The organism is Rhodanobacter sp. C01 (genome assembly GCF_002001045.1).
In the GTDB taxonomy this organism is placed as follows: domain Bacteria; phylum Pseudomonadota; class Gammaproteobacteria; order Xanthomonadales; family Rhodanobacteraceae; genus Rhodanobacter.
Genome location: NZ_MUNR01000006.1, coordinates 57,672 through 115,342, shown reverse-complemented (window position 1 = coordinate 115,342; position 57,671 = coordinate 57,672). Strand labels below are relative to the sequence as shown.

The window sequence follows — 57,671 nt, the reverse complement described above, 5'->3', positions numbered from 1 at the left end:
GGCAGGCCTTCTGCCGAACCGGCGAGCGCTTCCTCGAGGGCTGCTGTTGTGGGATAGAGTTCATGGAAGGTGACCAGCGTCTTGCCGTCATTTTCTTCGAACGTCACCGTGGTCACGGCGCCCTCATCGCTTTCTTCGTTCGCCCATACGATGCGCTTGTGCGGCGTTACTTCTCTGTACGTGCCGAAGAATGCCATCGGTTGATCGAAGGCCGGATGGCTGAACACGAGGCGATACGCGCCCCCGGTGCGAATATCCATGTCGCACGAGACCAGCGACATCCCCACCGATTTCGGAACCCACCACTGCGTGAACAATTCGGGTTTGCTCCACGCTTCGAAGACGATGTGCGCTGGGGCATTGAACGTTCGCTTCACGACGAGTTCGCGGTCGGACTTGCGCTCCACGACGGTGCGGTTCATGACGGCGGAACTACCTTCTTTTTCGTTGGGCATCTGCCTTCTCCTTGCGTTTCAAGTGTTCGACAAGCTCGTCCAGCGCGTCGAAGCGTGCGCTCCAGAGCTGGCGGTGCTGCTCGATCCAGGCGGCCTCTTCTTCCAGCCGGCGCTGTCCGAGCTTGCAGGTTCGTACGCGCCCGACCTTCTCCGTGGTCACCAGCCCCGCCTGCTCCAGGATGCTGACGTGCTTCTTCATGCCCGTGAGGGTCATGTGAAACCTTTGGGCAAGGTCGGTAATTGAGGCGTCTGAACCCCCGAGCTGCTCCAGCACGCCGCGTCGGGTGACATCGGAGAGCGCGGCGAACGTTGTGTCGAGGCGGACCTGATAGTGAACCATATGGTTCACTGTAGAGCGCGCGTGGGTGATTTGCAAGGGGATGACCCACGGGTACAAATCGTGCGTAGCTCCCCTGCCGCTCCGAACCCAAACGGCGCATGCCGAACGTGGGTAAAGGTTCGACCGACGGCTTTGCCGGCGCTGAGCCGACGGATAAACCTCAATTTTCGGACGAAGCAGGCTCAGCCACGATCACGTACAGTTTGTAGAGTTGGGCAGCTTTCAGTGTGTTGCATCCACCGATTGAATCCGCCGCCGAAAGCAGGCAGTCCAGCAAATGCTTTCATCGATCATCCCGCGTCCAGATCGCCCCTTCTTCTTCTCGTACCGGAAAGCTCGCGATCGGCTCATACGCCGGCGGCTTCGTCACTGCGCCCGTGCGCAGATCGAAGCGTGCGCCATGCCGCGGACATTCCACCTCGAAACCATGCACCTCGCCACCGGCGAGATCGCCGCCGTCATGCGTGCAGGTGTCCTCGACTGCGTACAACGCACCATCGATGTTGTACACCGCGATCGGCGTATCACCGTCCCACACCACCTTGAATTCGCCCGGGAGCAGCTCGCTGCGCGTGCCGACTCTCACCCAGCCATTCATGCAGACGGCTCGGCGAAATCCTTGACCAGTACCTCGAAGCGCAAATCGTCGCGACGCGGAATACCAAAGCGCTCGTCGCCGTACGGAAACGGCTGGTATTCACCGCTGCGGCGATAGCCGCGACGCTCATACCAGGCGATCAGTTCGGCGCGCTGCTCGATCACCGTCATGCGCATCGCGCGGCACTGCCACTGCTCTCGCGCGATGCGTTCGGCTTCGGCCAGCACCGCCTTGCCGAGGCCGCCACCCTGCTCGTCGGGATCGACTGCGAACATGCCGAAGTAGCCGGACTCGCCCTGCCGTTCCACATGGGCGCTGGCGATCAGCCGTCCATCGCGTTCGGCTAGCAGGATGCAACTGCCGGGACGGCTGACCAGCTCGCTGACCGCTTGCTCATCGGTACGTCGACCATCGAGCAGTTCCGACTCGGTGGTCCAGCCGCGTCGGCCCGAATCACCACGATAGGCAGATTCGACCAGCGCCACGACGACGGGGATATCGGCAGTCCCGGCTGCACGGAATACGGGGAAAGTAGGTTCGCTCATCAGTCGATGATAATGCCCACCCGGCCCGCATCACCATGATCTGTTGCAACTGCCGGCGGCGGCCATCCGTGACCTTCGACACTGTTTGCCACCGCGCTTCACTGCCTACGGTGCAGGGTCGGCCTGCCCGACATCGGGCAACACATGCGCGATCGCGCGAACCAGGGAGAACCCATGAAACATCGACTCGTGAAACCGCTGGCGTTTGCCGTAGGCATGGCCTTGTGCACCGGTGCCTTCGCCGTCACCCCCAGCGTGTTCAATGTGCACGAGCTGGACAGCAAGATCAGCGCTTGCGCCGATTTCAACGGCTTCGTCAATGCGAAGTGGGTCGCAGCAAATCCGATTCCCGCCGACCGTACTCGCTGGGGTTCGTTCGATGCCCTGCGCGAGGACAGTCTCAACGTGCAGCACAAGATCGTCGAGGATGCCGCCAGCCATGCCGCCAAGGCCACACCTGGCTCGATCGAGCAGAAGATCGGCTACCTCTACGCCTCCGGCATGGACGAAGCCGCCATCAATAAGGCCGGCTTCTATCCGATCAAGCCGCAACTGGCGCATATCGACGGGTTGAAGAGCAGCGCCGACGTGGTCGGCTACATCCGCGACAGTTATGCCCAGGGCGAGCCGGTGCTGTTCCGCTTCGGCGGCAATGCCGATTTCAAGGACTCCAGCCGCGTCATTGCGTACGCCAACCAGGGCGGCCTCGGCCTGCCGACGGCCGACTACTACAGCAAGCCGGATTACGAAAAGATCCGTACCGCTTACGTAGCCCATATCGCGAAGCTGCTTGAGCTGACCGGCATCAGCGCTGGCGATGCGCAGCAGCAGGCCAAGTCCGTGCTGGCATTCGAAACCCGCCTGGCTGCCGCCTCGCTGGTGCCGGTGCAGATGCGCAAGCCGGAAAACCGCTACCACTATGTAAGCATCGCCGATGCCGACAAGGTGACGCCGAGCTTCGACTGGGCGGCCTTCTTCAAGACGCAAGGCGCCGATGTGAAGGATGGTTTCTCGCTGTCGCAGCCGAAGTTCTTCGCCGAAATCCAGAAAATGCTGGGAGATGTGCCGCTGAATGAATGGCAGGCCTACTTTCGCTACCACGCGATCGCCAACGCAGCACCCTATCTGTCTGCACCGTTCCAGCAGGAAGACTTCGCCTTCGAGGAACAGACCCTCAATGGCCAGAAGGAAATGCAGCCACGTTGGAAGCGCGTGCTCGGTGCCACCAATGAAGGCATGGGCATGGCGCTGGGCCAGCTGTATGTCGCCCACAATTTCTCACCGGCTTCCAAGCAGCGTGCACAGGAACTGGTCGACAACCTGCGCGCCGCCTACAAGACGCGCATCGAGAATCTGCCCTGGATGAGCGATGCCACCAAGCAGAAGGCGCTGGAAAAGTGGGCCACCTTCGTGCCGAAGATCGGCTATCCCGACAAGTGGCGCGACTGGAGCGGCCTCACGCTGGTGCCGGACAACTACTTCGCCAATATCCAGGCGGCCGACAAGTTCAACTACGACTACCGCGTCGCCAAGATCGGCAAGCCGGTGGATCGCACCGAATGGGGCATGACGCCGCAGACGGTGAATGCCTACTACAGCGCACAGCAGAACGAAATCGTATTCCCGGCGGCGATCCTGCAACCGCCGTTCTTCGACGCCAAAGCGGATGATGCGATCAACTACGGCGGCATCGGCGCCGTAATCGGTCACGAGATGGGCCACGGCTACGACGACCAGGGCAGCAAGTTCGACGCCCAGGGCAACAACGTCAACTGGTGGACCGACGCCGATCGCAAGGCATTCGAGGCGCGTACCGCGAAACTCGCCGCGCAGTTCGACAGCTACGAGCCGCTGCCTGGCAAGCACGTCAATGGCCAGCTCACCATGGGCGAGAACATCGGCGATCTCGGCGGCCTGAATGCCGCCTACACCGCGCTGCAGATGGCGCTGTCGAAGAACCCGGCCGAAGCGAAGAAAAAGATCGACGGCTATACGCAGGACCAGCGCTTCTTCCTCAACTGGGCGCGCGTATGGCGCGGCAGCATCCGTCCCGAAGCGCAGCTCACCCTGCTCAACACCGATCCACACGCACCGGCGCAGTTCCGCGCGATCGGTGCACCATCGAACATGCCGGAGTTCGCCCAGGCGTTCCAGTGCAAGCCTGGCGATGCGATGGTGCGTTCTCCCGACACTCAGGTAAAGATCTGGTAAGCCGCAGCAACTGACTCACCCGGAAAGCCACGGCCATCGAGCCGTGGCTTTCTTGTATGAATCAGCCTAACGAAAGACCTACGTCGTGAAAACGCGTCGCGATCACGCCGCCGCCGTGCGCGCCCTGCCGGCCTCATACGCTTTCAGGTTTGCGTAGACCACGGTCAGCAACGCATGGGCATCATGCAGATGATCGGCGCGCTTCAGCATGTCGCCGATCACATGATCCGCTTCGATCGCATGACCATGTTGCAGATCGCGCAACATCGACGCGCTCAGGCTCGATCCCGCCTCCGTCAGCACGCTGCGGGCACGTTGCAGCGTCGCGTCACCAGGCGCATGACCAGAACGCTCCGCCACCGCGCGGCACTCTTCCAGCAGATCCAGCGTAATCGTCACGCCACCGGGTGCAGCAACGATATCGCCCACCGACGCACGCATCAGACAGGTGATGCCAGCCAGCGAGGCCAGGAACACCCATTTGTCCCACATATCCTGCAAGATCGAGCTGCTCGGCCGCGCGTCGAAACCCGCATCCGCCAGGCTCTGCGTAATCCACTGCATCCGTTCGGAGGCACTGCCATCACGCTCGCCGAACGTGAGGCTGTGCGACTGGTTGAGATGCTGCACGACGCCTTGCGCATCCAGCGTGGCGGCGATCACGCATTGGCCGCCAAGCACATGTTCCGCGCCAAACCGTGCATCCAGCAGATCCAGATGCCGCATGCCGTTCAACACAGGCAGGATTGCTGTGTGCGGACCGATCGCCGGCGCGATATCCGCCATCACCTGTTCCAGCGCATAGGCCTTGCAGCTGAGCACCACCAAATCATATGAGGCATCCAGGTCGCGCGCCTGCACCGTTGGCGGTGCCGGCAGGCTAGCATCGCCCATCGCGCTGCGTATCACCAGGCCGGTACGCGCCAGCACTTCAGCGCGCGCATCGCGCACCAGGAACGTCACGTCCCGCCCATGTTGCAGCAAGCGACCGCCAAAATAGCCGCCGATGGCGCCCGCACCAACGATCAGGATGCGCATCGTTGCGGCTCCTCCGGCTGTGTGGATGGTTGCTCAAGCATGCTTCCGATTTGCCTGTCCTTCTCGCCCCAAAGCGCATTCACCCAGGTCTGGAAGCGTGCCCGGAACGCGGCATCGCTTTCGTAGTCACCACGCAGCTCGCCATCGATCGGCAGCTCGCGCACATGCACGCGGATATCACGAATACGGCCGGCGATCAGATCCATCATGGCGCATGGGCCATTAGGATAGACGATGGTGACGTCAAGAATCGCGTGCAACGCATCACCCATCGCGTCGAGCACAAACGCCAGGCCGCCAGCCTTGGGCCGCAACAGATAGCGATAAGGCGACGACTGTGCATCGTGCTTCACTGGTGTGAAGCGGGTGCCCTCGGCGAAATTCATCACCGACACGGGCATATGGCGAAACTTCTCGCAGGCGCGGCGGGTGGCCTCCATGTCCTTGCCCTGCAGCTCGGGGTGCGCGGCAAGCGTCTCCTTTGAGTAGCGTTTCATGAACGGGAAATCCAGCGCCCACCATGCCGGCCCCAGCAAGGGCACCCAGATCAGCTGGCTCTTGAGGAAGAAGCGCAGGAAGGGGATGCGCCGGTTGAAGATCTTCTGCAACACCGGAATATCCACCCAGCTCTGGTGATTGCACAGCACCAGATAATTGCCGTCATGGTGCAGATCGTTCAACCCGTCCAGTTGCCAAGATGTGCGGGTGAACCATTCGAACATCCGGCTGTTGACCGCGATCCAGCTTTCCGCGATCGCCACCAGCGCATGCGAGCACGCAAGCCGGATCGTGCGTATCGGCAACGCGACTTTGACCAAGGTCAGCGCAAACAGCGGCAACACGTGCAGCACGATGTTGGCAGCGAGCAGCATCATGACAAGGGGTATGCGCAGCAGAGCGGGGAGCGTCGCAAACATGAGGGCAATCGCAGATGGGAATGTTACAGGGTAACGCCGTAGGGGTGATGGTGTAAGCGTTGAGACGAAGGCTGGAGCACCCGCACTGGTACGCGCCGATCAAAGTTCGACTACATCCAGAAGCTCTACAACTGTAACCGTAAGCGACACAGTTCGACCCGCGGTACATCAACCCGTTACAGAGGCAATTAGCTTACGATGGCATCCACGGCGTCGACAGCAGCCCAAATAGCCAGTCCGACACTTCGCGGGCATGCATAAACAAGTAGCGTTAAGATTCTCTCTTAGATCAATATTTCCACACTAGCTCTTACTGTCATTTCAGGCTAGGAAAAGCGCCCAAGGTGATGCTTATCTAGCTATCCAAAGGTCTTTTCAAGAAGATTGTGATGAGCATGACGACGAGCTCGCAACGCCTAACAACAAAGTCGGGTAATTCACCGTACACCCAGTGTCATAAGACAATCGGCTGCCATCTTCCGAAAGCTGCGTCAGGGCAAATCCTGTGAAGTCTTGGCGCGAAGACTGCTTGAATAGGCTGACGCTGTCAGCGGGAAGGTCGAATGCCGAGGCTTTAAAAGAACTCGCGACCATCGTGCATCATCTGGGGTTCGAATACTGCTCCTACGTTTTGCAAATCCCGACTCTCGTTTCAGAACCGAGCGTCACATGGGCCAGCACGTATCCCGCCGCTTGGCTGGAACACTATTTCGCCAATAAGTACCTCGAGATTGATCCAGTCATTCAGCGAACATCATCGCCAGAGCTATCTCCTGTTGTCTGGACGGATGATCTTTTTGAAAGCCAGCCAGCGTTCTGGGAAGAGGCAAAGTCACACGGGATAAGACATGGGTGGGCATTCACCACCCACGGCAAGCGCATGACCACCGGCATGCTCTCTCTGGCTCGGTCGCATGAAGTGGTGACTTCGTCGGAATTGGCAGAGACTGAGATGAAGCTGGTGTGGCTATCACATATTATCCACGGATTGATCAGCACTGCTGAAATACAAAGGCTGATGCCGATATCTGATTGCGAATTGACGGCCCGCGAAAGCGAAGTGCTGCGATGGAGTGCTGCAGGTAAAACAGCAGACGAGATCGGTAGAATTCTTGGAATCTCCGAACGCACTGTTACGTTTCACATCTCAAGCAGCTTAACCAAGCTCGACGTCACCAATAAAACGCAAGCAGTTGCGAAGGCGATGCTGTTGGGAATGCTTTGATCCTGCCGGTGCCAGCTAGTGGCAAAAGATGACGAGCACACTACGGACGTGCCCAGCAACCGACCTCAAGGATGCGCATTGTTCTGACCTCGGGCATGAGGCGAAAGTCGCTTCATTTTTGTTGGCACCTGAGACTGAGGATTTCTACCAGGTTCCCCGCGTGATTTATCAGGCTAAGCTCGAAAACGTGACGGTGTTCGACTCCCAGGGCATATCTTCACGATTTCACGGGAGGATCTGGTTAAGATGCAATGCGAGCCTTGCGTGGAACCGATAAAAATTCGCAAGAAAAAACCCCCATGGGATCTTGGATGGGGCGCAGTATTTCAAGCTATGGGGTAGCTAGGATATGCAGCGTATAAGAGGGAATTTTTTGTTCGGCCAAGTCGCGGCAATCGTTGCGTATGCAGTAACCTACATTCTGCTGCGTCCGGTATCGGATGCACACTTTCCGATCACAGCTGGGCTTCGACTTAGTTGTCTTTTGCTGGTTCCATACCGGTTTTGGCCAGCCTTGGTTGTTGGCGAACTGCTCCCGCTTGCGTACTTTAATTTTCTCTGCGTTGCCCAGTTCGGCCCCTTGGCTGTCTTGCTCGAAACAATACCGCCTATCGCTCTCGCAATGCCGATTGTATGGTGGTGCAAAAATCGCCTTGCATTGTTCCCAAACAAACGACTTATCAACGTCAAGGCGTTGCTCATCTGCGGATTGCTGGTATCGCTGGCTTGGGCACTCGTCAACTTCGGTACGATTGCAGCGGTCCGTCTGCCCGCCGGAAATCCGCCCCTGCAAGTCAAGTCGCTGATGGTTGTTGGCCTCTTCGTCGGGAAGTACATCTCCATACTCGCCGTCGTGCCGTGGGTATTGATAGCGAAAACGGACTACAGCGCTGGCCTGCTTCGCTCAAGGCTCCAACGCTTTGCCAAGAGTCGGTTATTGATAGAGACCGTTAGCCTCATCCTTCCCACACTTATTGCCCTTTCCTGGCTGAGCCTGCACGGCAACGAGGATGCCAAGCAACTTACAAGGATGATAATGTTCTTGCCTGTCTTATGGCTGACCATCAGGTACGGTTGGCGGGCAGCAGTGCTAGGTGGAACGCTCGCAATCATTTGCATTTGCTCCGCGATCGCATCTCGCCCCGAACCCGATCTCCTGCAAGCACAGGCCTTCATCGCTTTCGCGGTGACCTGTCTCTTTGCCATAGGTGCACAGATCACAGCCCAGAACCTGCAGGAAATGCGGAGGCGCCTCGATGCAAAGAGTGCGATGGAGCTTGCTCGGAATGGCTTGTACCAGGGTGAGCTTCGCATGCGTCAAACGGCAACAGCACTTGAGCAAGTCAGGAGTGCGTTACAACTATCGCACGTCCGTTTACTCGATCGATTCAAGCACCTGCTAAAAACTTCTGAGACTCAGAATTTCTACAGGCAAGCCGCCGCAACGAACAGCCAGGTTTGCCGACTTGCAGATAGCATGCATCCCGTTGCTTGGCGCGACAGGGGCCTAGCTGCAGCGCTTAAGGAGACGATTGCACATACCCTTGATGAAGCGGGGATGGCTTACTTTTGCAAGATCAAGGGGCGTGGCTTGAGCCAGCTCGCCCCCTGCATTCAGGCAGCCATCTATCGCTTGGCCTGCGAAACGGTGGTTTACATCTGCGGGGAAGAGACCTGTCTTACCATCACCCTATCTTTGCGTGGAGGGGAGACACACGGCGAACGCTGGGCGGTTCTTCGTTTAGAAGGTGCAGTTCAAGATATCCAGATGATGGATCCTTCATATAAAAAGTTAGAGAGCCAATATCTGGCTGCTCGATTTGGAGCAAATGGACTGGACTTGGCATCCATGCGTGACCACGTCAGCCTCTATGAAGGTGAGCTCCACGTCAAATCGACCCACGAAAAGCTTCGAATCACTTTCTTGCTACAGGATGTGAGAAAAAAAGAGCAGGAGCGATCAACCGCTCCTGCTCAAACTCAGCTATGGGTGAATTAAAGTGTCAATTTCACTGTGAAACCACGCTGCCACCTATGCAGTTGTATGGGTCCGTGCAACCCGCCAACGAAGCACTTACTAGCAACGCTCCATTGGATTGTGGTGTAGCAGTCACCTGTACTACGTTGTCGGAGTAGACCTTCTCCGTCAAAGATGTGTTGACTATTGTCGTTTGTGCAGCAGATTGCTGAGACGTTTGGGCGCCCTGAGCATCCGTACCAATGGGCAGCACAAAAATGACTTGGTTGGCTGTTGCAAAGGCAGCTCGCACCTTTCCACTAGAGTCATTGACTTGGATGTATCGGATCCCATCTCGCGCGAAAAGATACACGTGGTAGTGCGGACTGGTGCTCACATCATTGGTATTCGGCCACGATTGACCTAGCCCTGTCGAAGGTAGTTTGGCTGCAAACCCAGGTGCCGAGAGAACCAAACCGAACAGTCCAGCCAAAACGATCTTGCGTGATATGCAGAACATAAAGCCCCCATCCATTCATAGCGGCACACATATGCCGATGGAAAGGTAGCACCAACACTGTTCCGGCCACCTTCTGATTTTGTGCCGCGCCATCCGTGGCGATGGCGCAAGCTGGGTCTCCGTATCAGCAATTCTGGGACGGGAGAGGCGTACGCATCATGTTAATCACTTGAAGCGACGTGACTGACTTCCGCTTGATCGGGAGACGCACTCTAGAATCCCGCGAGGTATCCGAAACCGCATGAACCGGTGGCTGTCGTGTCGAGGCAAGTTATTGGCGGCCAACTAGCGACTCAGTTGCACCGATCGCAAATCTCGAAGCGTAAAGTTTGCATCAGCGCCCACATAGACAATCATTGCGGGCACTGTTTGATCACCGTTTCTCGAAACCTGCTGCGTAGCGAGCAACCCGTTCATAATTCCTAATCGCCAATTTCAACATGCAGAAGAAATCCAGTGCCAACGCCAGTCGATCAATCCCGTATGCTCGCCGGCTCCATGTCACGCCAGATAGCATCGGCGACCAAATGGTTAATTATGACGAATGGTCTAGGACAAAGCCGTGGAGCTGCAGAGTCACGCTAAATAGGATGGAGTACCGCTGACACTCAGCGGCCTCCTGAGTCGGCATTGCCATCAGTGAGGCGAGGCCTCAATGAGACACGTTGGACGAGGCTGGCGCTACGGCCGGTGATGCATCGGGTGCATCGTGCACCACGGAATTGCCGGGGGCAGGCAGAATCAATTCCGGATTATTTTGCTGTGCCTCTAATGTGTGTATATGCTGCTGAACCGCATCGAGCTGATTGCTGGCGCTACGCAGGTCGCTGCTCAGCATGACAGCCTGTTGTTTGGCTTGCTGCTGCTGGACCATGACCTCTTGAGCCTGCTGCTGCTGCCGTGCGGCATCCTGCTGCAAGTTCTGAAGCCGTTGCTCGTTCATGGCAACCATATGCTCGGCATACTTCTTTCCAGCCTGCAGCCGCAGTGCATCGATGTCTACCTCCGCTAGTTGCTCAGTCTGCGCAGCAAATGTGCGATAGATGCTTTCGGCATCTTTTTCCGAATAGGTCTGAATAACCCGCCAAAACATCTTGTCGTGAAAAAGCGCAACAAAGTAAGTCAACTTGTCGATCTGAAACAGAAGACTGGCGCCATAGGTGCCGTTATAAGTAGTTCTCAGCTCGGTCAATTGATGGCTATCCATCAACTGGAGCAGGTAATTTACAGTGCTTCCAGATGCAACGTCTGACGCAGAGTTCGCTTCACTGGTATGCGCCTGTGGAGGCTGCGCGGCAAAGGAAAAAGCCGAAACACCGAATGAAACAAGCATGACCAACGGCATAAAGAGCCGCTGCGCATTCGCGCTACTAGTTATTGGATTCATCCCTCGTATCCCCGATAGTTGCACTTGATAGAAAAATGCCACTGCCAGCAGCTAGATCCATGCTGATAGTTATCAATCCCAGCAGTCTAAAGGTACCGCTCCCGCGGTCAAGGGGTTCTACCCGTTAGCGGGCAAAACAGGCCTCCAGCATTCCTGATATTTTATAAAAATAGAAAAATCTAGCTGTAGAAACCTACAGTTACCGTTCGTTCGAAGTTCTTCTTCAATTGAGGCCATGCAACAATCTATGGATCGCAACATTTTGGCGACGCCAAATCGCGCATGGAGTGAGCCTACGACTCGCGTGGAATGAACTATATCGAACCGCGATGCGACCCTTGGCTTTACGCACATATCTGCCACACAGATAAAATTGAGCAGGCCATCGTGTCAGGGAATTGGGGAAAGAATTTTATCCTGGTCGAATAAAGTTGGAGCCACGGGGGAACACGATGGGGACCAAGGATGACGGAATCACATTGCCTTGCGATTTGGCATCCCTCAGCGGAACGCTGAAAGTCTGCAGCTTGGAAATGGTCCTGCTCAAAGCCATTCGCCCACAGCCCATTATTGATACTCTAGCGCAAGATCAGGCTTGCTTTTTCAACGCCGAATGCGCCTTTTCATTCAGAGCACATCTGACTGTGCCGAAAAACTGGTGCCTACTCGGTTATATTCATTACACAGACAGACACAGTTGGTGCCATGGTGTAACACTCGCGACAGGCACTGCTTTCACCGTGTTACCGGATGGCGATAGTGAACTCTTGCTCAGCGCTGGAACCAGCCTGACGGTGATACTGCTTCCGCTGGAACAGCTTGAGATGAAGCTTGCCGAGATCTATCCTCGTCACGCAGGAGATCTATCGTGTCTGCATACCCTATTTCATTTATCAGATACACCTTCGGCGCAACGCCTCAAGACCATCTATCAAAACATCAGAAGATATCTGACACGAAGTGAATTGTTGGGAATAACCAACGTTCCTGTCACGAACAAGTTAGATATCGATATCCTCCTAAAAGGCCACCTAGCCGCGAGCATGGCCGTTACGGCCGAAGATCTACCTGGTTGTTCGCGTGGACGACGAAAACACTATCTGATAGTGCAACGCGTTGAGCAATTTATGCGAACCAATCTGAGGAATGACATTTATATCAACGAAATGTGCGATGCCGCCAAGATAAGCGAACGAGCCTTACGTTATGCGTTCGAAGACCTGCTGGGCATCTCGCCCAATCGCTACCTGTCGATGCTGCGACTTTGTACGGCTTGTAGGAGCCTTGCATCATCTGACATCAGCCGGCGATCGGTGAAATCTGTGGCATTGAGCTGTGGACTATGGGATCTCTCGCGCTTCGCTGACAGCTACCGCCGCGTGTTTGGCGAATTACCGCACGACACGCTGATGAGAACGCCAATGATAAATTCCTCACCAATGTCAAAGTCGTGATCATTATGCTGTCGGCAAGATACCGCTTGATATTTGCCAAGTCGACGTAGGCAATCTGCTGAGCCCGGATGTTGGAGCCCGGAAATCCGTCGTGATCGGCACCGTGGAGAAGCGGCCATCGGGGGAATAGGGCGCCAACTTGGCACGAACTTCATGTGCCAACCCACGGTGCCGATCACGACCGACTCGTTGCAGCCGTGGCTTCACGGCTGGCTCACCCCGGACAACTCGACTCTCCGATTTGGTGCCAGGCAGGCAATTAAAGCCTTGCGGTTGGAATTCGGGCACTTTACAAGTGGATCTCCTTTGCCATGACCCTCGACCTGCACCGCCCCTGGGGAAACGCCTTTGTCTATTAGATAATTGCGTACGGAGTCAGCCCGCTTTTCGGACAGTGTCTGGTTGTAACTGTCGCTACCGATACGATCGGTATAACCGGCGACCAAGATGTTCTCAATCTGACTGGCTGATTGTACTTGCTGCAACAACCTTGAAAGCTGGTCGCGACCTTGTTCGGTTAGATTCGAACGGTCAAAATCGAAGAGCGCATCCGTGGATAGCCGGATCGGTTCTTTTGGTAGAGCCACTGGAGCAAAGTTCGTCGCGATCGTAGAAGCGGCAAGCACGGATTTGCATGATTCGGGCTTCCAGTAGAAAGTTTTTGCGCGATCATGCTTGTCGAATTCGACTTGATACTGACAGCTAAAGTGACCGCCGTTCGACTTGCGGAAATCGAAGATGTAGTTCCACTTTCTAACGCCAATGACACCTTCGCTGAAATGTGGAATGCCAAGCAAGTTGTACAGTTGAGCCTTGGTCGTGCCCGGTGCAACGTTGCGCAGATTTTCAATGTTGACAAAAATGCCCTCGGGCATCGTCGCGCGAGTCGGGTCCGGGAAGCTTGCTTCCCCGCCATCATTGCTATTTGACGAAATCTTGCTTTGCGTTGTGCTGCAGGCCGCCAATAGCACCGAGCACATCAGTATTGTCTGCAATATGTATTCGCGCCATTTCATGGTTTGCATGCTCCTTCCAGACTGGTTTCGAAACACCCATGATCGGCCATGACTCACCATTGCATACCGGCACCTATGGATACGCCTGCGTCACCCCGCGTGTCGGCCGATCCGGTCAATTTGTAGACCCAGCGACCGCCTTCAGAGATTGTCGAGACCCCTATCGCCAAACTGGATTCACCACGGAAACTGCCAGCTGATACCGCAGCCATGCTCTTGCCCGGCTCATATGCTTGAGGCAGTCCCGCCATCGCCATCGCCGCTGCTACGCCGGCATTGGCGCGGTTGGCCAGTTGCTGTACCTGTTGATCGGTATATGCATTGGCCCAGTTGACGGCCTGCTGGATACCGTTGTTCAGCTGGCCGACATTTACTGCATCGGTCGCGGCGACACCCGCCGCGACGTTGTGAATGCTGGTACTGCCGACACCATTCCCCAGCGTCACGCTGTTGTAATCGATGCTTCCATCCGCATTGGTGTCGTAGCGGACTGAGCCGGCTGTAGACGCGGTTACCGATGCATCCAGCTGATTTAGATTCACGGCATCCGTGCCTTGGGTGCCTGCTGCCACATTGGTGATCTGGCGGTCGTTTCCATCACTGCCTACAGACACCGTATTGTCACGATCGGCCACCGAGCCAGCACCGATGGCTACCGAATTGCTACCGGTAGCCGTGGCTCCATTGCCTAAAGCGACACTATTGCTTCCGCTGGCGCTTGCGACCGGCCCGATGGCGATACTGTTGGAACCACTCGCACTGGAATTGCCCAATGTCGAATTGACATTAAAATATTTGACACCACCAGAACCGCTGGTGAGATTGTTGATGTCGTTATATAGGCTGTAGTTGCTATAAATGTTGTTGGTATCTTGGGTCCAGTGCCATAGCTGCGAACCATTTACTGCATCGGTACTGGTAGCCGTTTCGGAACCGGCGGCAAGGTTGGTGATGTTGACTTCCGCTCCGCTGCTATCGCCGATCAATGTAATTTCATTAGTCGCATTGCCTGCGGAGTCGGCGTCGTACTTCACCGCCAGCTTGTCCACCGCCTGCACCTGGTTGCCCACACCTTCCAGTTGGGCGACATTGACCGCATCCGTCGGCGCACTGCCTGCAGCGACTCCAGTGATCTGGCGATTCCCTACATTGACCTCGCCCAGGGAAGTCTGCGGCGCAGTCAGCCCATAGGCCGTATAGTTGCTCAGTGCGCCGACGAGAGTGACGGAGCCGGCACCCAATGCGATGCTGTTTGCCATGCTGGCACTGGCATCGGCGCCAAACGCGAGCGCATTGGCCGCCGTTGCATTGGCTGCATTGCCAAATGCCATCGCTCCGGTATCACTGGCTGTCGCCGACGAACCGAATGCCATGGCGCTATCGCCTGAGGCATTGGCGCCGTCACCCACGGCTACACTGCTGTCGCCACTCGCGCTGGCTACAGGGCCCACTGCCACACTATTGGTGCCACTGGCATCGGCATCGGCCAGATTGGAATTCGCATGGAAATATTTGATCCCCTGGCTCGTGCCGCCGCCGGTCAGCGCATTGATGACATTCTGCACCGAGCTATAGCTATTGCCGCCATAACTCAGGCCCGCCGACACCACGCCGGTTGCGGTGTCGTAGGTCGAGTTGCCTCCTAGCGAACTGGCCAACGAGACGCCAAGGCTGTTGACCCCAGTAACCACCGAGTAAAGCTGGGAGCCGTTGATCGCATCAGTCGATGTCGAGGTAACGACACCAGGGGCAAGATTCTGGATCTGTCGCTCCTGTCCGGGGGAGCCAATCGATATTACCGAAAGAGCCGTACCAGCTGCTGTGCCACCGAAGAACACCATGTCGCCAGTGTGCGGTGCCGCGGTTATCGAGTTAGCGCCGAGCGCCACATCGCCAGTATTGTTCGCTACTGCTCCCATGCCGATGGCTACGCTATCGGTGCCGGTGGCAGTGCTATCTGCACCCGTACTGTTGGCGTGAAAATATTTGGTGCCGGTATCATAGATGTTTGAAATGCTGCTGTCGGTTGCGTACAGCTGTGCGCCGTTCACCGCGTCCGTGCTCGTCGCATTGAGATCGCCCTGATGCAGATTCGTGAGTGTGGTGCCACCGGTTACGCCACCATCGGTGCTGGCCGGCCCGGCGAGTGTTACGACCGTCTTGCTGGCATCGTCGTATTGCACAGCATTGTCCGCTACCGCTGCCACACCCTCCAGTTGGGCGACATTAACCGCATCCGTCAGTGCACTGCCTGCAGCGAGCCCAGTGATCTGACGATTTCCGACATTGACTTCACCTAGGGAAGTCTGCGGTGTAGTCAGCCCATAGGCCGAGTAGTTGCTCAATGCGCCCACAAGGGTGGTGGAATCTGCCCCCAGTGCGATGCTGTTGGCCATGCTGGCATTTGCGCCTGTGCCGAACGCCAGCGCATTGGCCGCCGTGGCGCTCGCGCCATCGCCTAATGCCACGGCGCTCGCTCCATTGGCTACCGACGTTGAACCGAGAGCAACGGCACCTTGACCAATTGCTTGGTTCTCATAACCCAACGCTACCGCGCCCTGCCCAGTCGCCGTGTTCGGATCACCCATGGCCACCGCGCCGTTGCCATCGGCCGTATTGCCCGAACCAATCGAAACCGCATTGCCATTCTGTGCCGCTGCTCCGTTGCCGATAGCGACAGAATTGTCACTGGACGCTGTCGCACCGTTACCCATGGCGATTGAAGATACGCCCACTGCAGCGGATTGCTGCCCGATGGCGATTGAATTTGTCCCGCTGGCATTGCTGTCCGGACCGGTGCTGTTGGCATGGAAATATTTCGTGCCGGTGTCGTAGATGTTCGAAATATTGTTGTTCGTCGCGTTCAGTTGCGCACCGTTCACCGCGTCCGTACTCGTCGCACTAAGGCTACCTTGCTGAAGATTGGTTATCTTGGTGCCACCAGTCACGCCACCATCAGTGCTAACCGGACCGGCAAGTGTCACGACCGTCTTGCTGGTGTCGTCGTATTGCACTGAGTTATCCGCCACCAATGCGACACCTTGCAGCTGGGCGACGTTAGCCGCATCAGTCGGTGCACTGCCAGCGGCCACATTGGTGATCTGACGCTCTTGGCCGGGCGAGCCAATCGATACCTCACCGGCCGAGTCCTGAAGTGCAGAGAGGCCATAAGCAGCGTAGTTCGTCTGCGCGCCACGGTCGGCAATGGACGCGTAGCCCAATGCCACGCTGTTGGCCGCACTTGAAGTGGCGTTCGCACCAAGGATGGTCTGCGCGTCAGCTGTGCCCGAGGCGCTGTCGCCAATCACTACGGAGTGCCCCAAGCGAGCCTGATAGTCCGCGGTCGGCACGCCGCACGGGTTAGTTGGATCATTCGGGCTCGCGCCGGGAAATGCCGTGCAGGCCGCCACAGTCGGCAGTGTATGGCTCGCGTTGGTACCGATCACCACTTCTTCCGAACCGTTGGCCGATGCACCATCACCCACCAGCACCTGATTATCCTGCGCAGCATTTACGCCCCAGCAGGACTCCGTCAATACACCCAGGACATTCAGGCAGGTGGATGCCCAAGCTGGTGCTCCCGTAGGTAGCACGATGCCGAGAAGCCCTCCGGCGGCACCGTTGTTGATGTTGTCGATATAGTTTCCTGAGGTAACCCCACCCAGCAGGGTCAAGTGGGAATTGATTCCGGTTTCACCGACCACCGCGCCACTCGTGGAGGTAAGCAATGTACCCACCGGGGTCAGATTGAGCACAGGTAGTCCCAATAAGTTCAGCGTGGAATAACCTTGCGTGAAATTGGCATTGCTGACTTGCAAGCTTCCATTGGTTACATAACCGTTTGTATTGTTGAACAGGCTATTCGTCGTCGATCCAAGCAATTGGGTCACGGTACCCACCACGCCGCCATTACCGACAATCAGGCCCGTAGGCGTTGGCCCGGGTGCTGGCACAACAGGCACCGCTTCTGGAATGCCGGAGGCCATGGGTGTGAATAGGCTTGCCGTCGAGAATACGTCCTGCGGCGTCGATGAGAGTGTCGTTGGCACATTGGGGGCCAAGAAAGCAGGCTGTGACAGCAACGGCAATGTTAATGTTGAAGTCGAGTCAGAATTCTCGTCTCGCGGTGCGTCTTCGTCATTGACGGCGTCGCTGTAGGCTGTCGCCTTTGACTGCTTGGCTTTGGTGGCGTGAACGAGGCGCCGGTCAGATGCCATATCTGGCTGTCGACCCGATGTTTCTGCATTGCCTGGCGTCACCACGCTGGCAACAGTCACCTCCGATACCGGCGAAACAGTTTGCTGCTTGACCTGGGTGCTTGCGCGAACTGCGATCGACGTCGATGTCATAGTGGAATGCGCATCAACAACGATGTATGCATGAGCCATCTTCGAATGAGTGTCCGCCTCCAATGCTGCTTCTCTTCCAGTTACTGCTGCTCCAGTTACTGCTGCAGGGTGATAGCTGTGCTTGGCCGGCGACTGTGCTGTCGAGCCTGTAGCACCAGCGACTACAAGTGCAGAATCGGTGACCTGTGCATGGGCAGCCGCTTGCGCTACCGGGCGGGTACTGTCGTATTTGTCAACAAGAGATTGAAGATCTGCCAGCTTGGCATCCCCGACGGACTGCGCATAAGCAGCAGGAATAGGGGAAAAGCCGATTGCAGCAAGGATGAAGGCAGATAACAGCAAGGAGGATCTGCAAGTCGCGCTTCGGTGAGACCCGCCGGCCAGTCGCTTGGAGGAGGCTAGTTCGGAAGCGACAACCAAGGCGCCAAGAGATCGACACCAGACCAGGCGATATATGCGATTCATTGGTAGAGCCCCCTTTACTGATAGCCGAGACTTGGCTCGCGTTTATGACGCATCAGTCGCCGTGCAACTCGTAGCGCCATGCTTTGAGACACGCTGTCGGGGACCATTGGAGCGCATGACATGCCTGCTCGATGTGCCTATTCGGCATCGGGCTATGCATATTCGGCAATGCCTAGAGCCGATGAAACAACTGCATGCGCAAAAACGGCAGGTTGAACCATCAAGCTCCCTGCCTGACATCGAATTGGCATCCTTCAAGGCCATTGATGTCAAAGGTAGCGATGCAATCTTGCTCTTCTTGTTTGTCCGGCAAGATGCTGACGAATGCGCGACCAGTTTGCCGGCTCAGAAATACCAAGCTGATACTTCTACGCAACGACTACTTGGTACATTCAAGCCGTCGGTCTCGATAGCAAACCCTTACAAAAGAGAACGCCCGCGCAATGCGGGCGTTGCTATATCGGACACGAACAGCATAGGGGTGAAGACTTTTTAAACATAGTGTCAAGATGCGCGCTCAACTCTTTCCCAAATGTCGTCGGGCATATCATCTTTCCACACCATGCCAAGCATCACCCTAAATCGTTCGTCGACTTTTGTGTTCACCTCGATTCTTTCGATAAATATATTTCCTGCGCTCACTAGCAGGTCTTCGATGGGGCCTGCAGCTAAATTTGAAAGAATGAGGTCCGAATCATCGAGACGCCAGATCTCATTGATGACCTTCCAATAGCGTTCCAAATTGCTCTCACGAAGCTCATCAAGTGACATATACGCCCAAAAATTCGCATCACGCACCTCAGAATCCATCTCGGCCTTGTGCACTACCACCCAAGCCTTTGCGATATCAATGTCACTCGCTGCGTTCATGAATCCACCCTCTTCTCGCTGCTATCTTTAAAGCATTGATTGGACGTAACGTCAGCCTTAGCTCGCAACACTCCTGATGCGGCATTGCTGAGAAAACCATCACTCCGCCAATGAACAGTCCATGCCCATCAGGACCCTTTTCACTCTTGAATCGGGATTCTTACCGCTGTAAATCGCTCTTTGCCCATTTGATTTCGCCATGCGTATTGAACAAGGCGCCGCGCTTACAAACTCCATGTATCTCTGACGCACATTTAAAATATTGGCATCGGCTTTATTCACGCAAACGGTGAACAGCCCTGAGTGCTCTTTATAGGAAGGCAACGCGCAGACGAGGCGGCCCAAGCAGCTGTTAGAACCTACAGGTTCGCCCAAAAGCACATCGCTCTATGGTTATCAAGAGGTCACCTGTGCTGACTGAGTATCTGCGGCACGGCCGATTTGGCATGCCAGGCATCTCGGACAAGGAGTGGCTTCTGTGGGCTGATCATTGGATACACCTCGGCGCCCGTCCCCCTCGGGCGCCATTTTTTTGGGTCACATCGTTCCCTCACTCAAGCACTCACTTGCGCGGGAAATGTGCATGCACGAGAGCGTGGACCGACCCGCAACGGCGGCATGGGATCGCTGATCATTTGAGAATTGCGACAAATGCCGAGGCAGCCACGTCGAACGCCTAGGCCACCGGACATCACACAGGTGGACCATTACGCACTGGTCATCAACGACACTGACGCAAACCAGAAGGTCTGGTGATGCATTCCGTCAGTATTTCCCGGAGGGGTGCGTCGAAAATCCTGCCGACCTCGGCGGGTGAAGACTTCGACTGCTTTGGCGCGCAGTAGAAAATGCCCTCGGTGTCCTGGTTCATCGGCGGCACCGATACGGAGATCTACGCGAAGGCGCAGGCTGCGGGCCAGCTCAATAGATTTGCCGACCAACCACAACCCACGGTTCGCGCCGGTCATTCAGCCCACGCTGCGCACCGGCATCGAAACGCTGGTCATCGCCGTGCATGCATCGAAGTAGCGGTTCGGCAGGATCGGGCGACCCCTGCGCTCTGCGCGGCCAGCCTGCGTTTGCCGGTACGAGACGGATCACCTGCCTGACGCTACAGTGCGTTGTCTGCACAGGGAGATATCTACATGCCGACAACGAAACTGCTGCTATTGCTCGCCGATCTGGTCGGCACGTTCGTATTCGCGCTCAGCGGTGCGACGGCGGCGACACGGCGGCGACTCGATCTGTTCGGCGTGCTGGTGCTGTCGTTCGCCGCGGCCAATGCCGGTGGCATCACGCGCGACCTGCTGATCGGTGCGGCGCCCCCGGCGGCGATCAGCGACTGGCGCTACCTCGCCGTTTCGGTATGCGCTGGCATGATCACGTTCTGGTGGGCTCCGGTGATCGAGCGGCTGCAGAATCCGGTGCGCCTGTTCGACGCCGCCGGCCTTGCACTGTTCGCGGTCGCCGGCGCGCAGAAAGCGCTGGCGTTCGGACTGAACCCGGTCATGGCGGCGCTGCTAGGCATGCTCACCGGCATCGGCGGCGGCATGGTGCGTGACGTGCTGCTGGCCGACGTGCCGATGGTGCTGCGCGCCGACCTGTATGCAGTGGCCGCATTGGCCGGGGCAGTCATGGTCGTCATCGGCGCCTCGTTGGGGCTGCCATCCGCAGCGACGATGATCGTCGGGGCCATCATCTGCTTCGCCCTGCGCATGCTGGCCGTGCGACGCGGCTGGCAGCTGCCGATCGCCGGCGGCGGCCGCGCGAAAAACCGGACGATCCCAGATGATGCGCACTAATACGCGACTGTTTATTGATCAGGTCGTCAGTTGCCTCACCGCCAAAATGTAACCCGCCGGGATCGGCAGGCGCTCATTCATCCTGCTCCTTCGGAACGCTCAACAGACTGCCCAGATACAGGATCACGCCTAGCACCAGCAAGCCACTCAAAATACCTGCGAAACGTTCGGCCGCGGCCGCATAGCTCTCGGCCAGGTGCGGATCGTGCACGAAGGCAGTGAGGTAACCCAGGCAGAACTGCGTGCCGATATAGCCGATGCCCGGGCCACTGTTCTGCAGGTGCTGTCCGACCCATACGCCGAGCGCCAGCGCCAGCCACCACAGCAGCGGCACATGCCCGGTGAGCAGCAGCAACAGGATGCCGGCAAGACCACCGGACAGGCAGCCGAAGCAGCGATGGATCAGCTTGCGCCGTACCGCGCCACGCCGGTTCGCGGCGAAGTCCGTGATCGGCAACATCATCACCGCGAAGACCGTGATCGATGCCTGGGTAAACGAAGTCAGCCCGAAGCCGTAGCCCAACGCGGTGACGCAGGCCAGCGCCAGCGCGGCTTCGCAGACGTGCTGCAGCAGCCGGCGGCGCACGCCCGGCTCGGAGCGGACTACCCGTGCGGCCACCGGTGTGCCGATCAGGCCGCGCAATGACTGCAGGAACGAGCGGGGATGCGTGCCTCCGGCCAGTGCGAACAAGGCGGACACGATCACGCAAGCTGCCGTGCCTACCGCAACATCGGCGATGCGCAGTTTCGCGAAGTGCAGCAGCGTACCCGGCATCGGCACCGCGAACGCCAGCACCATGACGTGGGTGAGCCCGAGAAAAAGCCATGCATAGCCATAGCGCGACAACAACGCGAAATACAGTGTCACCGCGCCGAACCCGAAGATCCACACGATCCGCCACAACGGATGATGCGCCATCACTGGCGCCAGACCAACGCCGAGCGCGACACCGACTACCGTGCCGGCAATCCGGTACACGCCACGCCGGAACGTTTCGTCGAAGCTCGAGCGCATCACCATGTAGCCGCTGAAAGCTGCCCACCACAGATCGTCCAGACCCAGCGCCTTCGCCAGTGCGACCGCCAGCATGACCGACAGCGCGGCCTTCAGCGACTCACGCGCCCGCGGCCCACGCCATGACATGCTTGCCAGTTCGGCAGACACCGCCGCCATCGTGCGGCGGCCGCCATCGAGCCACTCCTGCAACTTCCGGCGAGCCAGCGGATTCATCCGTGGCCTGCGTCGACAAAGGGTTGGGCATGACGCCCGCAAGGTGTAAGCCCAAAGCCGCGCAGGGCCTGGGGGCTCGTGTGCGAAATCGGCGCCTGATGATGCATCAGACCGAACACTGCATGCAGGTTCCGCGGAATCACCAAACGGAAGTGCCACGTGCCCGACGGTTGGCGCAGAAAATGATGTGCGAGTCGCATTGGATTGACCCATCCGACTTGATCAAGCACCTTTCCCAGTACACAAAAAAGCCCTGACAAATCAGGGCTTTTTTGTGTACTGGCGGAGAGAGAGTCCGTCAGCCTGTAGTCCAGTCCTGTCCAAACAAGTCCTCACAAATGGCTTAACCAAGCCGTTTACAGCGTGAATATGTCCAAACACGCCCAAAGGCGTTCAACCAAATCCAGTGTATGATCATGGGTAGAAACAGGGGTAGCCAATGGCTCGCGCACTCGAAAAACTGTCCGACCTGAAGGTTCGCAAAGCCAAAACACCCGGGTACTTGGGCGATGGCGGCGGCCTCTATCTCCAGATTTCTGCTTCCCTCTCCAAGTCATGGGTATTTCGTTACCAGATCAACGGTCGCGCCCGAGAGATGGGCTTAGGTGCCTTCCATTCTTTTGGGCTGAGTGACGCTAGAAAGCGCGCCATGAAATGCCGGCAGATGGTCACCGATGGCATCGACCCCATTGACGATCGCAAATCGGCCCAGCAGCAGAAACGACTAACCGAGGCGCGAACGGTGGCGTTCGGTCGCTGTGCCGGTTTGTATATCGAAGCGCATCGCAGCGGCTGGAAGAATGCCAAGCATGCTGCTCAGTGGGAAAGCACGCTCGCGACTTACTGCAAACCGATCTGGGATGTGCCGGTCGATAGGGTCGATACGGAGCTCGTTATGCTCTGTCTAAACCCCATTTGGACAACAAAGACCGAGACAGCAAGCCGATTACGGGGGCGGATCGAGTCGGTGCTGGCGTGGGCAACGGTTCGCAAACTCCGAACCGGTGACAACCCCGCGGCGTGGCGTAACCATCTGGATCACCTTCTGCCTAAACGCAGTGAAGTACAAAAGGTCAAACCCAGGCCCGCTTTGCCCTACGCTGAGATTCCTGCATTTATGTCAAAGCTTCGCCAGCACCAAGGGTTATCCGCTCGCGTGCTGGAGCTGCAAATTCTGACGGCTACGCGGCCAGGCGAATCTGCAGGTGCGCAATGGGATGAGATCGACCTAGCAAAAGCCCTTTGGATCATTCCGGCTGAACGAATGAAGGCGGAAAAGGAACATCGAGTGCCCCTATCACCTGCAGCAATCGAGTTGCTACGTTCGTTGATACCGAAAGTGAAGGGCAAGCTGGTCGTTCCATCCGGCCATGTGTTCCCTAGCGTCAAAGGTCAACCCCTAACCACAGCCGCGGGCGAGAAGCTGATAAAAGGCATGCACGCTTCAGATATTGCCAAGGGAGGCACCGGACACATGGATCCGAGGGAAAAGAGGCCTTGCGTACCCCATGGCTTTCGATCCAGCTTTCGTGACTGGGCAGCAGAGACTACGAAGCACTCGCGCGAGGTTATTGAGAAGGCATTGGCGCATCTCCTCAAAGATGCCTCAGAAGCAGCCTATCAACGTGGTGACTTGCTGACTCGGCGCGCCAAGTTGATGAACGACTGGGAGCGGTATTGTCGTTCTACGGCATAGTCTTGCATGCCCCCGATCCGCTATTTGCAGCGGATCGTGGTTCTATCTCGTAAGCGTCGACATTGAGATCCCATGCACGCATGATCGTCGTATCAGGCTTGTGGCACCGACACGTCGCCCCGAAGCGCCTGCCAGATACCTAGTAGCGAGAGGGCCAGAAGAACCGACGCCGTGGCGAAGAGAAGACGTCCGCCGATCGCCTGATAGACCATTACACCGATGATCCCGCCCACCAGGAAGGAAAGCACCGTCTGTGCATGAAGCCGAAGCTTCAGCTGATAGGGCGCAGCATCCACCCCAAGCTCGCGGCCACGAGCGATGTCGAACAGCATGCTCAACTCGATGCCAATATCCGTCGACATACCGGAAACATGGGTTGTTCGCACACGCGCACCAGAAATCGTGGTGACGACCGCATTCTGCAGACCCATAAGAAAACTCAACCCCAGGATCAATGTAGGCCCACGGTTAGCCTGAGGAAGCCAGAGACAGGCACATCCAAGCAACGCCATCAAAACTGCCTCTGCGAGGATGCTGACAGCGTAGATACTACGAATGCGTCGACGCTTGCCCGCATTAATAAGCAAGGTCGACACCGCAGCGCCCAGCACGAAAGCCAAGACAATCGACAAATAGAACATGCCTAGCAACCACTCTCCCAGTGCGGCGTGATCGGAGAGCGCCGAAACGTTCCCAGTCATGTTGGCGGAGAAAAAACCTACTGCGTGAAAAGCAGCCGTGTTCAGCGCTCCGGCAATCGCGGCCAGGGTGCAGGCAAGGCGACGATCGACATCGCTGCTTCGCGCGTTTCCTTCCCTTACCAACATTGAGACTGCCCCGTTCAACGTGAGGTTGGTGCAATGGCATCACTGTAGACGGTCAACGAATCGCGTGCCATCTGAAGCGGTGCGGCGAACCCATTGAGCGTTGCCTAACACAATGATGAGGAATTGGTTCCGATCCTGCGTAACAGGGAGCCGAAGCGACTTGATCTAGATCAATAGTCGGCTGAACAGCGTTGTCAGAATACCTCCAACCATAGTTAGGGGGTGCCATGCCAAATACCGAGTACTACAACGACAAGGTCGTGCGCCAGTTTCTGCTCGGCGCCGCGGTATGGGGAATCATCGGCATGTCGGTAGGCGTCTACGCCGCCGCGGAGCTGATGTGGCCCGCGCTGAATTTTGATATCCCGTGGCTGACCTTCAGTCGCATCCGTCCTGACCACACCTTCGGGGTGATCTTCGGCTTTGGCGGCTGTGCGTTGATGGGCACCTGCTATTACGTGGTGCAACGTACCGGTCAGGCGCGGCTGGCGCTGGGCCGGCTTGCCGAGTTCACATTCTGGGGTTGGCAACTGATTTGCGTGCTGGCCATGGTGTCGATGCCGCTGGGCGCGACCCGCGGCAAGGAATATGCCGAGCCCGAGTGGATCGTCGCCATTCTCATCGCCGTGGTATGGGTCAGCTTCGGCGTGGTGTTCTTCGCCAGCCTGACGCGCCGGCGCATCCGCCATATCTATGTCGCGAATTGGTACTACGGCGCCTTCATCATCGCGGTCGGCCTGTTGCATATCGTCAACGGTCTCGTGCTGCCGGTGTCGATGTGGAAGTCGTACCCGATCTATTCGGGCGTGGTCGATGCCATGGTGGAGTGGTGGTACGGCCACAACGCGGTAGCGTTTTTTCTCACGGCCGGCTTCCTCGGCATGATGTATTACTTCGTCCCGCGGCAGGCCCAGCAGCCGCTGTGGAGCTATCGCTTCTCGATCGTCAATTTCTGGGCGCTGATCTCGGTCTACATGTGGGCAGGCGCGCACCACCTTATGTACACCGCCCTGCCCGACTGGGTGCAGTCGGTGGGTATGGCATTTTCGCTGATCCTGTTGATGCCCAGCTGGGGCTCCGCAGCTAACGGGCTACTCACCTTCAACGGCTCGTGGTGGCGACTGAAGACCGACCCGGCCGCCAAGTTCATGGTGATGTCGCTGGTGTTCTACGCCGCGGCCACCTTCGAAGGTTCGATGATGGCGATCAAGACGGTGAATTCGTTGTCGCACTACACCGACTGGACAATCGCCCACGTACATTCGGGTGCGCTCGGCTGGGTCGCGATGATCACCATCGGCTCGCTTTACGCGATGGCGCCTCGTGCGCTAGGTCGACCCGCCATGCACTCGCATCGCGCGATGGAAGCGCATTTCTGGCTGCACATGATGGGTACGCTGATGTACATCTGCTCGATGTGGGCCGCCGGCATCACCGAAGGCATGATGTGGCGCGCCACCAACCCGGATGGGTCGCTCACTTATTCCTTCCTCGACAGTCTGATTGCGATCAAGCCGATGTATTTGATCCGCTGGGCCGGTGGCCTGCTGATCCTGTCTGGCATGGTGGTGATGGCCTGGAATCTGTGGCACACCGCAGCAGACGCCCGTGCCCGACTGATCAAACCGATTCCCGTGCCGATCCCGGAGCCGGTGCCCAATCAGGTACCGGCCCCCTTGCCGGCTGCCGGTTGAGGATCACGACATGGCATACAAGCATTTTGAAATCATCGAGAAAAACGTCGGCCTGCTTGGCATCCTGATCGCTATCATGGTCTCGCTCGGCGGCCTCGCTGAAATCACACCGCTGTTCATCGAGGCACATGCGATCAAGGCGCCGTCCGGGGTCAAACCGTACGACCCGCTGCGCCTGGCTGGCAGGGACATCTACGTACGAGAGGGCTGTTATCTGTGCCATTCGCAGATGATCCGCGCGCTGCGTTTCGAGACGGAGCGCTACGGTCACTACTCCACCGCCGACGAATCGGTCTACGACCGTCCGTTCCTGTGGGGTTCCAAACGTATCGGACCGGATCTAGCTCGTGTCGGAGGCAAATACTCGGATGACTGGCAGCGCATGCACCTAATGAACCCCCGGCAGGTGGTGCCGCCATCAAACATGCCAGGTTTCCCCTGGCTGGCCGACAAGAAACTCGATGCGGCGGAGATCCAGGCCAGCATGCGCACGCTGCGCCGATTGGGCGATCTGTACAGCGACGCGGACATCGCCGGCGCGCCAGCGGCGGTGAACGGCAAGACCGAGATGGACGCGCTGATTACCTATCTGCAGGGCTTGGGTATTAAAAATGAGCCGACGAAGACAACCTCGGCGGAAGCCAGCGATGGAGGCCAACCATGAGTCCGGTATGGGGACAGATCGCGGGCGCTTTCATCCTGGCCATGATGATCACCTTCATTGGTATCTGGATCTGGGCTTGGCGCAAGCGCCACAAGAAAGTGTTTGACCAGATGGCCCAGTTGCCGATGCAGGAAGATACGGAAGAACAACCTGCCGACACGCAGGCAGGCACACGGGAGAGTCGTCCATGAGCACAGGCTGGTCGTTGTGGGTCATGTTCCTGGTGGTGTTCAACCTGGGCATTACATTGTTCCTGTTCCTGTGGGGACCGTGGGTAAAAATACCGACGTTGCCCGACGGCACCAGTGGCCACATCTGGGCACACGGTGCGCTGCGCGAGGGTGTGCGACGACTGCCGCGTTGGTGGTTGCTGATGTCGGCCAGCATGTTCATCGCCGGCTTCACGTATCTGGCGTTGTTCCCTGGCTTCGGCAACTTCAAGGGTTTACTGGGCTGGACCTCGCATGGCGAACTGGCGCGCAACGTGGCCAGCAACAATGTCGCGTTCGCCGAGGAGATGAAGCGCTTCGAGCTGTACCCGGTCGAGCAACTCGCTGGCGATCCAGCCGCCCAGCAGATGGGCAAGGAATTGTTCGGCGACGACTGCGCGGCCTGCCATGGGCGCACCGCCAAGGGCAATCAAAAACTTGGTGCGCCCGATCTCACTGACGCCGACTGGTTGTACGGCGGCGACGGTAAGTCGATCACCGCAAGCATCCACGATGGTCGTGCCGGTGTCATGCCGCCGTGGGCGAGTCTGGGCGAGGACAACGTGAAAAATCTCGCCCAATATGTGCTTAGTCTGTCCGGCTCACCGTACGATGCTGCCAAGGCGGCGGCCGGCAAGCCGCTGTTTGTCACCTGCGCCGCCTGTCACGGCCCGGATGGCAAGGGCAACCAGGCGCTTGGCGCACCCAATCTCACGGACCACATCTGGCTGCACGGTGGCAGCGTTGCCGATATCGAAGCCACCATCGGTGGCGGCAGGCAGGGCCATATGCCGGCGTGGAGCCGCCGCCTCAGTGACGACCAGATCCACGTGCTGGCCGCCTATGTCTACCACCTGTCGCACCGCGATGATGCCACGCCATGACGCCCGCGATTTATCCAGCGCATCGAGCTGGTATCGCCAGCCGGTGCTGTGGCTTGGTGTGGTGGTCTTCGCCGCATCGATGGCCGGGTGCGTATGGCTGATCGTGGTGAGCTCCCGTCACGCCGATATCCCGGTGGACACGTCGCACACCGTGTTCGGGGTGCCAAGCAGCAGCCATAGCAGCAACGGCCCTCCACCATGAGTACCCATGCGGCATGGGTCCAGCCGCAACTGGCTGCGCAGGTATTGCGTACACGCCGAGATGGTCATAGCGAGATCGCTCTGCGGGTCGAAGGACTGCACAACGCGCAGCAGGTATTGCGACTGGAGCAACTCATCCACGGGTTGCCCGGCGTGCAGCGGGTGGCCATCGACGCACCGGCCAAGCGCGTACGGGTAGTGTGGGACAGGCAGCACACATCACTGCCGGTTCTGCTCGAGGCGTTCACTGGCGCACGTTGCAGGGCGCAACCGCTGCGGCATGACAGCATCGACGACGCCCGTTCGCGCGAATCGCATGACGCATTGAAGCGCCTGCTGGTCGCCGGCATGTTCGCGATGCAGGTGATGACCTATGCGTTCGTGATCTACATCGGCGTCGTCGACTTCGTCGATTTCACTACCCGCGGCCTGTTCCGCTGGCTGAGTCTGTTGTCCGCCGTGCCCGTGGTGTTCTATTCGGCCAAGCCGTTCTATGTCGGCGCACTGCGCGAACTGCGCCGCCACCAGTTGGGCATCAACCTGTCGGTGACGCTCGCGGTGCTGCTGGTATTTCTCGCAAGCACGATCAACACCTTGCGCGGCAGCGGCGACATCTACTTCGATTCGGTCAGCATGTTTGTGTTTCTGCTGCTGGCCGCACGCTACGTGGAGTTGCGCGCGCGGCATCGCAGTGGTGCTCTTGGCGATGCGGTGATCGATGCCGCACCGCTGCTGGCGGAGCGTCGGCATGCAGACGGCAGCCTGGAAACGGTGGCCGCGATCGAGCTGGTTGCTGGCGATCACGTGCACATCGCCGAGGGCACCACGGTACCGGCAGACGGCGTGCTGGAGAGCGCCATGGCCGAGGTGGACGAGGCTTTGCTGTCGGGCGAATCGCTCCACGTGCAGCGTCAGCGCGGGGAGCGGCTGATTGCCGGCAGCATGCTGCTGGTCGGCCCTGCCGAGCTGCTCGTGGAACACACCGGCGAGGCGACAGCTGCCGCCCGATTGAGCGCGCTCAGCACGCGTACGCGCAAGGCGCGCATGGTGTCCGCGCCCGGGGGCGAACGCGAAGTCGGCCGTTTTATCGGCCGCGTACTGCTGCTGACCGCGTTGACGGCGCTGGGCTGGATGCTGGTGGACCCAGCGCGCGCGTTCGAAGCGGCGGTGGCGGTGCTGGTGGTCGCCTGTCCATGCTCGTTCGCACTGACTCGACCGGCCACGCTGACCCGCGCTCTCGGCGTGTTGGCTGGACACGGAGTGCTCGTCACCGACAGCAGCGCGCTGGCCACGCTGGCGCGGGTCGATTACGCGTTGTTCGACAAGACCGGCACGCTCAGCGTGCCGCAACTGGCAACCGCCGCGATCGAACCGCTCCGCGGCGATGATCCCGATGACGTGCTGCAGCTGGCCGCCGCACTGGCCCATGAAAGCTCGCATCCGCTGGCGCGTGCGCTGGCCAGCACCGCCCGCCAGCGTGGCCTGCCACAGCGGGCGCAGGCAGTTGAGGTCAGTGCCGGCGCAGGCATCAGCGGGGAAGTCGATGGTCGCCCACTGCGTTTGGGGCGCGCCGATTTCGCGCTGGCGCCGAGCGGACATATGGTATCGGCAAGCCTCTCAAATGCGCTGCTGCTGGCCGATCAGAACGGACCGATCGCTGCCTTCCATCTCGACGAACAGCCACGCAAAGATGCCCGCCGCACGCTCGACGCGCTGCGTGCCGACGGCATCGCGCTGGTAATCGCCAGTGGCGACAGTAAATCGCGCGTGGCCGCGCTTGCCGCTCGTCTGGACATCCACGACGCTTACGGCCGTCAGTCGCCCACCGACAAGCTGCAGCGGCTGCAGGCAGCCCGCCAGCGTGATCACGTCACCTTGGCCGTCGGTGACGGAAGCAACGACGCGCCGGTACTGGCGGGCGCGGACGTCTCCGCCGCGCTGGGTAGTGGAACCGAGTTGGCACAGGCGCATGCCGACCTGCTCTTGCTGGATGGAGGTCTGGACGGCCTCGTGCAAGCACGCTCGATCGCGCGCCAGGTAGCTCTCGTGGTTGCTCAGAGCCGGCGCTGGTCACTCGTCTACAACTTGTGTGCCGTGCCGTTCGCCGCGCTCGGCTTCGTGCCGCCGTGGCTCGCCGCCATCGGGATGTCGCTGAGCTCATTGGCAGTCGTGCTCAACGCATTGCGCGTGGGTCGCGACAGTGTCAGCGAACCCACGGCGAAGCAACGCGAGATGCGCGTATGAACATCCTGCTTGTACTGATCCCGGTAACCTTGCTGGTGGTGCTGATCGCGACAGTCATTTTCTTCTGGGCCGTCAATCACCAGCAGTTTGACGATCTGGACAGCCCGGGAGTTCTACCACTGCTTGAAGATTTGGCTCCGGGCGAAGCGCCTCCGGAAAGGGCCACGCAGGCAGAGGACTTTGCCGCTGGCACTGACCCAGATCAAGGCTGACTGCGCATGAGCACGCCAAAATGAAGCCACTCTTCTTCCCCACCATTCCTCATTGGAGCTTCTACTAATGCGAAAACTAATTGCGATCACCCTGCTCGGCCTGTTGTCCACCCCACTGCTGGCCACTGAGTGTGCAACCACTGTCGAAGCCAATGATGCTATGCAATACAATCAAAAAAGCATCACCGTGCCGAAGACCTGCAAGACCTTTACGGTGACCTTGAAACACACCGGTACGCTACCGAAGACTGCGATGGGCCATAACTGGGTGCTGGCCCACAATGCCGACGAGCCCGGCGTTATTGCCGACGGCATGCAGGCAGGTGCTGCCAGCAACTATGAGAAGCCGGGCGACGCCCGAATCATTGCGCATACCAAGCTGATCGGTGGTGGCGAATCCGACTCCGCGACCATCAGCGTAGCCAAGCTCAAGACTGGCGAACAATACGCATATTTCTGCACCTTCCCAGGCCACGCGACCCTGATGAAGGGCACGCTGAACCTGAGCCAATAAGTGGCGCCCACAGCACGTTTCCGGCTGGTACCGGATACGTGCTGTGGGCAAACGCCCCTACTTTCGTGTATTCCGACTCCTGATGCACCACGTTCCGCATGAACTCACCATTCCTTGACGAATTCGCGATCGCTACGCTAGTCGACCGCTTTTACGAAAGGGTGCGATGCGATCGGAAACTGGGCCCAGTATTCAATGCCGCAGTGCGTGACTGGGACGAGCACAAGCGCTTACTTGCCTCCTTCTGGTCATCAGTAGCATTACGCATCGGAAGCTGTCGCGGAAACCTGATGGCCGCACACCGACCGCACCCGATCCTCGCCGAGCATTTTGACCGCTGGCTTACCCTGTGGCGTGAAACCTGCGCCCAAGAGCTGGACGAAGCGAACGCCGTACTGATGCTGGAGTATGCCCAGCACATCGGCCGCAGCCTCAAGCTGTGGCTCGGCCTGCATGAGCGAGCACATAACTTTGTCGTGCCCGTAGTCGGCATCACCAGAGAGTAGCTCCCCAGCTCGGTCGAGGCACTCCGCGAGCCATGCTTCACCAATCACCCGGAGCCAGCTCCAGAGTCGGGTGTACCCGACACATGAGTGATTCAGCGCCTTCAGGTTTCACAGTCGTAGGGCTTGAACATCTCCCTAAATCGCTACCGACCTACTGAAACACCGGTGCCGTCGTACTCACTGCCTAAAACTGGCCGTCGATACTGATCGACTGATCATTGAATGCGACTGTAGAGATGATGCGCCTTATTAGAAGAAGGCCGTCTACAGATAGAACATGATCTTGGCCAAGAAAACGATGCCAATCATCAGGCCGAGTACCACGCGATGGGTATGCCGGAACCGGCACACGTTCATCCTGCCGCTCCGCATAGCCCGCATCGCATTAACAAACACGCCGAGTACGCCGAACGCCAGCAGCATCTTCAGCAGCAACAAGTTGCCGAAGCGCGTGCCAATACAGCTGATGCCAGCACAACGAATGTCGAACAACATGCCGCCACTGGCGAACAGCAGAATCACTACCAGCGGCATGAAGCGGCGTGCCCGCGCCATCACCGCCTGTTCGATACGCTGCATTATGGCCCCGTCGAAGTGTCGATGTAGGGACTCGATCACCAACACCTCGAACGCCACCGAACCGACAAACAGGATCGCGCAAGACAAATGTATCAACACTATCCATGGATACCAGACAGCCATCACTTTCTCCCAATACTGGGTGAACGAGTCTGCGCGTAGCCCATCCTGGACGCGCTGATATGGATCAAGCGAGAGCCTGTGTGAGTTGTTGGCAAGACGACGGCGGCGCCACCTTAACCCGGCTTGTTGTCCACCCGCGGGGTCAGGTAGATCCATGCCGAACGCAGCACCCATGGCAGAAAAGCCAGTAGCCAGCCGTACGCAGCGACCACCAGCCATAGGTACATATCGCCGCCCAATTCCGCGCGGATGCGCAGCAACACGACGATCTGCAGCAGTCCGAAGCACAGCCACGCTACCGCGCCCATCTGCAGCGGCCGACCGGAATGGCCTTGGGTCACCCGCGTCACCATTGCGACCAGCATCGAGCCGAAGTAACCAATCGCCAATGCATGCAGAGGTGCACGTCCGAGCAGCAGATGACCGCTGGCCGCGTAAATCACGTCCTGCAGCGCATACAGCACGAATGCCAACGGCAGCCAAGCGAATGCCAGATGCAACACAGCAAGCAGACCTGGCCGCATCGCCTTCCAAGGTTGCCACGCCAGCGCGTGCCAAGCGAACACCAGCGCCAGCGGAACATCAGTTAGCCACAGCCAGCCCAACGCATTGCGCCAATCCAACAGCGCATGTACTAGCAGCAACACCCACACAACCGGAAGGCTCCAGCGCGGACGGATCACCCTGTAGTCGGCTGCCACATTGCCGCTAAAGAACGGTAGCATTCGGTGCGTTACCGTAAAGAAAATGGGCAGGAGCAGACCAAATGTCCCCAGCCGGATCGCCAGCGTAGCGCACTCGAACGGACCGCCGAACAGAGAGACCAGGAACGCGAGAAGCCCTAGCGTGCCCAAACCCACCGCCAGAAGACACGAACGCGCATGGTTGTCGCGCTCACCCGACGCATGCAACACCGTCGCCAGTGTCCAGAAGCCGATCACGTAACCCGCCAGCATCACGATGAAGCCGAGCTTGAGCAGCCACGGCAAGTCGAGCAGCCCCACGTTCGCCAGCACATAACCGCCGAATACGCAGCCAGCGACCGGTACATACCGCCCGCGCGGCAACGCCGGTCGATTCAGCCAGCGCGGAAAAACTGTCAGTAAAAAGCCAAAGATGAATAGCGGAAACAAACCGTATTGGATCAGCATTGCATGCGCCCAGCCGGGGGCTATCGATGGCTGCGGCCAGCCACCCAGCCCGAAGCGCATCCAGGTTAGTTCCAGCGCCCACCAAAGCATACTGAGCAGCACTGCAACCGTGCCGGCCAGAAACAGCAGCCGATGCGGCGCCGACGCCAGCAGGGCTGGCAACTCCGCGAACATAGCGGGCTTGACTCTTGAAGATGGAGATTCAGCCATGACGGCGTCAACTCAAGTGAGAACGACCTGTCATGTTGACCGCCATTCGGGGCGACATTCTTGATCTGTGTCATATGGAGGCCGTACCGATTGATCGGCAATCATGGCTGCGGTTCGCGACCGGGTCGAAGGGCGTATGACTTCTTGCCTAGTTGCTCCAAGGAGGTGCACATCATCGGCCTCGTAAAGTGTGGATGGGATTCCCAACCTCATGTTTTGCCCTCTTAGGCTTAGACAGGATAGCTTGCGGAGCGATTGGCCTGACAAATAGCACGCGATGCTCTCCAACCGACGTAAAGCTGGATTTCCGATGGTGGTGCTCGCCTTGGATAGGAGCAACGCAGCATTTCGTCGCGGTTTTTGACCTGAATCAATGCACGAACTACTCGCGCTGCACAAACTAAGCACATGAGCCGAGCCATCACTGCACCTGAATTCGATCCGGCGACAATCGCCCGCTATGACACGGACGGACCGCGCTATACCAGCTATCCCACAGCACCGCAGTTCCGACGCGATTTCGTCGAAGCCACGCTACGCGAAGTGATCCGCGCGTCCAACGAAGAGCCAATCCCGCGTTCGTTGTCGCTCTACGTTCACGTACCCTTTTGCCTCAGTCCGTGCTTCTACTGTGGATGCAACCGCGTAATTACCCGCGATATCGGCAAGGCCGACCGCTACTTGGAACGGCTGTACCGCGAGATTGAACTTTTGGCACCACTGTTCGACCGTGATCGGCCAGTGCGTCAACTACATTTTGGTGGTGGCACGCCGAACTTTCTCGATCTACCGCGGATGGCCGAGCTGATGGAGTCGTTGGCCCAGCACTTCAGCTTCATACACGAGAGCCGGCGTGAGTACGGCATCGAGATTGATCCGCGCTTTGCCGATGGCAACTACATCCACGGCCTGGCGGAGCTTGGCTTCAACCGACTGTCGGTAGGCATCCAGGATTTCGATCCGGAGGTGCAGCAGGCTGTCAATCGTATTCAGAGTGTGGAGCAGACACGTGAGGTATTGCAGGCTGGGCGGGCCGCAGGCTTCGTGTCGGCCAGTGTAGACCTGATATACGGTCTGCCACGGCAAACGATGCAGGGATTTGACCATACACTCTCGGAAGTGATCGGATTGGAACCAGACCGTGTAGCCGTATACGGTTACGCGCATATGCCGCACCTGTTCAAGGCGCAACAGCAGATCGACACGGCCGAACTGCCCGATCCGGCGACGCGGCTAGCCTTATTTGGTCAAGCGCTGCAGCGGCTCTGTTCGGCCGGCTACGTCTACGTCGGCATGGATCACTTTGCACGCCCCGACGACGAGCTGGTACGCGCACAAAGGGCGGGCACACTGCAACGAAATTTTCAGGGTTACTCCACCCATGGCGACTGCGACATCGTAGGCTTGGGTGTGAGTGCGATCAGCCGTATTGGCAACAGCTACAGCCAGAATGCCCGGGATCTAACCGGCTACTACAGTGCCCTGGACAATGCCCGCCTGCCTATTGTTCGTGGGCTGCTGCTGGACGAGGACGATGAGATTCGTCGCGAAGCGATAAGTGAGCTGATGTGCCATGGTAAGCTGGACATGTATGCTTTTGGTGCGCGTCATCGTCTAATCTTCGGGGAATATTTCGCTACTGAACTGGCCCGGCTGCAATTGCTTGCCGATGACCAATTGGTGACCTTAGACTCACGTATCATCCGTGTAACGTCGCGTGGACAGCTGTTGTTGCGTAGTATCGCGATGTGCTTTGATGCGTATCTCGGCCGAGAGAGCACGGCACGCTACTCGCGTACCATATGAATGGCACGATCACCAAAGATGCTTCCCAGATGCGTTCCAGCGATCAGATAGGCCGCCTGCCCCAACCACCCAGTCCGATCGCTGATGATGGTGATGAAAACCATTTCTGTCGTACCTGTGCGTTTGCCAGCGTTTGTCTCGCAGTGGGCTATGGCAAGTCCGACCTAAGTGCACTGCATTGTCTGGTCGAGCACGTAGGACCGTTTCGAGCCGGTGAATATGTCTTCCACAACGGAGACCCATTTCGCGCAATCTTTGCGGTGCGTGCTGGCACAGTAAAGACCAGCATGGTTGATCGCGACGGGCGCGAACAGGTGCTTGGCTTCTACCTACCCGGCGAAGTAATCGGCCTAAACGCCATCTATCCGGATCATTTTCCGTGCGATGCAATCGTGCTGGAGAACGGACATTTCTGTCGCTTCTCATTCCCGGCCATGAGCGCGTTGGCCGCTCGTATCCCAGCCGTACAGCAACACCTTTTCCGCATGCTCAGCAAGGAGCTGGGTGCCGCCAGCCTACTCGCGGGTGACCATAGCGCCGACGAACGCATGGCAGCGTTTCTCGTGGATCTAGGTGAGCGTTATGCCACGCGAGGCTTTTCTGGCACTCACTTTCAACTAAGCATGTCACGCGGCGATATCGCCAACTATCTCCGTCTAGCCGCCGAGACAGTGAGCCGAGTTCTTAGTCGCTTCCGCAGCCTCGGGTTAATTGAAATCGAAGGGCGCGAACTGGTGCTAAACAATCCAGCCGAGCTGCGCAGGATAGGTCAGAGTCTGCTACCTAACTGAGCTAGGTGTCGCAGAGAGCGAGTCCAAATTCAGGTGACCGTGCGCCCGAACCAAGAGCCTGTCGCATTCGACAAACAGGCTATGGCATGGATGGCTCCCAAGCTTCATCCAGTCTTTCTCTGTTGAAGCAATTGGCCATGCAGGCGGCAATGCCGTCATCTGCAATTTTTCCCCAGCGCGCCAGCCTCTTTGATCCGCGCTTAAACCCAAAGCCCTGAGGCTAGTGGTGTCATAAATTGGCACTACTCTCGCACTGGAGCCACCTGGTTCCACATGTGAACGGCCATTTCGGCGATCGTTTTTCGAGCTAGCATTATGCGGCAGCTTGACGCAGAAAGCATTTGTCGCTTTCGAAACTGATCCAAATCAAGTAGGCAAAAAGATAGTGATTTAGGCTTAAGCCAGGACTCACAAAGGAGAGACCTTATGTCACGATTGCTGCCCTCTTTACTGGCTGCCGCTGGCCTGTTGGCGATCACTGCTTACATCGGTTCATCCGCTTACGCGGCACACTCCGCTGGATCGATCAATGGGTCCACAACAGTCACAGGGGATTTCGGACCTCCCCAAGGACCGCCCATCGAGGAGAAGCTGGTCGCTCCCCCGGGCGTACCGGCACCGATTCATCGTGATCATCCTGCACGCGTGATCGTTCGCCTTGAAACGCAAGAAGTGGTCAAGGAAATTGCCGATGGCGTGCGTTATAACTTCTGGACTTTCAACGGCACTACGCCAGGGCCGCTGATCCGCGTGCGGCAGGGCGATACCGTGGAGCTGCATCTGAAGAACGATCCCAATTCGCACATGGCGCACAACATCGACCTTCATGCCGTGATGGGACCAGGTGGTGGCGCAGCCTCCACCGTCACACCACCGGGACATGAGAGCGTATTTACTTTTAAAGCGCTGCGCTCCGGCACCTTCATCTATCACTGCGCGACAGCACCCGTACCGATGCACATCGCCAACGGCATGTATGGTGTGATCGAAGTCGAGCCACCAGAAGGTTTGCCCAAGGTTGATCACGAATATTACGTGACGCAAGGCGACTTCTATACCACTGGCACCTACCACGAACCCGGCTTGCAATCGTTTGACATGCAGAAAATGCTGTTGGAGCAACCGACCTACGTTTTGTTCAACGGTCGCGAAGGCTCCTTGACGGGCGCCAACGCGCTCACCTCAAACGTGGGCGATACGGTGCGCCTGTTTGTCGGCAACGGAGGCCCGAACTTAGTGTCTAGCTTCCATGTCATCGGCGGCATTTTCGACAATGCCAATGTCGAGGGCGGCACCTTGATCAACCATAACGTGCAGACCACCCTGGTTCCAGCGGGTGGCACCACTATGGTCGAACTAAGCACGCCGGTACCGGGGACCCTGCTGCTGGTCGACCACTCGATTGCTCGTGCCTTCATGCAGGGAGCACTGGGCGAAATCAAGGTGAGCGGGCCGCCACAACCGGCGATCTACAATAAAGTATCCAGCGGTCCGGTAAGCGGCGCGGCGGAACCCGTTGCCGTAGTCGCCGAAGTCTCCAATGCAAACTCGGCCATGGCCGATGGCAAGCGTGTGTTTACTCAGATCTGCTCCGCCTGCCATCAGGGCAACGCAATGGGTCTGCCTGGGGCTTTCCCGCCACTGGCGATGTCCGATTACCTCAATGCGGATCCAAAACGAGCGATCGGCATTGTGCTCAACGGCCTCAGTGGAAAGATAACCGTCAACAGCACCGGCTACGAGTCGGTAATGCCAGCCCAGGGTCCGAACCTCAACGATGAAGAGATCGCCAACGTATTGACCTATGTGTTGAACAACTTCAACAACAAGGGTGGAAGCATCAGTCCGGCCGAAGTCAAGGCCGTCCGTGCAGGCGGCAAACCAAACTGAGGTCGAGTCGATCGCACCACCGTGTCGATGCCATCGGCTGTCGTCCCAAGGAGGCTATATCCGTGTCAAACCGGCTCGCCGGATGCCTGTTGCTGCTGGCGATATCGCCAGCAGCAACAGCTGCAGACTATGTGGCCATTCCCGCTGGCCGGTTTGTAAGTGCCTTGGCCATAGACGGCAGCGCCTCGCGTATCGCGATTAAGCCATTCACGATGCGGGCCGAGCCGGTGACTAACGCCGAATATCTGACCTTCGTGAGCAAATATCCACAATGGCAGCGAGGCAGAGTGTCGCCCCTGTTTGCCGGACCGCAATACCTAGCAGCGTGGCAGGGGCCACTGATCCTAGGCGCCGCGGCACAACAACAACCGGTGACCAATGTCAGTTGGTTCGCCGCGCGAGCTTTCTGCGCCAACGAGCACGCGCGACTGCCTAGCTGGTACGAATGGGAATACGTGAGTGCCGCTGATGGCACCCATCGTGATGCCAGACAGGATCAGGCTCGCAACCAGACGTTGCTGTCGGCCATCCTGGCCAGTAACGGTGAGCGCCCTGGTGTGATCGGTCAGCATCACGCCAATTTCTATGGGTTACGTGATCTCAACCAACTGCTGTGGGAGTGGACCGGCGATTACGCCGCGATGTTTCCCAACGCCGATTCGCGGGTTGCTGGCGGCGGCGCCCTATTGGCACTATGCGGCGGCTCGGCGTTGGCCTTTGAAGACAAGAACCAATACGCGCTAATGATGCGTGTTGCCGCCCTGACTGCACTCAAACCCGCCGATGACGCACCGCGCGTTGGCTTCCGTTGTGTTCGTGACTTGCCTGGAAAATGACCATGCGCTTCCCTCTACATGTACTGCTGCTGATGGGGCTGGTGCTTGCTCCACCGCTGGCATTCGCTTCGCCCCCCGCTGCCACACCACTACCGAAAGACTCGATATATGGAATTCCCACCCTGATACTGCGAGATCAGCAAAACGATGTCTTCTCGTTTGCCTCACTACGTGGGGAGCCGCGTCTCGTTGGTATGTTCTACGGCTCGTGCAAAATGGCCTGTCCGCTCGAAATCGAAACATTGAAACGCATCGAGCATGCGATCGCGCAGAAAAGACCAATACCGGTGTTACTGGTGACGTTCGACCCCACGGTCGACGACGTTGCGATGCTTCGGCAAGTGGCGGACGAACATCATGTGCAAACGCCGCAGTTCCGACTGGCCCGCCCTGAAGAAGGTGATGAAGGCATGCTGGCAGGGGTATTGGGCATTGCCTACCGGCCGTTGCTAAGTGGTGGCTTCAGCCATAACGTGGTGGTGGCCCTGCTCGACGCGGAGGGCCGCGTAATTGCCACGACCGACGCCTCCGGAGCACCTGACCCAGCTTTCGTGAGAGCGATTGTCGACTTGGAAGCAAAACGCTAACGCCTTGAGGGCCGTTCGGCGCCTGCCGCGTTGATTAAACCTAGTTCGGTTACGGTTGCGTCACAGTAGCCAGGCAGGCTTGATTTACGTCAATGCCCATATGCATGCTGAAGCGTAACTTGACGGCATCACTGAGCAATTGAGAGACAGTCATGTCGTTTGATGTCGTGGTGGTGGGTGCGGGTCCTGTCGGGCTGTGCTTCGTACGCTCACTTGCTGGCAGCGGCTTGCGCATCGCGCTGGTCGAACGCCAGGACGAGGCATCCTTGAGGGCGCCACTGGACGACGGTCGCGAAATCGCAATTACCCATCATTCGCGGCGGCTATTGATTGAATTAGGTCTCTGGTCACGGCTGAGCGAGGAGGAGCTCAGCGCCTTACGTGACGCCAAGGTACTCAACGGGGATGATCACGACGGGTTGTTTTTCAGCCACGAAGAAGCGGGGAAATCGCTGATGGGCTGGCTGCTGCCCAACCATGCGATTCGTCGCGCAGCCTACGCCGCGGCGGCGGAGTTGCCTGAGGTGCGAATCGTAACTGGCGTGAGCGTAACCACAGTACGCAACGGCAGCGATGGCGCCGATGTCGTTCTTGACAATGGCGAAATCTTGCGAGCACAGCTAGTAGTGGCCGCCGACAGTCGATTTTCCAGCTTGCGTCGGGAGGCGGGCATCGCTGCCGGCATGCACGATTTCGGCAAGGTCATGCTGGTATGCAAAATGCGTCACGAGCGGGTGCATGATCAGACGGCGTGGGAGTGGTTTGCCTTCGGCCAGACTTTAGCGCTGCTACCATTGCATGATGCTCACACATCCTCCGTGGTAGTGACGCTACCACCACAGCAAATGCAAGCACTGCTTGCGCTGGATGATGCCGCACTGGGCGTCGAGATGGCCGCGCGATTCCAACAACGCATGGGCGCAATGAACGTGACCGGCCCGCGCTGCGCTTACCCACTGGTGGGCGTGTACGCTCGACACTTCGTCGCTGACCGTTTTGCAGTGATCGGCGATGCTGCGGTCGGAATGCACCCGGTCACGGCTCATGGCTTCAACTTCGGATTGCTCGGGCAAGAGACTCTGTCTCGGAAACTACGTGCGGCGAGAGCCGCCAGTGAGCCGATCTGGAACCCTCAGCTGCTGCAGAGCTACGAACGCGAGCACCGTCGTGCTACCCGCCCGCTGTATCTGGCGACGCAACTGCTGGCCAAGTTGTACACCGACGATCGCCGCCCGGCACGGGCGCTGCGCAAACTGGCGCTGGATGGTAGCGCATGCCTTGGGCCGTTCAAGCGCATGGTGATGAGCGGTCTGACCGGCGACCGCGACGGAAGTCAATCGCCTATGACTCGGATACGGAGTCTGCTACAGCGAATGCGACCGGCATAAGCTCAGACATTGCGAGGGTCCTTTCGACGCGCTGGTTTCTACGACATCGACGTCGATAAGTGGTAGCCGCTCGCCTTCCTGCTCAGCGCTCATTTGCGGGTACCGATCAGCTGAACTGAATTAGCTGGTTTGGTGCATGGCTGTTTCTTATACCGCTGATCATCGGAAGGCATATCGCTGTCGCAGACGATGCGTGGATAGCCGTACGTTGGAGAACCCGGTTTGCAGCCGCCTTCTAGTGCCGGGCTAGCGTGTCTGTGCCTGCCGATTGATGCCCTACGCAGGACACATTGTCACAGTTGATACCCAGATTGCCCGAACTTGACGCGAATCAGATCGCGTGCCACTGCGCGCTACGAAACTGCGCACACCCATCACGAGAGCCCATCATCATGCGCAACAAACTCGCCACCGCAGCTATCGCAGCCCTTTTCTGCACACTCAGTTTCGGCGCGCACGCCGATACCCTCAGCGATCTGTTTACTCAAGGCACGGTGGACGGCCAACTTCGCGTATATGATTTCAATCGCGACTACGGCGTGCAGACCGCAGCGAAGCCGAATGCCCAGGCATTTTCCGCTGCGATCCTGCTCAACGCGAAGACTGCCTCGTTGTACGGTTTCAGTCTCGGCGCTTCGCTGGTGAGCGCCAATTCGTTCGAGACGCAATCGGACAACGTGAAAGAAATCGATAGCACGCTGATGGGTCCCGGCAACTCCCTCACCGCGCTGAGTCAGGCCTATCTGCAGTACCAGAACAGCTGGGTGCTGCTGAAAGGTGGCTATCAGTACATCGATACGCCGTGGCTGGGCAGTATGGATGGGCGAGTGATTCCTGCCTCGTATGACGCATTGACCGCTGACTTCAAGCCTCTCGCAGGCTGGGACATCGTTGCGCTGCGCACCTTCGGCTGGAAGAGCCGTACGTCGGACAATTATTTCGATGACAACCTCTACTACCCCACCACCTATCATGGCGACTCCCTGTACGCCGGTAACGCACCGCTGCCGGCCACGGCACCTTCGGCTCCTGGTACTTGGGCGTTGGGCTCCACCTACGTCAACGGTGGGCTGAAGGTACAGGGCTGGTACTACGACTTCATGGATTTCGCGCACATGGGTTATGCCGACGGCAGCTATGTGTTCAATACCGGCACCGGTTTCAATCCCGTTATCGGCGCTCAGCTGTTGACCGAAACAGGTGGATCGGACAACACGCTGGTGGATACCCAGGCCAAATTGCTGGGTGTAGCCGGCGATGACGTGAAGAGCCGTGCTTGGGGTGCCGATCTCGGCCTGGTCATACCGAACGGCCGCTTTGATGTGTACTACAACAAGCTGTCGCAGGAGGACGGTGCCGTTGGCGATGGCGCCATCATCTCGCCGTATACAGTGGGTTGGTCCACCGATCCGCTCTACACCACCTCGATGATCCGCGGCCTGGTGGAAGCGGGTCCTGGGCACGCATGGAAGGCCAAGGCGGCGTATGATTTTTTTGGAAGCAAACTGCAACTGGTTGCCGCTTACGCCAAGTACACGACTGATCTCTTCGGCGACAGCCACGATACCTATTTCGACATCATCTACAACTTCGACGGCTACCTCAAAGGCCTCCAGCTGCGCTATCGGTGGGAACTCTCTTCCGGCGGTACGGGCAACCTGAATCCCGGCAATGGGTCGTTCACCTACAACCGCGTGATGCTCAGCTACAAGTTCTGATCATGACCGCCGCGGTGTCGAGAAAGATGGAAGACTTGCAATAACCACGCTCTGAAAGCGCCATGTGGTCGTAGCGGGCTGCGTCCATCGAGACGGCTCCGATCAACGGTTGTGACAAGAGAGTTCGGTCCAGGAAAGGAAAACGGCGGGTAATGCTCGCCGCTTTTCGTTCCCACCATTGCGTACTGCCCATGCAAAGGACTCGCTAAACCTTGACTGCACGCAATTCCGGGGAGCGCAACGATCGACACCGGCATATTCCCCTCGCCACGTGGTGTGACGAATTCAAGTCCGAATGCACTTAACTCAGCCTTCGCCTCGAACACTTAGCGCTATGCCTTGAATGGTCGCGTCACCTGCCCGGAATCGGGGTGATCAATCGACTGAAGAGGCTGCATTGCTCCGTGACCTCGATGCATAGCCATCGGCCACCCGAGACCCATTAAGGCGTTGGTCGACCTGTCAGTAACGGTGTACCTAGGCAAGCGCTGCGACATTTGCGGCGACGAGTCACGCAGTTTCGTTGCCATTCCTGATCCAGATCAGCTGGGCGCCAAGGCAAGTTGCATAGCATTTGCGTAGCCCCTTTCCGCAAACAGGAATGCATCGATGAGTACAACTAATCTCCCATATGGCCAAGCGGGTCCACAGGACCGTACCAGCAAGGTACTGATCTGGGTGCTGCTGTTCGTTACCGTTGCCTGCTTGCTGGGCATGGCCGCAGCGACCCGCAGCACGTATCAGCAGGCCGCTCCACTACCTCAGCAAATGGTTACCAGCGATGGTACGTCGGTCATGGACTATGCCGACATCGTTGGCGGCAAATCGGGCTTCCAGAAAGCCGACCTGATGGATTACGGCAGCCTGTATGGCATGGGCTCCGCCTTTGGCGAAGACTACACCGCCGAGTATCTGGTGCAGTTAGCGAAAGAAGTCCGGAACAACCTCGCCCTGACGCGTTATGGCAAGCCTTTCGATGCCGTCGACGCCGACGAGCAGGAGGGCATCACCCACGCCATGCGCAGGCAGTTGCAAGGCATCGACCTGAGCCAGCAGCAAGTCGTCCTTCCGGATGCTGTGGCCGCGGCGATTGGCACGCTGCATCCACGCATCGCCACGGCGCTGCTCACTGATGATTTCGCCAAAGGCTACACGGGTGCGCGCGCGCTGAACCCATCCAGCGCCGATCAGACCGCAAAGTTCCTACTCTATTCGTCGTTAACCACGGTCGCACGTCGTCCCGGCAAGGATTATTCATGGACTACCAACTGGCCGGCAGAACCGCTGGTCGGCAATGCCCCCACGTCAGCGACCTTCGTTTGGACGTGGGCATCCTTCACGATGGTGTTCTTCGCCATCGGCGCGGCGCTGGTGATCTTCCGTCTGTGGATCCAGCCAAAAGCCCCAAACGAAACCTTTGAACCGGTCCTGCACACTTTCATGGCACCCACGCCTAGCCAGAAGGCGCTATGGAAGTACTTCCTGGTCGTAGCAGGCGTTCTTCTGGTGCAAATCCTTGCCGGCTCGATCATGGCGCACTACTACACTGATCGCGCCAGCTTTTACGGGTTCAATGTTGGCAAATGGCTGCCGTTCGCATTCCTGCGCAGCGTGCATCTGCAAGCACCGATCATCTGGATCGGTGTGAGCTGGATTGGCGCCGGGCTGTTCCTGGCGCCGCTGATCGGCAAACGCGAGCCCAAGGGGCAGCGACTGCTCGTCAACCTGATCTTCTGGGTCTTGTTAACGATCGTGGCTGGCGCCCTGATCGGGGACTATCTGGGCATCATGGGGCTGCTAGACAAGAACTGGTTCTGGTTCGGCAACCAGGGTCTCTCATATCTGGAGTTGGGCCGCTTCTGGCAAATCCTGTTCTTCGTCGGCTTGGCCGTCTGGTGCATCGTATTGCTGCGCGCGTTCTGGCCTACCCTCAAATCGCTGTCTAGGCAGAGCGGTGGCTCGCTGTACGGCCTATTCCGTATCGAACACCTGCTGTGGATAAGCACGCTTACTGTTGCAGTGTTCTATGTGTTCGGCATGATTCCGCTGGGCTCACCCAATCCCTCGTTTTCGATCACCGACTTCTGGCGTTGGTGGGTGGTTCACCTCTGGGTGGAGCTCGCGTTTGAACTATTCACCGCCGCGGTTACCGGCTATTTCCTGATGGCGCTGGGCTTGGTGTCGCGTCAGATGGTCGAGCGTGCCGTACTGTTCGAGTGGGTCCTCATCGTGATCGGCGGTGTACTCGGTACCGGTCATCACCTGTATTGGGCTGGCGAGCCTGGACTCTGGGTCGGTGTCGGCAGCATGTTCTCCTTCATCGAGGTGCTGCCACTGGTCTTGTTGGTACTGGAGGCCATCGAGCAGCAACTTCACATCAAGCAGAAAAAGGACTTTCCGTACAAGCTCGCCTATCTCTACATCCTCGGCTCTTCGTTCTGGAACTTCGTTGGTGCCGGCGTGTTTGGAGGAGGCACGCTGAATGCACCACTGGTCAACTACTACGAGCACGGCACTTTCCTTACCCTCAATCATGCACACACATCCATGTTCGGCGCCTTCGGCCTGTTGGCGATCGGCCTGATCTACATGGTGCTGCGCTATCTCAACGGTGACCGGCCGTGGAGCGATCGAATCGGCGTGTGGGCGTTCTGGCTCTACAACATCGGCGTGGTGATGTGGATCGTGCTGAACTTCTACCCGATCGGCTGGCCACAGCTGGAAGCTGTCTACACCCACGGCTACGCTTACGCACGCAGCATGCAGTTCTACAACACGACTACCTTCTGGCAATGGATGCGCATGCCTGGTGACGTCGTATTCGCCATGGGCGCCGTGCTGATGGCTTGGGACTTCATGGCCAAATTGTGGGCGCAGCGTACTGCGGGAAAGCTAGCTGTCTTGCCATCAAGCGCGGGCAAAGCCATCAAGAATCATTGATGTAAGAGTGAATCGCCCACAAAAGAGGGCCCGCAATAGCGGGCCCTCTTTTGTGATGCGTCCATGGTGGATCACTCCATGTCGTTTTCGTCATTTGCTCATGACCACAGGATGGTGGTATCCAATATTCGGAAGAGTCATTTGTCGATCGCGGCTTGATATGCATCAGTGTTGACGAGGCGGGTAGAGGTGCAGACTGACTGCTCATCCACCGTGGCTCCATCCATCTCATGTCGAGCACTGAACCGGGCACACATATTCCCGATGGCAGCAAGTTTCTAAGTCCGCAAGGCACGCCCGCGGTCAAGGGCGGTATCAAACCGAACGCCGCCAGCGCGATGCCGGATGCCGATCGCAAACCGCCATGGCTACGCGTCAAACTGCCGGCTGGGGCACGCTACGAAGACGTGCGCCAGATCGTACACACAAACAAGTTGAACACCGTATGTGCGGAGTCGAAATGTCCGAACATAGCTGAATGCTGGGGCCGCGGCACTGCCACTCTGATGCTGATGGGATCTGTGTGCACGCGCGCTTGCAAGTTCTGCGCGGTCAGTACCGGCAATCCCCACGGCTGGCTCGATCCACTGGAGCCGATACATGTGGCCGAAGCTGTTGCGCTGATGAAACTCGAGTACGTCGTGCTGACTTCGGTAGACCGCGATGATCTTGCCGATGGTGGAGCTGCGCATTACGCCGCGTGCATACGGGCGATTCATGAGCACTCATCTCAGACGGCCGTCGAAGCGCTGACGCCAGATTTTGCCGGCAACCTTGGTGCAGTCGCTACTGTACTGGACGCAGGCCTCATCACCTACGCGCAAAACCTAGAGACGGTGGAGCGGTTGACCCATCCAGTGCGTGACCAACGCGCCGGCTATAACCAGACGCTGGGTGTACTGGCATTTGCCAAGCGTCATGCGCCGAATACTCTGACCAAGACCAGTTTGATGCTTGGATTGGGTGAAACAGACGCCGAGATCGAACGCACGCTGGACGATGTTCGAGACGCTCATGTCGATGTAGTCACGCTGGGCCAATACATGCGGCCAAGTCCACATCACTTGCCGGTGCAGCGTTTCGTCACACCAGAGCAGTTCCTCCAGTATCGCGAGTTGGCGCTGAGCAAGGGCTTTTTGGAGGCGGTTGCGGGGCCCTTGGTGCGCTCGAGCTATCGCGCCGAACGCGTGTTGGAGCACAACAATCTCGGCTTATGAAGCAGCATCTGCTGCCGGAGGCATGTCGGGTTTTCCCAGGAGTATCGACATGGACGTTCACCTTTTCCGGACGCCAAATCGAAGCTGACATGCCTGCGTCGCCAACTGCTTCTACAACCGCTCCAGGCAGTGGACCTCAGGAATAGATGTTCAGCTGAGGTAGGTAACGCCTTGGATCCACAGCGAATCCACGAGTCCCGGAATGGGCTGATTAGTCGATATCCAGAACAGCAAGTGATGAGCCGACGTCGACACTTGGCCGCTCTCGCGATGACCGACCGCACCATCGTCAACGCGCCACCATCCCTGCCCTTGCCTTCCCTCGCCATCACATTGATTAGCTCCACCCCCAACGGAAAGGAGTACACTGAAATTATAATGATTCTCATTTGTATTGAAGTGCGCTAGTCCGAATCGATATCACGACTCAATGGTACGAAACCATCGTGATCACCGACGTCTCTGCGCAGAACTTCCCTCTCGAAGAAGTCCCGTATATGTCAGCTACAGCCGTCGAAGCCCTGATTCGTCCGAAATCGCGCTGGACCCGCTTTGCCGTTGTGGCAGGTCCCGGCATTGTCGTGATGCTGGCGGATACCGACGCGGGGAGCATCATCACCGCCGCGCAAAGCGGTGCGGAATCTGGATATCGGTTGCTGCTGTTGCAGGCAGTCATGATCCCCATCCTGTTTGTAGTACAGGAACTCACGATCCGCCTGGGTATCTTCACCGGTCAGGGCCATGGCCACGCGATCAGGCAACACTTCGGGCCCATCTGGGCATGGATTTCAGTTTCAACACTGTTGCTTGCCTGTCTCGGTGCATTGATCACTGAATTGAGTGGCATCGCTGGTGTAGGAGCGCTCATAGGCATTCCGAACTGGCTCAGCATGACCATTGTGATCATCGGACTCACGTCGATGGCCTATAGCGGCTCGTACCTGTCGGTGGAACGCATTGCGCTAGCGGTCGGCCTGTTTGAATGTGTGTTTTTGTATGTCGCGTGGCAGGCAAAACCTGATATCACCGCAGCCCTCACGGAAGCGTTGAAGATGCCGCTCACCAATAGCCGATACCTCTACCTGATCGCCGCAAATATCGGCGCGGTGATCATGCCCTGGATGGTGTTCTACCAGCAGTCAGCAGTGGCCGAGAAGGGACTGGTTGCTGCCGACCTCCCCGCGGCGCGCTGGGATACAGCGATCGGATCAGTTGTCACTCAGCTCATCATGGCTGCCGTGCTAGTGGCAGTCGCTGCAACCATCGGGCGCGTTGACCCCGGACACTCTCTGGATACAGTTCAGAAGATTGTGCAGGCGATCACGCCCCTTCTCGGCGAACGGACAGGAACACTGTTATTTGCGCTAGGCATGATCGGCGCGGCGCTCGTCGCGACCATCGTCGTCACCCTTACGGCAGCGCGCACCCTCGGCGAAATCATGGGCTACAAACACTCGCTCGCCCAGCGCCCGCAAGAGGCTCGGTGGTTCTATGGCGTGTACACGGTGACCTTGGTCCTGGGAGGCCTTCTAGTGACCTCTGGCGTTGACCTGGTAAAACTCAGCGTTGGGGTACAGGTCATGAATGCGCTGCTGCTGCCTATCGTCCTCGGCTTCCTTTATACGTTGGCCCGACGGGCACTACCGGAACCATATCGCCTCAAGGGGGCTTATGCCGTTGTGGTGGGCATCATGATGGCGATGACCGCCGGACTTGGTCTATACGCAGGCATCATCGGGACGCTGACTTGAGTTCGATGGGTTTCCAGAGAGCCCTTACACACGTCTCAATGCTTGACTTCAATCAAGGCGCCTCTCAAGTCCACTTGGCAAACTGCACACCATGACCCATGGTTGCTCATGCTCGACGGCTCGGTGCGGTACTCATGGCGAGCCGGGGGTCTGTTCGTCTACATCACACCAGTTATCCCACAGCACATCACACGCATGATGCTATCCGACCAACGGGTTTCAGCCCGCGAGGACCAAATTCGTGACCCATGTTGTCACCGAGAATTGTATCAACTGCAAACATACCGATTGCGTTGAGGTGTGTCCGGTGGACTGCTTCCACGAGGGGCCCAATTTTCTGGTGATTGATCCCGACGAATGCATCGACTGCACCCTGTGTGTGGACGAATGCCCGGTTGGTGCGATCTTTCCTGAATTTGACATGCCTTCCGGACAGGGAGGCTTTCTCGCGATCAATGCTGAACTAGCACGCGAATGGCCGGTACTCACCAGCAAGATTGCTGCCATGGAGGATGCCGCCGAATGGGACGGCGTGCCGGACAAACTACCCCTACTCAAGCGCTGAACGGTCAAAAGAAAAGCGAACGGCTTTGCAGTCACTTGGTATGGGCAACGACCTCGGCGAGCTAGCTAATAAAGTGTACGCGCGGAGAGCGCCCGCTCGATCCGTCAATAAGGAACACAGGCATTGTTGAATAGCAAAGATCCCAGACGAAGTAACCGCCTTTGGCTCCTAGCCGCAAAACGCCGATAGTTCGTGGGCCTGCCGCCTCACTCGATCGGCAGACCGGTAATGCCGAAATCAATCACCGTGATATCGGGATTACTTTGCCGATAGGTGACCGTCAAATTATCGCCAAGGCGCTCGCGCAATTGGGCGATGAGCGGGAGCGGATCGTGATCGTTCACGAAACGCATTGTTTCACCGGAACGTAAAACGCCGATAGCACCAAAGATCGCCGAGTGACGAAAACGGCGTGCAACACCGCGGGCATCAAAAGTATGAACGTTAGCATTCGTGGAGGCTTCGAAGGACATGATGTTGACACCCTACTGAGGAAAGTTACCTCAACATACGCCGCCGCCCGCTCGGTACCACTGATTTAGATCAAACGATCCATCGGTTACTTCAGCTGGCGCCTCTCCTCACGATTACGTACCAGTGCTGTCGAGACGAAAACGCCAATCTCGTACAACAGAATCATCGGAATGGCCAGCATGATCATCGACAACATGTCGGGTGGCGCCAGCACCGCAGCGACTACAAAAGTACCGACGAAGACGTAGCGCCGTACAGCTCGCAGCTTAGCGGGTGTCACGATGCCTAACGCTGCCAGCAGCACAACTGCGACGGGAACCTCGAAGCAAAGACCAAAGGCGAAAAACATGGTCAGCACAAAATCGAGGTACTTCCCAATATCTGTCATCATCGACACCCCTGTCGGAGTGCTCATGGTTAAGAAGTGGAATGCTGCGGGAAGAATCAGGAAATAGGCGAATGCGCAGCCCGCATAAAAGAGCAGTACAGCGGACGCCAACAGCGGCAGAGCGAGACGCTTCTCGTGACGGTATAACCCCGGACTGACGAAGGCCCACAGCTGATAAAGCACGGCTGGCATTGCCATGAACAGCGCGACGACAAATGCCAATTTAAGTGGGGTGAGAAACGCACTGGCCACCTCGATCGCAATCATGTGCGAACCATGTGGAAGACGTTCCATCAGTGGTTGTGCAAGCCAGTCGTACAAGTGCTTGGAAAACGGCAGAACAACCAACAGCACGAACAGCACGCTCAGGATCGCTTTCAGCAGCCGCCCACGCAGATCTAGCAAGTGAGCCATCAACCCATCCCTGCCCTTGGTTCCAATTGGCGATGCGGCGATCATCGGATCGTCGCCGGGACAGTGATAGCGCTATTGAGGGATTCGATGCGCATGGCCGCAGAACGGACGTCAGCCACGGCTGCACGTAGTTCATCGCAGGCGTCCACCGTTGTATTTCGAATACCGTCCGCGGCGAAGGCAAGTTCACGTAAGGCCTGCGCCAGCTCCGTCGGAGCCTCGCGATACTCCTTCGCCATGCCATCATCCTTAACCACCGGGGACATAACATTCTCGGTGGCAGCGAGTTTGGCCGTTGCCGCGCTCTGCCAGGCTTGTGACATATCGCTGGCCTCATTCCAAAAAACCGTGTTCGATGCACGAACATTTTCAACCGTCGACTGAATATCTTCGACGAGTGGTGTCACCGTCGCCTGGACACCGGTAGCCACATTGGCAATGTCATCCTTGATCGATTGCATTTCAAGCTCGCGCGTGACATCGGCCTGAACGTCGGCCCAGACGGAACGGGCACGCCGCGCCATCGCACCGACGGTGCGTGCAACTCCCGGCAGACGCTCGGGACCAAGCACGATCAACGCCAGCACGGCAATCAGAAGAAGCTCATTGAAGCCGATTCCAAACACAAGGCTACGACACGCGTTCGCGTTCGGCGTTCTTGACTTGCGCGGAGGTATCTACAGGAGGGTCGGCCTTTAGCTGCTCGGACGGGCCGGTTTCAACACCACCCTTCATACCTTTTTTGAAATCACGAATGGCCGCGCCAAGATCGCCGCCAGCATTGCGTAACTTTCCGGTGCCAAAGAACACCAGGACGATGACAAGCACCAACACCCAGTGCCAGATACTATCAAGACCAAACATAGATCACCTCACAACTTGCAGCGCTAAATGCGCGATGCGGTTGATTTCAATACTTCGACGAGACTGCGTTCACCCCGATGGGAGGTCCATCAATCCACTTTTTAGCAACATGACAGCGCGGTCTGTAACTTTATCCACGTGATATGGAACCCGCTACAGGCCGTTGGCAGCTGCATCACTTTTCCCCTCGGTGGCGTTCGACGGATGATTCCAGTCAATACCCTCACTCTCCTGCAAAAAAAGTGCTCCAGTCGCAGTTCATTTCCCGGCCGTAGCACATAGGCAGGGAAATATCGCGTCGAATCAAACTTCAATGGTTTATCGCTGCTCTTCAAACAGGCCTCACTGCGAGGTCCGGATGATGCTTCGATATACATTCCGCATATCTCGCAAACGTCATCTTTCAAAATGGCCACGGGCCTCTGGGGTGGTAGGGATTGATGGTCCCCACAGCCGACGAGAAGGAAGACGAACGCGAGGCTCGTACATCTTGCAATAGCGGCCTTCACGTCGAACTTCACACTTCCCTGTGGCGAAAAATGGAAGGTCAACGCTTATCGTCGCCGAGAATCACGTGAACCTGCCAAGACAAGCCTTCCATGGCGCTCATGCTAGGCCTTGACGTAATCAATCATATTGACCTTTGTCAACTGGCACGCACCGGCACGAATGGCAAAGTGTCACAGGCGCCCAAGGCTCCTGGATCTCGCTGGGCCCAAATACGCAAATCGTCAGCCCCGATTGATACTACAAAGTTTCGCACTGAGCCGAATGGCGTGGTTAGGGAGTACTGGATAACGCTCTCTGACCGAAGGTCGAACGTCTCGTCGACACGACAATTGGATGTCGTTTGATCCAGATCAGCGCGTCAACGTGATACGTGTGCTGCAATACCGATTATGCATCACGTTAGCCGTCCCATTCAGCAGGTTGCCACTGACGTGAAGTGGCCTGAATACGACCTGAGAGGGCGTCCCTGCCCCGAACCGATGCAACGTGCACTCGAATTTTCCGACGCGTTGGAGCCGGGGGAGAGCGTGTGTGTACTCACCCCACTGTGGCCAACGCCACTGCTTGAAGTTCTGGACGCACGCGGCCTTCAGACCAGAGTGTACGCACTGGCTTCCGGTGGCATGCGTGTGTTGATTTCCCGACCCGATCACGATGGTACAGCTGGCGCTTGAGAAGGCACCGCCGACGGCGTTGCCGCGCCGTTTCCTGCTCAGCGTACCGCTGTGGGGAATGTTCGCAGGCATACTTCTAGTCGTCGACGGTGATGCACTTCTGCGCACGCGTTGGCTGCCGGAAACTCTAGCGCTGGTGCACGCATTTACTCTCGGTGTTCTCGGCAATGCGATGTTCGGCAGCGTGTTGCAATTCCTGCCGGCAGCGGCTGGCGTACACGTGCGTGGCAGTACATCGCTCGGGCCTTGGTTGCACGTACTGTTCAATCTCGGCCTAGCCCTGCTGATGACGGGACTGCTTGCTGGTTGGCGCCTCGGCCTTCTGGCTGCTGGCGTGCTGCTTCCGACAACATTCGTGCTGCTATGCGCGATGACTTTGCCGGGCACGCTCTCGGCTGTTGGCCAACGTCTTTTGCGGGCAGGTATTGGCGTATCACTGGTGTTTGCTTTGTCTACAGCATTGCTTGGCGGTTGCCTGGCACTGGGTCTTGGTGGCTGGTTGGAGATACCGCTAGCTGCGCTGGTCGACGTGCATGCAAGCTGGGGATTACTGGGGTGGACCGTACTGCTGATCGCCAGCGTGGCGCGCGTAGTGATGCCCATGTTCCAGGGAACTTCCGTGGTACCGGCGGCGGCACAAGCTGCATGGCTGATGAGCCTGCTGTTGGCGTTGCTCGCTGGGGCGTGGCTACGGCTGCTACGCGACGATGCCTCATGGCTACGCTTAGCACTAGCTATCCATGCACTGCTGTTTACTTGCTCTGCACTGTGGCTGCAATGGCGGGCGCCGCGGTCACGGCGAGGACCCTTGCTTTGGAGTTGGCAGGCCGGACTGGGCGCACTAGCGATTACCGCGCTTATCCTTCTCTGGGATACACGGAACGAATTATTGGCTGGCGCATTGGGGCTGTGTATCGCCCTGCCATTGCTGGTGAACGGTATGTTGCTGGAGATTGTGGCCTTTCTCGGCTGGATCGCCTTACACCGTCGTGTCAGTCGTGGCGTGCGGATACCCGGCATACAACGGCTTCTGCCTGAATTGGACAAGGCCCGTGTGCTGCTGGCGCAACTGCCGCAGGCATTTCTGCTACCAGCGGCTGTGTTGTGGCCACGCCTTTGGCTGGCGCGTTCAGCCGGGCTGGCGATGCTACTGGCATGGCTTTGCCTTTGGCTAACTCTTGATGGCGTGCGCCGACGCGCAAACCGCTTTCTGCTTAATATGGAGGATCATCCATGACTGGTAGGCCGCCGCTCGTCTATTCCTGCTCTGGCTGTTCCAGTGCGGCACAGATGGCCAATCACCTCGCACTGCAACTGGACCGCGCAGGCGTCGCGGAGATGTCGTGCATCGCCGGCGTTGGTGGCGGCGTGACTGGACTGGTCCGCACCGCACAAAGCGGGCGACGCATCCTCGCGCTCGACGGCTGCATACTAAAATGTGCCTCGGCCTGTCTGACCAACGCGGGCGTGGTGGCCGACACACATCTAGTTCTGTCCGACTATGGCGTAAAGAAACGCCAGCATGCCGATTTCGATGCCACCGAAGCACGACGCGTCTATCTGGACAAGGTGCTTCCGGCAGCACGAGCGCTGTTAGCGCTGCCAGCGGCCGCCACCGGGGAGACGGTCGATGTATCGACATCTTCCTGAGCATTTCGCCCTGTCGCGGGCGCGCGCCGTGATTGATCGTGTCGATGACGGCTTAATTCTTCTGCTGGCCGCACGCCGTCGGATGGTGCACGTGGTGGCGGCTCTCAAGCCACGTGCGGGAGTACCACTGCGCGATCCGGCGCGGGAGCGTCGGGTACGCGACCGTGCGCAGAAACTAGCAGCGCGACTCAATCTGCCATCGTCCACCGCAGAGGATCTACTGGACCTGGCCATCGGCGATGCTTGTCGCCAGCAAGGATTGATTGTTGACGTGGATCAGAGCGGTGCTCGCGACTCTGCTTCAATAATGGCGTCCACTATGCCTAGCCCCCCACATTTATCCTCCCTTGCTCCACGTCTGCTGCGCCTGTTGCCGCCACCACAGAGGATAGCTCCGCTGCTGCATGTCGCGCCATCGCGCTGGCAGCACACTTTACTCGAGGCAGGGATGGCGCATGTACTTGCCACTCCTTTGCGCGTGGGCGCACTCGACTTCATGCTTGGACGACGACTAGCCATCGAGGTGAGCGACCTGCGTATCCGCTGGGTGCTGGAGTTACGTGAAGGACGTTTGCGTGTGACCAATGACGCGCCAGAGGCCAGTGTGCGCGGTAGCGTCGCGGACTTGTTGTTACTGGCCTGCCGGCTGGAAGACGCCGACACGCTCTTCTTCCAACGCCGGCTGGTACTCACTGGCGACACGGAGCTTGGTCTTACGGCGCGCAATATGCTCGACCGGCTACCGTGGGAGGCGATACCGCTCGGCCTGCGCATTTTGCTGAACCGGAGCGCCCGCTTCACGCGCGCCGCCCGGGCGGCGCATCGACGTGAGGCAGCCTGACAGGTTGCTGCGGCACGTGTTTCTCCTACATTCCCTCTGCGGATCGCCATGACCGACCCCGACACGTTGCCATTGCCTATCTGGCGTGACGCACTTGAGCATGAATATGCCGAACTCGGTGCACGCCTCGAACACTTGGTGCCCTGCCTTGAATGGCCATTTCACCTACCCTGGATCGAGGCTATCAACCGGCTGAAGAAACAGCGTGGCGCCGTGATCATGGCGCACAGCTATCAGTCAGCTGAGATCTTTCACGGCGTGGCAGACGTCACCGGCGACTCGCTCGCACTGGCACAGGCGGCGGCGGACTGTGAGGGCCGCCTGATTGTGCTGTGCGGAGTCCATTTCATGGCTGAGAGCGCAAAGATCCTGGCCCCGGAAAAGACGGTCTTGATACCTGATCTAGAGGCCGGTTGTTCACTAGCTGCGTCGATCACCGCTGCTGACGTGCGCGCCTTGCGAGCGAAATATCCTGGAGTACCTGTAGTTAGCTATGTCAACACTTCGGCTGAAGTGAAGGCTGAGTCTGATGCCTGCTGCACTTCGGCCAATGCGGTTGAAGTAGTAGAGGCGATGGGAACGAACCAGGTGATCTTCCTGCCCGACCGCTTCCTTGGAAATTACGTCGCGAGCAAGACCAAGGTGGAGCTGTTGCTGTGGACCGGCCGCTGCGAGGTACACGAAAAATTTACTGCACAACAGGCTCGGCACGCACGCGAATACTTCCACGCCAAACTGATAGCACACCCCGAGTGCCCCCCAGAGGTATGGGCTGAGGCCGATTTCGTCGGCTCTACCAGCGCGATGGTTCGCTGGCTGGCTAAGGAAAGGCCGGAACGCGTGGCACTGATCACTGAATGTTCAATGGCGGACAACTTGCGTGCACAGTTCCCAGCCACCGAATTCATCAAGCCATGCAACCTCTGCCCGCACATGCAGCGAATCACCCTGCAGAAAATCTACACCTGTCTGCGCGACCTGCGGCATGAGGTCAGGGTACCCACTGACATCGCTGTACGGGCCAGGACGGCACTGATGCGGATGCTTGCGATAGGCCGGCAGGAAACGATATGACGCGCGCAAGGCCACCTGTAGTGGTGGTGGGTGGTGGTGTAGCCGGACTGACCACAGCGCTGGCGTTGGCGCCAACGCCGGTACGCCTGCTTTGCCGCGCACATGATGGCAGCGGCACGGCCAGCGCGCTGGCGCAAGGCGGTATCGCTGCCGCTCTTGATCCAAGTGACAGCCCCGCCATGCATGCCCTCGACACACTCACCGCCGGGGCGCACCACAATAATGCTGCGATGGTGCAGTGGCTTTGCTCGCAGGCACCGGCGGCCATCGGCTGGCTGCAGGCGCAGGGCGTTGCATTCGACCGAGATGCGGACGGACATCTGCACCTTGGCCGCGAAGGCGGACATCTTGCCGCACGGATCGTGCATGCAGGCGGTGATGCCAGTGGTGTGGCGCTAGTTCAGGCGTTACGTCAACGCGCGCAACAGTCATCCCATATCCAGTGGCGCGGCGATATGGACGTGGATGGACTACTGCTGCGCGGCGATGCTGTCTGCGGCGTGTGTACCCACGATACGCGCGGCCATCGGCATGAAATGGAGGCCGCCGCAGTTGTGCTGGCCACCGGTGGTATCGGTGCGTTGTATGCGCGCACCAGTAATCCTCCCGGTGCAGACGGCAGCGGTTTGGCGCTAGGCATGTCCGCCGGCGCGCGAACTCGCGACCTCGAGTTCGTTCAATTTCATCCGACCGCGCTTAACGTTGCGGGCGTCCATTGTTTGCCGCTGATCACCGAGGCCCTGCGCGGTGCCGGCGCGCGTCTGTACGGCGCTACCGGTCAGCTGTTGATGGCCGATCAACATCCGCTGGGTGATTTGGCACCGCGCGATGTGGTGGCCCGTCGCGTGTGGCAGGCATGCCGCGATGACGGCTCCGCATGGTTGGATGCACGCGAAGTGGATGGTGAGTGGGAGCGGCGCTTTCCCACCGTCTTGGCGGCATGTCTTGCCGAAGGCATCGATCCACGACTGCAGCCGATCCCGGTGACGCCAGTGGCTCATTTCCATATGGGCGGAATTGCGGCAGATGCAGATGGCCGTACAGGTGTGCCCGGTTTGTATGCCGTCGGTGAGGTAGCCTGCAGCGGCGTGCATGGCGCTAACCGACTGGCCAGCAACTCGCTGCTCGAAGGCGTGCTGTGTGGTCAACGCCTGGGTTTGATGTTGGCCACCATGGATTTGCGAGCAGCAAGCAGCGGT

The 57,671-nt window shown here is 58.2% G+C and carries 51 protein-coding genes (2 of these 51 cut by a window edge); 33 read left to right on the top strand and 18 right to left on the bottom strand.

What is annotated here, in order from left to right:
- The 4 genes from B0E50_RS03170 to B0E50_RS03155 form a co-directional block, all read right to left on the bottom strand.
- Window positions 1-455, bottom strand: the 5' portion of a protein-coding gene (locus B0E50_RS03170; RefSeq protein ID WP_077439650.1) for an SRPBCC family protein. 46 nt of this gene lie to the left of the window's left edge; only the first 455 of its 501 coding nucleotides appear in the window; it begins with the start codon at window positions 453-455; its stop codon lies off the left edge, out of view.
- Complete coding sequence (locus tag B0E50_RS03165) at window positions 433-831, bottom strand: metalloregulator ArsR/SmtB family transcription factor (RefSeq protein ID WP_217343189.1); 399 nt, start codon at window positions 829-831, stop codon at window positions 433-435. The genes B0E50_RS03170 and B0E50_RS03165 overlap by 23 nt, the downstream gene beginning before the upstream one ends.
- 247 nt (window positions 832-1,078) lie before the next feature.
- Window positions 1,079-1,393, bottom strand: a complete 315-nt coding sequence (locus tag B0E50_RS03160) for a non-heme iron oxygenase ferredoxin subunit (protein WP_077439647.1) — start codon at window positions 1,391-1,393, stop codon at window positions 1,079-1,081.
- Window positions 1,390-1,938: a GNAT family N-acetyltransferase gene (locus B0E50_RS03155; protein WP_077439646.1), complete on the bottom strand. Its 549-nt coding sequence runs from the start codon at window positions 1,936-1,938 to the stop codon at window positions 1,390-1,392. The genes B0E50_RS03160 and B0E50_RS03155 overlap by 4 nt, the downstream gene beginning before the upstream one ends.
- Window positions 1,939-2,112: 174 nt before the next feature.
- Between B0E50_RS03155 and B0E50_RS03150 the strand changes: the two genes are divergently transcribed.
- Entirely contained in the window at window positions 2,113-4,149 is a 2,037-nt protein-coding gene (locus tag B0E50_RS03150; RefSeq protein ID WP_077439645.1) for a M13 family metallopeptidase, read from the top strand.
- Window positions 4,150-4,251: 102 nt separating this feature from the next.
- Here B0E50_RS03150 and panE read toward each other — a convergent pair whose 3' ends face one another.
- Both panE and B0E50_RS03140 read right to left on the bottom strand, forming a co-directional pair.
- Window positions 4,252-5,187, bottom strand: coding sequence for a 2-dehydropantoate 2-reductase (panE, locus tag B0E50_RS03145; RefSeq protein WP_077439644.1), 936 nt, complete (start codon window positions 5,185-5,187; stop codon window positions 4,252-4,254).
- Entirely contained in the window at window positions 5,175-6,104 is a 930-nt protein-coding gene (locus tag B0E50_RS03140; protein ID WP_077439643.1) for an acyltransferase, read from the bottom strand. Before B0E50_RS03140 ends, panE begins: the two co-directional genes overlap by 13 nt.
- A gap of 529 nt (window positions 6,105-6,633) precedes the next feature.
- On the opposite strand from B0E50_RS03140, the gene B0E50_RS03135 reads away from it, so the two are divergent.
- The gene (locus tag B0E50_RS03135; protein WP_139350734.1) at window positions 6,634-7,329 is read left to right on the top strand and encodes a LuxR family transcriptional regulator; all 696 of its coding nucleotides are present in this window, start codon (window positions 6,634-6,636) and stop codon (window positions 7,327-7,329) included.
- Between the two features lie 373 nt (window positions 7,330-7,702).
- Window positions 7,703-9,328: an MASE1 domain-containing protein gene (locus B0E50_RS03130; protein ID WP_168170799.1), complete on the top strand. Its 1,626-nt coding sequence runs from the start codon at window positions 7,703-7,705 to the stop codon at window positions 9,326-9,328.
- A gap of 1,130 nt (window positions 9,329-10,458) precedes the next feature.
- Here B0E50_RS03130 and B0E50_RS03125 read toward each other — a convergent pair.
- Window positions 10,459-11,193 carry a DUF2968 domain-containing protein gene (locus tag B0E50_RS03125; protein ID WP_077439640.1) on the bottom strand — a complete coding sequence of 245 codons (735 nt, stop codon included), beginning with the start codon at window positions 11,191-11,193 and terminating at the stop codon, window positions 10,459-10,461.
- Between the two features lie 533 nt (window positions 11,194-11,726).
- Here B0E50_RS03125 and B0E50_RS03120 point away from each other — a divergent pair.
- The gene (locus B0E50_RS03120) at window positions 11,727-12,647 is read left to right on the top strand and encodes a helix-turn-helix domain-containing protein (RefSeq protein WP_254427163.1); all 921 of its coding nucleotides are present in this window, start codon (window positions 11,727-11,729) and stop codon (window positions 12,645-12,647) included.
- Between the two features lie 203 nt (window positions 12,648-12,850).
- Here B0E50_RS03120 and B0E50_RS03115 read toward each other — a convergent pair whose 3' ends face one another.
- On the bottom strand, window positions 12,851-13,663 hold the full coding sequence (locus tag B0E50_RS03115; RefSeq protein ID WP_077439638.1) for an OmpA family protein: 813 nt from the start codon (window positions 13,661-13,663) through the stop codon (window positions 12,851-12,853).
- A 53-nt stretch (window positions 13,664-13,716) separates the two neighbouring features.
- Window positions 13,717-18,477, bottom strand: a complete 4,761-nt coding sequence (locus B0E50_RS03110; RefSeq protein ID WP_077439637.1) for a YadA-like family protein — start codon at window positions 18,475-18,477, stop codon at window positions 13,717-13,719.
- Window positions 18,478-18,658: 181 nt separating this feature from the next.
- Between B0E50_RS03110 and B0E50_RS17850 the strand changes: the two genes are divergently transcribed.
- A complete protein-coding gene (locus B0E50_RS17850) occupies window positions 18,659-18,973 on the top strand; it encodes a hypothetical protein (protein ID WP_139350732.1) in 315 nt (104 codons plus the stop codon).
- Between the two features lie 8 nt (window positions 18,974-18,981).
- Here the strand turns inward: B0E50_RS17850 and B0E50_RS03105 are convergent, their stop codons facing one another.
- Window positions 18,982-19,347, bottom strand: coding sequence for a DUF6869 domain-containing protein (locus B0E50_RS03105; protein WP_077439636.1), 366 nt, complete (start codon window positions 19,345-19,347; stop codon window positions 18,982-18,984).
- 1,145 nt (window positions 19,348-20,492) lie between these two features.
- Here B0E50_RS03105 and B0E50_RS03100 point away from each other — a divergent pair.
- The gene (locus tag B0E50_RS03100) at window positions 20,493-21,149 is read left to right on the top strand and encodes a trimeric intracellular cation channel family protein (protein ID WP_077439635.1); all 657 of its coding nucleotides are present in this window, start codon (window positions 20,493-20,495) and stop codon (window positions 21,147-21,149) included.
- A gap of 73 nt (window positions 21,150-21,222) precedes the next feature.
- Here the strand turns inward: B0E50_RS03100 and B0E50_RS03095 are convergent, their stop codons facing one another.
- Window positions 21,223-22,380: an FUSC family protein gene (locus B0E50_RS03095; RefSeq protein WP_168170798.1), complete on the bottom strand. Its 1,158-nt coding sequence runs from the start codon at window positions 22,378-22,380 to the stop codon at window positions 21,223-21,225.
- A gap of 439 nt (window positions 22,381-22,819) precedes the next feature.
- On the opposite strand from B0E50_RS03095, the gene B0E50_RS03090 reads away from it, so the two are divergent.
- Entirely contained in the window at window positions 22,820-24,076 is a 1,257-nt protein-coding gene (locus tag B0E50_RS03090; RefSeq protein ID WP_077439633.1) for a site-specific integrase, read from the top strand.
- Between the two features lie 92 nt (window positions 24,077-24,168).
- Here the strand turns inward: B0E50_RS03090 and B0E50_RS03085 are convergent, their stop codons facing one another.
- Window positions 24,169-24,903 (bottom strand): YoaK family protein, encoded by a 735-nt coding sequence (locus tag B0E50_RS03085; protein ID WP_077439632.1) that lies wholly within the window; start codon window positions 24,901-24,903, stop codon window positions 24,169-24,171.
- Between the two features lie 227 nt (window positions 24,904-25,130).
- On the opposite strand from B0E50_RS03085, the gene ccoN reads away from it, so the two are divergent.
- The 9 genes from ccoN to B0E50_RS03040 all read left to right on the top strand — a co-directional run bounded on the left by ccoN (window position 25,131) and on the right by B0E50_RS03040 (window position 32,031).
- On the top strand, window positions 25,131-26,597 hold the full coding sequence (gene ccoN / locus B0E50_RS03080; RefSeq protein ID WP_077439631.1) for a cytochrome-c oxidase, cbb3-type subunit I: 1,467 nt from the start codon (window positions 25,131-25,133) through the stop codon (window positions 26,595-26,597).
- Window positions 26,598-26,607: 10 nt separating this feature from the next.
- Window positions 26,608-27,261 carry a cytochrome-c oxidase, cbb3-type subunit II gene (gene ccoO, locus B0E50_RS03075; protein WP_077439630.1) on the top strand — a complete coding sequence of 218 codons (654 nt, stop codon included), beginning with the start codon at window positions 26,608-26,610 and terminating at the stop codon, window positions 27,259-27,261.
- Window positions 27,258-27,452, top strand: a complete 195-nt coding sequence (locus tag B0E50_RS03070; protein ID WP_077439629.1) for a cbb3-type cytochrome c oxidase subunit 3 — start codon at window positions 27,258-27,260, stop codon at window positions 27,450-27,452. Before ccoO ends, B0E50_RS03070 begins: the two co-directional genes overlap by 4 nt.
- Complete coding sequence (gene ccoP / locus B0E50_RS03065; protein ID WP_077439628.1) at window positions 27,449-28,354, top strand: cytochrome-c oxidase, cbb3-type subunit III; 906 nt, start codon at window positions 27,449-27,451, stop codon at window positions 28,352-28,354. Before B0E50_RS03070 ends, ccoP begins: the two co-directional genes overlap by 4 nt.
- Entirely contained in the window at window positions 28,338-28,556 is a 219-nt protein-coding gene (locus tag B0E50_RS03060) for a hypothetical protein (RefSeq protein WP_254424020.1), read from the top strand. The genes ccoP and B0E50_RS03060 overlap by 17 nt, the downstream gene beginning before the upstream one ends.
- Entirely contained in the window at window positions 28,553-30,799 is a 2,247-nt protein-coding gene (locus B0E50_RS03055; RefSeq protein ID WP_077439627.1) for a heavy metal translocating P-type ATPase, read from the top strand. The genes B0E50_RS03060 and B0E50_RS03055 overlap by 4 nt, the downstream gene beginning before the upstream one ends.
- Window positions 30,796-31,011, top strand: coding sequence for a cbb3-type cytochrome oxidase assembly protein CcoS (gene ccoS / locus B0E50_RS03050; protein WP_077439626.1), 216 nt, complete (start codon window positions 30,796-30,798; stop codon window positions 31,009-31,011). The genes B0E50_RS03055 and ccoS overlap by 4 nt, the downstream gene beginning before the upstream one ends.
- A gap of 67 nt (window positions 31,012-31,078) precedes the next feature.
- Entirely contained in the window at window positions 31,079-31,525 is a 447-nt protein-coding gene (gene azu, locus B0E50_RS03045) for an azurin (protein ID WP_077439625.1), read from the top strand.
- Window positions 31,526-31,623: 98 nt separating this feature from the next.
- Window positions 31,624-32,031 carry a group III truncated hemoglobin gene (locus B0E50_RS03040; RefSeq protein ID WP_077439624.1) on the top strand — a complete coding sequence of 136 codons (408 nt, stop codon included), beginning with the start codon at window positions 31,624-31,626 and terminating at the stop codon, window positions 32,029-32,031.
- Between the two features lie 264 nt (window positions 32,032-32,295).
- Here B0E50_RS03040 and B0E50_RS03035 read toward each other — a convergent pair whose 3' ends face one another.
- Both B0E50_RS03035 and B0E50_RS03030 read right to left on the bottom strand, forming a co-directional pair.
- Entirely contained in the window at window positions 32,296-32,889 is a 594-nt protein-coding gene (locus tag B0E50_RS03035) for a hypothetical protein (protein WP_254424019.1), read from the bottom strand.
- Window positions 32,847-34,094 (bottom strand): NnrS family protein, encoded by a 1,248-nt coding sequence (locus B0E50_RS03030; RefSeq protein WP_077439622.1) that lies wholly within the window; start codon window positions 34,092-34,094, stop codon window positions 32,847-32,849. The genes B0E50_RS03035 and B0E50_RS03030 overlap by 43 nt, the downstream gene beginning before the upstream one ends.
- A gap of 408 nt (window positions 34,095-34,502) precedes the next feature.
- Here B0E50_RS03030 and hemN point away from each other — a divergent pair, with 408 nt between their 5' ends.
- The 11 genes from hemN to fdxA all read left to right on the top strand — a co-directional run bounded on the left by hemN (window position 34,503) and on the right by fdxA (window position 49,583).
- Window positions 34,503-35,900, top strand: coding sequence for an oxygen-independent coproporphyrinogen III oxidase (gene hemN, locus B0E50_RS03025; RefSeq protein ID WP_077439621.1), 1,398 nt, complete (start codon window positions 34,503-34,505; stop codon window positions 35,898-35,900).
- Between the two features lie 29 nt (window positions 35,901-35,929).
- Window positions 35,930-36,691, top strand: a complete 762-nt coding sequence (locus tag B0E50_RS03020; RefSeq protein ID WP_077439620.1) for a helix-turn-helix domain-containing protein — start codon at window positions 35,930-35,932, stop codon at window positions 36,689-36,691.
- Window positions 36,692-37,117: 426 nt separating this feature from the next.
- Entirely contained in the window at window positions 37,118-38,581 is a 1,464-nt protein-coding gene (gene nirK, locus B0E50_RS03015; protein WP_077439619.1) for a copper-containing nitrite reductase, read from the top strand.
- 62 nt (window positions 38,582-38,643) lie between these two features.
- Window positions 38,644-39,417 carry a formylglycine-generating enzyme family protein gene (locus B0E50_RS03010; RefSeq protein ID WP_254424018.1) on the top strand — a complete coding sequence of 258 codons (774 nt, stop codon included), beginning with the start codon at window positions 38,644-38,646 and terminating at the stop codon, window positions 39,415-39,417.
- 2 nt (window positions 39,418-39,419) lie between these two features.
- Window positions 39,420-40,004 carry an SCO family protein gene (locus B0E50_RS03005; protein ID WP_168170797.1) on the top strand — a complete coding sequence of 195 codons (585 nt, stop codon included), beginning with the start codon at window positions 39,420-39,422 and terminating at the stop codon, window positions 40,002-40,004.
- Between the two features lie 152 nt (window positions 40,005-40,156).
- Window positions 40,157-41,392: a 5-demethoxyubiquinol-8 5-hydroxylase UbiM gene (gene ubiM, locus B0E50_RS03000; protein WP_077439617.1), complete on the top strand. Its 1,236-nt coding sequence runs from the start codon at window positions 40,157-40,159 to the stop codon at window positions 41,390-41,392.
- Between the two features lie 392 nt (window positions 41,393-41,784).
- Window positions 41,785-43,110 (top strand): hypothetical protein, encoded by a 1,326-nt coding sequence (locus B0E50_RS02995; protein ID WP_077439616.1) that lies wholly within the window; start codon window positions 41,785-41,787, stop codon window positions 43,108-43,110.
- Between the two features lie 609 nt (window positions 43,111-43,719).
- Window positions 43,720-46,050: a cbb3-type cytochrome c oxidase subunit I gene (locus B0E50_RS02990; RefSeq protein WP_077439615.1), complete on the top strand. Its 2,331-nt coding sequence runs from the start codon at window positions 43,720-43,722 to the stop codon at window positions 46,048-46,050.
- Between the two features lie 230 nt (window positions 46,051-46,280).
- The gene (gene lipA, locus B0E50_RS02985) at window positions 46,281-47,267 is read left to right on the top strand and encodes a lipoyl synthase (RefSeq protein WP_077439614.1); all 987 of its coding nucleotides are present in this window, start codon (window positions 46,281-46,283) and stop codon (window positions 47,265-47,267) included.
- A gap of 446 nt (window positions 47,268-47,713) precedes the next feature.
- Window positions 47,714-49,018: a divalent metal cation transporter gene (locus tag B0E50_RS02980; protein ID WP_254427161.1), complete on the top strand. Its 1,305-nt coding sequence runs from the start codon at window positions 47,714-47,716 to the stop codon at window positions 49,016-49,018.
- A gap of 241 nt (window positions 49,019-49,259) precedes the next feature.
- Window positions 49,260-49,583, top strand: coding sequence for a ferredoxin FdxA (gene fdxA, locus B0E50_RS02975; protein WP_077439613.1), 324 nt, complete (start codon window positions 49,260-49,262; stop codon window positions 49,581-49,583).
- A 206-nt stretch (window positions 49,584-49,789) separates the two neighbouring features.
- On the opposite strand, the gene B0E50_RS02970 is transcribed toward fdxA, so the two are convergent.
- From B0E50_RS02970 to tatA, 4 genes are all read right to left on the bottom strand, one after another.
- Window positions 49,790-50,056, bottom strand: a complete 267-nt coding sequence (locus B0E50_RS02970) for a DUF2249 domain-containing protein (RefSeq protein WP_077439612.1) — start codon at window positions 50,054-50,056, stop codon at window positions 49,790-49,792.
- A gap of 86 nt (window positions 50,057-50,142) precedes the next feature.
- Entirely contained in the window at window positions 50,143-50,859 is a 717-nt protein-coding gene (tatC, locus tag B0E50_RS02965) for a twin-arginine translocase subunit TatC (RefSeq protein WP_254424016.1), read from the bottom strand.
- A 41-nt stretch (window positions 50,860-50,900) separates the two neighbouring features.
- Window positions 50,901-51,485, bottom strand: a complete 585-nt coding sequence (gene tatB, locus B0E50_RS02960; RefSeq protein WP_139350731.1) for a Sec-independent protein translocase protein TatB — start codon at window positions 51,483-51,485, stop codon at window positions 50,901-50,903.
- Between the two features lie 4 nt (window positions 51,486-51,489).
- On the bottom strand, window positions 51,490-51,723 hold the full coding sequence (tatA, locus tag B0E50_RS02955) for a twin-arginine translocase TatA/TatE family subunit (protein WP_077439609.1): 234 nt from the start codon (window positions 51,721-51,723) through the stop codon (window positions 51,490-51,492).
- An 899-nt stretch (window positions 51,724-52,622) separates the two neighbouring features.
- Between tatA and B0E50_RS02945 the strand changes: the two genes are divergently transcribed.
- The 6 genes in view from B0E50_RS02945 to B0E50_RS02920 are tightly spaced (at most 48 nt apart) and all read left to right on the top strand, a layout consistent with a single transcriptional unit that may run on beyond the window.
- Entirely contained in the window at window positions 52,623-52,907 is a 285-nt protein-coding gene (locus B0E50_RS02945) for a DUF2249 domain-containing protein (RefSeq protein ID WP_077439607.1), read from the top strand.
- Complete coding sequence (locus B0E50_RS02940; RefSeq protein WP_077439606.1) at window positions 52,888-54,144, top strand: hypothetical protein; 1,257 nt, start codon at window positions 52,888-52,890, stop codon at window positions 54,142-54,144. Before B0E50_RS02945 ends, B0E50_RS02940 begins: the two co-directional genes overlap by 20 nt.
- Window positions 54,141-54,557: a putative zinc-binding protein gene (locus tag B0E50_RS02935; RefSeq protein WP_077439605.1), complete on the top strand. Its 417-nt coding sequence runs from the start codon at window positions 54,141-54,143 to the stop codon at window positions 54,555-54,557. The genes B0E50_RS02940 and B0E50_RS02935 overlap by 4 nt, the downstream gene beginning before the upstream one ends.
- Complete coding sequence (locus B0E50_RS02930) at window positions 54,538-55,398, top strand: chorismate mutase (RefSeq protein WP_077439604.1); 861 nt, start codon at window positions 54,538-54,540, stop codon at window positions 55,396-55,398. The genes B0E50_RS02935 and B0E50_RS02930 overlap by 20 nt, the downstream gene beginning before the upstream one ends.
- Before the next feature lie 48 nt (window positions 55,399-55,446).
- A complete protein-coding gene (nadA, locus tag B0E50_RS02925; protein ID WP_077439603.1) occupies window positions 55,447-56,472 on the top strand; it encodes a quinolinate synthase NadA in 1,026 nt (341 codons plus the stop codon).
- Window positions 56,469-57,671 carry the 5' portion of an FAD-dependent oxidoreductase gene (locus tag B0E50_RS02920; RefSeq protein ID WP_077439602.1) on the top strand. Its footprint extends 249 nt past the window's final position, so the window shows 1,203 of its 1,452 coding nt (coding positions 1-1,203); it begins with the start codon at window positions 56,469-56,471; its stop codon lies off the right edge, out of view. Before nadA ends, B0E50_RS02920 begins: the two co-directional genes overlap by 4 nt.

Excerpts from the sequence above, each read along its gene's own strand:
- B0E50_RS03115 (WP_077439638.1), bottom strand. The coding sequence starts at position 13,663 with ATGAAATGGCGCGAATACATATTGCAGACAATACTGATGTGCTCGGTG.
- B0E50_RS03095 (WP_168170798.1), bottom strand. The coding sequence starts at position 22,380 with ATGAATCCGCTGGCTCGCCGGAAGTTGCAGGAGTGGCTCGATGGCGGC.
- B0E50_RS02940 (WP_077439606.1), top strand. The coding sequence starts at position 52,888 with ATGGTACAGCTGGCGCTTGAGAAGGCACCGCCGACGGCGTTGCCGCGC.
- B0E50_RS03085 (WP_077439632.1), bottom strand. The coding sequence starts at position 24,903 with ATGTTGGTAAGGGAAGGAAACGCGCGAAGCAGCGATGTCGATCGTCGC.
- nirK (WP_077439619.1), top strand. The coding sequence starts at position 37,118 with ATGTCACGATTGCTGCCCTCTTTACTGGCTGCCGCTGGCCTGTTGGCG.
- B0E50_RS02935 (WP_077439605.1), top strand. The coding sequence starts at position 54,141 with ATGACTGGTAGGCCGCCGCTCGTCTATTCCTGCTCTGGCTGTTCCAGT.
- B0E50_RS02945 (WP_077439607.1), top strand. The coding sequence starts at position 52,623 with ATGCATCACGTTAGCCGTCCCATTCAGCAGGTTGCCACTGACGTGAAG.
- B0E50_RS03040 (WP_077439624.1), top strand. The coding sequence starts at position 31,624 with ATGAACTCACCATTCCTTGACGAATTCGCGATCGCTACGCTAGTCGAC.
- ccoN (WP_077439631.1), top strand. The coding sequence starts at position 25,131 with ATGCCAAATACCGAGTACTACAACGACAAGGTCGTGCGCCAGTTTCTG.
- azu (WP_077439625.1), top strand. The coding sequence starts at position 31,079 with ATGCGAAAACTAATTGCGATCACCCTGCTCGGCCTGTTGTCCACCCCA.
- B0E50_RS03110 (WP_077439637.1), bottom strand. The coding sequence starts at position 18,477 with ATGAATCGCATATATCGCCTGGTCTGGTGTCGATCTCTTGGCGCCTTG.
- B0E50_RS03120 (WP_254427163.1), top strand. The coding sequence starts at position 11,727 with ATGGTCCTGCTCAAAGCCATTCGCCCACAGCCCATTATTGATACTCTA.
- B0E50_RS03140 (WP_077439643.1), bottom strand. The coding sequence starts at position 6,104 with ATGTTTGCGACGCTCCCCGCTCTGCTGCGCATACCCCTTGTCATGATG.
- nadA (WP_077439603.1), top strand. The coding sequence starts at position 55,447 with ATGACCGACCCCGACACGTTGCCATTGCCTATCTGGCGTGACGCACTT.
- ccoS (WP_077439626.1), top strand. The coding sequence starts at position 30,796 with ATGAACATCCTGCTTGTACTGATCCCGGTAACCTTGCTGGTGGTGCTG.
- B0E50_RS03100 (WP_077439635.1), top strand. The coding sequence starts at position 20,493 with ATGCCGACAACGAAACTGCTGCTATTGCTCGCCGATCTGGTCGGCACG.
- tatA (WP_077439609.1), bottom strand. The coding sequence starts at position 51,723 with ATGTTTGGTCTTGATAGTATCTGGCACTGGGTGTTGGTGCTTGTCATC.
- B0E50_RS03070 (WP_077439629.1), top strand. The coding sequence starts at position 27,258 with ATGAGTCCGGTATGGGGACAGATCGCGGGCGCTTTCATCCTGGCCATG.
- B0E50_RS03125 (WP_077439640.1), bottom strand. The coding sequence starts at position 11,193 with ATGAATCCAATAACTAGTAGCGCGAATGCGCAGCGGCTCTTTATGCCG.
- B0E50_RS03055 (WP_077439627.1), top strand. The coding sequence starts at position 28,553 with ATGAGTACCCATGCGGCATGGGTCCAGCCGCAACTGGCTGCGCAGGTA.
- B0E50_RS03005 (WP_168170797.1), top strand. The coding sequence starts at position 39,420 with ATGCGCTTCCCTCTACATGTACTGCTGCTGATGGGGCTGGTGCTTGCT.
- ccoP (WP_077439628.1), top strand. The coding sequence starts at position 27,449 with ATGAGCACAGGCTGGTCGTTGTGGGTCATGTTCCTGGTGGTGTTCAAC.
- B0E50_RS03060 (WP_254424020.1), top strand. The coding sequence starts at position 28,338 with ATGATGCCACGCCATGACGCCCGCGATTTATCCAGCGCATCGAGCTGG.
- B0E50_RS02990 (WP_077439615.1), top strand. The coding sequence starts at position 43,720 with ATGAGTACAACTAATCTCCCATATGGCCAAGCGGGTCCACAGGACCGT.
- B0E50_RS02995 (WP_077439616.1), top strand. The coding sequence starts at position 41,785 with ATGCGCAACAAACTCGCCACCGCAGCTATCGCAGCCCTTTTCTGCACA.
- B0E50_RS03105 (WP_077439636.1), bottom strand. The coding sequence starts at position 19,347 with ATGAACGCAGCGAGTGACATTGATATCGCAAAGGCTTGGGTGGTAGTG.
- lipA (WP_077439614.1), top strand. The coding sequence starts at position 46,281 with ATGTCGAGCACTGAACCGGGCACACATATTCCCGATGGCAGCAAGTTT.
- B0E50_RS02970 (WP_077439612.1), bottom strand. The coding sequence starts at position 50,056 with ATGTCCTTCGAAGCCTCCACGAATGCTAACGTTCATACTTTTGATGCC.
- B0E50_RS03090 (WP_077439633.1), top strand. The coding sequence starts at position 22,820 with ATGGCTCGCGCACTCGAAAAACTGTCCGACCTGAAGGTTCGCAAAGCC.
- B0E50_RS03155 (WP_077439646.1), bottom strand. The coding sequence starts at position 1,938 with ATGAGCGAACCTACTTTCCCCGTATTCCGTGCAGCCGGGACTGCCGAT.
- panE (WP_077439644.1), bottom strand. The coding sequence starts at position 5,187 with ATGCGCATCCTGATCGTTGGTGCGGGCGCCATCGGCGGCTATTTTGGC.
- B0E50_RS03020 (WP_077439620.1), top strand. The coding sequence starts at position 35,930 with ATGCGTTCCAGCGATCAGATAGGCCGCCTGCCCCAACCACCCAGTCCG.
- B0E50_RS17850 (WP_139350732.1), top strand. The coding sequence starts at position 18,659 with ATGAAACAACTGCATGCGCAAAAACGGCAGGTTGAACCATCAAGCTCC.
- ubiM (WP_077439617.1), top strand. The coding sequence starts at position 40,157 with ATGTCGTTTGATGTCGTGGTGGTGGGTGCGGGTCCTGTCGGGCTGTGC.
- tatC (WP_254424016.1), bottom strand. The coding sequence starts at position 50,859 with ATGGCTCACTTGCTAGATCTGCGTGGGCGGCTGCTGAAAGCGATCCTG.
- B0E50_RS03035 (WP_254424019.1), bottom strand. The coding sequence starts at position 32,889 with ATGGATCTACCTGACCCCGCGGGTGGACAACAAGCCGGGTTAAGGTGG.
- B0E50_RS02930 (WP_077439604.1), top strand. The coding sequence starts at position 54,538 with ATGTATCGACATCTTCCTGAGCATTTCGCCCTGTCGCGGGCGCGCGCC.
- ccoO (WP_077439630.1), top strand. The coding sequence starts at position 26,608 with ATGGCATACAAGCATTTTGAAATCATCGAGAAAAACGTCGGCCTGCTT.
- B0E50_RS03150 (WP_077439645.1), top strand. The coding sequence starts at position 2,113 with ATGAAACATCGACTCGTGAAACCGCTGGCGTTTGCCGTAGGCATGGCC.
- B0E50_RS03030 (WP_077439622.1), bottom strand. The coding sequence starts at position 34,094 with ATGGCTGAATCTCCATCTTCAAGAGTCAAGCCCGCTATGTTCGCGGAG.
- B0E50_RS03160 (WP_077439647.1), bottom strand. The coding sequence starts at position 1,393 with ATGAATGGCTGGGTGAGAGTCGGCACGCGCAGCGAGCTGCTCCCGGGC.
- hemN (WP_077439621.1), top strand. The coding sequence starts at position 34,503 with ATGAGCCGAGCCATCACTGCACCTGAATTCGATCCGGCGACAATCGCC.